The 56,208-nt window shown below is 61.4% G+C and carries 51 protein-coding genes and 2 pseudogenes (1 of these 53 only partly in view); 23 read left to right on the top strand and 30 right to left on the bottom strand.

Going from position 1 to position 56,208, the window contains the following annotated elements; translation table 11 throughout:
* Window positions 1–56: pseudogene (locus ACP7D4_RS18225) on the top strand (Tn3 family transposase) (its annotated part extends 387 nt beyond the left edge of the window); the annotation flags it as partial.
* A gap of 311 nt (window positions 57–367) precedes the next feature.
* Here ACP7D4_RS18225 and ACP7D4_RS18220 read toward each other — a convergent pair.
* The gene (locus ACP7D4_RS18220) at window positions 368–2,095 is read right to left on the bottom strand and encodes a hypothetical protein (RefSeq protein ID WP_426103605.1); all 1,728 of its coding nucleotides are present in this window, start codon (window positions 2,093–2,095) and stop codon (window positions 368–370) included.
* Window positions 2,096–2,544: 449 nt separating this feature from the next.
* On the opposite strand from ACP7D4_RS18220, the gene ACP7D4_RS18215 reads away from it, so the two are divergent.
* The 3 genes from ACP7D4_RS18215 (at window position 2,545) to ACP7D4_RS18205 (ending at window position 8,089) form a co-directional block, all read left to right on the top strand.
* Window positions 2,545–3,255, top strand: coding sequence for a hypothetical protein (locus tag ACP7D4_RS18215; RefSeq protein ID WP_426103604.1), 711 nt, complete (start codon window positions 2,545–2,547; stop codon window positions 3,253–3,255).
* 38 nt (window positions 3,256–3,293) lie between these two features.
* Entirely contained in the window at window positions 3,294–6,407 is a 3,114-nt protein-coding gene (locus ACP7D4_RS18210; protein WP_426103603.1) for an ATP-binding protein, read from the top strand.
* A 749-nt stretch (window positions 6,408–7,156) separates the two neighbouring features.
* On the top strand, window positions 7,157–8,089 hold the full coding sequence (locus tag ACP7D4_RS18205; protein ID WP_426210541.1) for an SDR family NAD(P)-dependent oxidoreductase: 933 nt from the start codon (window positions 7,157–7,159) through the stop codon (window positions 8,087–8,089).
* A gap of 213 nt (window positions 8,090–8,302) precedes the next feature.
* Here the strand turns inward: ACP7D4_RS18205 and ACP7D4_RS18200 are convergent, their stop codons facing one another.
* The 11 genes from ACP7D4_RS18200 to ACP7D4_RS18150 form a co-directional block, all read right to left on the bottom strand.
* Window positions 8,303–10,150 carry a pre-peptidase C-terminal domain-containing protein gene (locus tag ACP7D4_RS18200; RefSeq protein ID WP_426210539.1) on the bottom strand — a complete coding sequence of 616 codons (1,848 nt, stop codon included), beginning with the start codon at window positions 10,148–10,150 and terminating at the stop codon, window positions 8,303–8,305.
* 329 nt (window positions 10,151–10,479) lie between these two features.
* Window positions 10,480–11,823: a sigma-54-dependent transcriptional regulator gene (locus ACP7D4_RS18195; protein WP_426210538.1), complete on the bottom strand. Its 1,344-nt coding sequence runs from the start codon at window positions 11,821–11,823 to the stop codon at window positions 10,480–10,482.
* Entirely contained in the window at window positions 11,820–13,676 is a 1,857-nt protein-coding gene (locus ACP7D4_RS18190; RefSeq protein WP_426210536.1) for an ATP-binding protein, read from the bottom strand. The genes ACP7D4_RS18195 and ACP7D4_RS18190 overlap by 4 nt, the downstream gene beginning before the upstream one ends.
* A 106-nt stretch (window positions 13,677–13,782) precedes the next feature.
* Window positions 13,783–14,466 (bottom strand): PEP_CTERM-anchored TLD domain-containing protein, encoded by a 684-nt coding sequence (locus tag ACP7D4_RS18185; RefSeq protein WP_426210535.1) that lies wholly within the window; start codon window positions 14,464–14,466, stop codon window positions 13,783–13,785.
* Window positions 14,467–15,277: 811 nt separating this feature from the next.
* Window positions 15,278–15,466 (bottom strand): hypothetical protein, encoded by a 189-nt coding sequence (locus ACP7D4_RS18180; RefSeq protein ID WP_426210533.1) that lies wholly within the window; start codon window positions 15,464–15,466, stop codon window positions 15,278–15,280.
* Window positions 15,463–16,233 carry a hypothetical protein gene (locus ACP7D4_RS18175; RefSeq protein ID WP_426210531.1) on the bottom strand — a complete coding sequence of 257 codons (771 nt, stop codon included), beginning with the start codon at window positions 16,231–16,233 and terminating at the stop codon, window positions 15,463–15,465. Before ACP7D4_RS18175 ends, ACP7D4_RS18180 begins: the two co-directional genes overlap by 4 nt.
* 80 nt (window positions 16,234–16,313) lie before the next feature.
* On the bottom strand, window positions 16,314–17,114 hold the full coding sequence (locus ACP7D4_RS18170; RefSeq protein WP_426210529.1) for a hypothetical protein: 801 nt from the start codon (window positions 17,112–17,114) through the stop codon (window positions 16,314–16,316).
* Between the two features lie 118 nt (window positions 17,115–17,232).
* Window positions 17,233–17,532, bottom strand: coding sequence for an antibiotic biosynthesis monooxygenase family protein (locus tag ACP7D4_RS18165; RefSeq protein WP_426210528.1), 300 nt, complete (start codon window positions 17,530–17,532; stop codon window positions 17,233–17,235).
* Between the two features lie 82 nt (window positions 17,533–17,614).
* Window positions 17,615–18,553, bottom strand: coding sequence for a PA2778 family cysteine peptidase (locus ACP7D4_RS18160; protein ID WP_426210526.1), 939 nt, complete (start codon window positions 18,551–18,553; stop codon window positions 17,615–17,617).
* A 34-nt stretch (window positions 18,554–18,587) separates the two neighbouring features.
* The gene (locus ACP7D4_RS18155) at window positions 18,588–19,019 is read right to left on the bottom strand and encodes a PA2779 family protein (protein WP_426210524.1); all 432 of its coding nucleotides are present in this window, start codon (window positions 19,017–19,019) and stop codon (window positions 18,588–18,590) included.
* Window positions 19,020–19,155: 136 nt separating this feature from the next.
* Window positions 19,156–20,592, bottom strand: coding sequence for a TonB C-terminal domain-containing protein (locus ACP7D4_RS18150; protein ID WP_426210522.1), 1,437 nt, complete (start codon window positions 20,590–20,592; stop codon window positions 19,156–19,158).
* A 463-nt stretch (window positions 20,593–21,055) separates the two neighbouring features.
* Between ACP7D4_RS18150 and ACP7D4_RS18145 the strand changes: the two genes are divergently transcribed.
* On the top strand, window positions 21,056–21,811 hold the full coding sequence (locus tag ACP7D4_RS18145) for a hypothetical protein (RefSeq protein ID WP_426210521.1): 756 nt from the start codon (window positions 21,056–21,058) through the stop codon (window positions 21,809–21,811).
* Between the two features lie 262 nt (window positions 21,812–22,073).
* Here the strand turns inward: ACP7D4_RS18145 and ACP7D4_RS18140 are convergent, their stop codons facing one another.
* Entirely contained in the window at window positions 22,074–23,342 is a 1,269-nt protein-coding gene (locus tag ACP7D4_RS18140; RefSeq protein WP_426210519.1) for an aldo/keto reductase, read from the bottom strand.
* Between ACP7D4_RS18140 and ACP7D4_RS18135 the strand changes: the two genes are divergently transcribed.
* Window positions 23,305–23,871, top strand: a complete 567-nt coding sequence (locus tag ACP7D4_RS18135; protein ID WP_426210517.1) for a TetR/AcrR family transcriptional regulator — start codon at window positions 23,305–23,307, stop codon at window positions 23,869–23,871. The genes ACP7D4_RS18140 and ACP7D4_RS18135 overlap by 38 nt on opposite strands.
* A gap of 439 nt (window positions 23,872–24,310) precedes the next feature.
* Here ACP7D4_RS18135 and gyrB read toward each other — a convergent pair whose 3' ends face one another.
* From gyrB to dnaA, 3 genes are all read right to left on the bottom strand, one after another.
* Window positions 24,311–26,803 carry a DNA topoisomerase (ATP-hydrolyzing) subunit B gene (gene gyrB, locus ACP7D4_RS18130; RefSeq protein WP_426210516.1) on the bottom strand — a complete coding sequence of 831 codons (2,493 nt, stop codon included), beginning with the start codon at window positions 26,801–26,803 and terminating at the stop codon, window positions 24,311–24,313.
* Between the two features lie 178 nt (window positions 26,804–26,981).
* Window positions 26,982–28,088, bottom strand: a complete 1,107-nt coding sequence (gene dnaN / locus ACP7D4_RS18125; protein WP_426210514.1) for a DNA polymerase III subunit beta — start codon at window positions 28,086–28,088, stop codon at window positions 26,982–26,984.
* A 225-nt stretch (window positions 28,089–28,313) separates the two neighbouring features.
* On the bottom strand, window positions 28,314–29,723 hold the full coding sequence (gene dnaA, locus ACP7D4_RS18120; RefSeq protein ID WP_426210512.1) for a chromosomal replication initiator protein DnaA: 1,410 nt from the start codon (window positions 29,721–29,723) through the stop codon (window positions 28,314–28,316).
* Between the two features lie 419 nt (window positions 29,724–30,142).
* Here dnaA and rpmH point away from each other — a divergent pair, with 419 nt between their 5' ends.
* From rpmH to mnmE, 5 genes are all read left to right on the top strand, one after another.
* Window positions 30,143–30,277 (top strand): 50S ribosomal protein L34, encoded by a 135-nt coding sequence (gene rpmH / locus ACP7D4_RS18115; RefSeq protein ID WP_010401996.1) that lies wholly within the window; start codon window positions 30,143–30,145, stop codon window positions 30,275–30,277.
* 32 nt (window positions 30,278–30,309) lie between these two features.
* Window positions 30,310–30,705, top strand: coding sequence for a ribonuclease P protein component (rnpA, locus tag ACP7D4_RS18110; protein WP_426210510.1), 396 nt, complete (start codon window positions 30,310–30,312; stop codon window positions 30,703–30,705).
* A complete protein-coding gene (yidD, locus tag ACP7D4_RS18105) occupies window positions 30,702–30,962 on the top strand; it encodes a membrane protein insertion efficiency factor YidD (protein WP_426108001.1) in 261 nt (86 codons plus the stop codon). Before rnpA ends, yidD begins: the two co-directional genes overlap by 4 nt.
* A gap of 11 nt (window positions 30,963–30,973) precedes the next feature.
* Window positions 30,974–32,647, top strand: a complete 1,674-nt coding sequence (gene yidC, locus ACP7D4_RS18100) for a membrane protein insertase YidC (protein ID WP_426210508.1) — start codon at window positions 30,974–30,976, stop codon at window positions 32,645–32,647.
* A gap of 158 nt (window positions 32,648–32,805) precedes the next feature.
* Complete coding sequence (mnmE, locus tag ACP7D4_RS18095) at window positions 32,806–34,185, top strand: tRNA uridine-5-carboxymethylaminomethyl(34) synthesis GTPase MnmE (RefSeq protein WP_426210506.1); 1,380 nt, start codon at window positions 32,806–32,808, stop codon at window positions 34,183–34,185.
* Between the two features lie 53 nt (window positions 34,186–34,238).
* On the opposite strand, the gene ACP7D4_RS18090 is transcribed toward mnmE, so the two are convergent.
* Complete coding sequence (locus ACP7D4_RS18090) at window positions 34,239–34,871, bottom strand: PEP-CTERM sorting domain-containing protein (protein WP_426210504.1); 633 nt, start codon at window positions 34,869–34,871, stop codon at window positions 34,239–34,241.
* A gap of 189 nt (window positions 34,872–35,060) precedes the next feature.
* Here ACP7D4_RS18090 and ACP7D4_RS18085 point away from each other — a divergent pair, with 189 nt between their 5' ends.
* From ACP7D4_RS18085 to ACP7D4_RS18060, 6 genes and pseudogenes are all read left to right on the top strand, one after another.
* Window positions 35,061–35,459, top strand: coding sequence for a GFA family protein (locus ACP7D4_RS18085; RefSeq protein ID WP_426210502.1), 399 nt, complete (start codon window positions 35,061–35,063; stop codon window positions 35,457–35,459).
* A gap of 85 nt (window positions 35,460–35,544) precedes the next feature.
* Window positions 35,545–36,327 carry an EAL domain-containing protein gene (locus ACP7D4_RS18080; protein ID WP_426210500.1) on the top strand — a complete coding sequence of 261 codons (783 nt, stop codon included), beginning with the start codon at window positions 35,545–35,547 and terminating at the stop codon, window positions 36,325–36,327.
* A gap of 166 nt (window positions 36,328–36,493) precedes the next feature.
* Window positions 36,494–36,982, top strand: coding sequence for a VOC family protein (locus ACP7D4_RS18075; RefSeq protein ID WP_426210498.1), 489 nt, complete (start codon window positions 36,494–36,496; stop codon window positions 36,980–36,982).
* Between the two features lie 11 nt (window positions 36,983–36,993).
* The gene (locus tag ACP7D4_RS18070) at window positions 36,994–37,422 is read left to right on the top strand and encodes a YciI family protein (protein WP_426210496.1); all 429 of its coding nucleotides are present in this window, start codon (window positions 36,994–36,996) and stop codon (window positions 37,420–37,422) included.
* A 52-nt stretch (window positions 37,423–37,474) separates the two neighbouring features.
* Entirely contained in the window at window positions 37,475–38,287 is an 813-nt protein-coding gene (locus ACP7D4_RS18065; RefSeq protein ID WP_426210494.1) for a YciI family protein, read from the top strand.
* A 48-nt stretch (window positions 38,288–38,335) separates the two neighbouring features.
* A pseudogene (locus tag ACP7D4_RS18060) lies at window positions 38,336–39,552 on the top strand (RNA polymerase sigma factor).
* A gap of 90 nt (window positions 39,553–39,642) precedes the next feature.
* Here the strand turns inward: ACP7D4_RS18060 and ACP7D4_RS18055 are convergent.
* The gene (locus ACP7D4_RS18055; protein WP_426210492.1) at window positions 39,643–40,398 is read right to left on the bottom strand and encodes a DeoR/GlpR family DNA-binding transcription regulator; all 756 of its coding nucleotides are present in this window, start codon (window positions 40,396–40,398) and stop codon (window positions 39,643–39,645) included.
* Between the two features lie 121 nt (window positions 40,399–40,519).
* On the opposite strand from ACP7D4_RS18055, the gene ACP7D4_RS18050 reads away from it, so the two are divergent.
* The 3 genes from ACP7D4_RS18050 (at window position 40,520) to ACP7D4_RS18040 (ending at window position 42,225) form a co-directional block, all read left to right on the top strand.
* A complete protein-coding gene (locus ACP7D4_RS18050) occupies window positions 40,520–41,104 on the top strand; it encodes an NUDIX domain-containing protein (RefSeq protein ID WP_426210490.1) in 585 nt (194 codons plus the stop codon).
* Between the two features lie 97 nt (window positions 41,105–41,201).
* Window positions 41,202–41,741, top strand: a complete 540-nt coding sequence (locus tag ACP7D4_RS18045; protein WP_426210488.1) for a DUF1439 domain-containing protein — start codon at window positions 41,202–41,204, stop codon at window positions 41,739–41,741.
* A 253-nt stretch (window positions 41,742–41,994) separates the two neighbouring features.
* The gene (locus tag ACP7D4_RS18040) at window positions 41,995–42,225 is read left to right on the top strand and encodes a hypothetical protein (RefSeq protein WP_426108113.1); all 231 of its coding nucleotides are present in this window, start codon (window positions 41,995–41,997) and stop codon (window positions 42,223–42,225) included.
* Between the two features lie 95 nt (window positions 42,226–42,320).
* Here ACP7D4_RS18040 and ACP7D4_RS18035 read toward each other — a convergent pair whose 3' ends face one another.
* On the bottom strand, window positions 42,321–43,286 hold the full coding sequence (locus ACP7D4_RS18035; protein WP_426210486.1) for a CAP domain-containing protein: 966 nt from the start codon (window positions 43,284–43,286) through the stop codon (window positions 42,321–42,323).
* A gap of 155 nt (window positions 43,287–43,441) precedes the next feature.
* On the opposite strand from ACP7D4_RS18035, the gene pssA reads away from it, so the two are divergent.
* Window positions 43,442–44,221 (top strand): CDP-diacylglycerol--serine O-phosphatidyltransferase, encoded by a 780-nt coding sequence (pssA, locus tag ACP7D4_RS18030; protein ID WP_426210484.1) that lies wholly within the window; start codon window positions 43,442–43,444, stop codon window positions 44,219–44,221.
* Here pssA and ACP7D4_RS18025 read toward each other — a convergent pair.
* From ACP7D4_RS18025 to ACP7D4_RS17975, 11 genes are all read right to left on the bottom strand, one after another.
* Window positions 44,218–44,526 carry a metal-sensitive transcriptional regulator gene (locus tag ACP7D4_RS18025; protein WP_426210482.1) on the bottom strand — a complete coding sequence of 103 codons (309 nt, stop codon included), beginning with the start codon at window positions 44,524–44,526 and terminating at the stop codon, window positions 44,218–44,220. The two genes, pssA and ACP7D4_RS18025, sit on opposite strands and share 4 nt — an antisense overlap.
* 35 nt (window positions 44,527–44,561) lie before the next feature.
* Complete coding sequence (locus tag ACP7D4_RS18020; RefSeq protein ID WP_426210480.1) at window positions 44,562–45,488, bottom strand: aldo/keto reductase; 927 nt, start codon at window positions 45,486–45,488, stop codon at window positions 44,562–44,564.
* Window positions 45,489–45,543: 55 nt separating this feature from the next.
* Window positions 45,544–46,689, bottom strand: a complete 1,146-nt coding sequence (locus ACP7D4_RS18015) for a D-alanyl-D-alanine carboxypeptidase family protein (RefSeq protein ID WP_426210478.1) — start codon at window positions 46,687–46,689, stop codon at window positions 45,544–45,546.
* A 55-nt stretch (window positions 46,690–46,744) separates the two neighbouring features.
* Complete coding sequence (locus ACP7D4_RS18010; RefSeq protein WP_426210476.1) at window positions 46,745–47,386, bottom strand: alpha/beta hydrolase; 642 nt, start codon at window positions 47,384–47,386, stop codon at window positions 46,745–46,747.
* Entirely contained in the window at window positions 47,386–47,703 is a 318-nt protein-coding gene (locus ACP7D4_RS18005) for a (2Fe-2S) ferredoxin domain-containing protein (protein ID WP_426210474.1), read from the bottom strand. Before ACP7D4_RS18005 ends, ACP7D4_RS18010 begins: the two co-directional genes overlap by 1 nt.
* Window positions 47,704–47,794: 91 nt before the next feature.
* Window positions 47,795–48,937: a VanZ family protein gene (locus ACP7D4_RS18000; protein ID WP_426107978.1), complete on the bottom strand. Its 1,143-nt coding sequence runs from the start codon at window positions 48,935–48,937 to the stop codon at window positions 47,795–47,797.
* Entirely contained in the window at window positions 48,934–49,593 is a 660-nt protein-coding gene (locus ACP7D4_RS17995) for an ABC-type transport auxiliary lipoprotein family protein (RefSeq protein WP_426210472.1), read from the bottom strand. The genes ACP7D4_RS18000 and ACP7D4_RS17995 overlap by 4 nt, the downstream gene beginning before the upstream one ends.
* An 8-nt stretch (window positions 49,594–49,601) precedes the next feature.
* Window positions 49,602–50,561, bottom strand: coding sequence for an MlaD family protein (locus tag ACP7D4_RS17990; RefSeq protein ID WP_426210470.1), 960 nt, complete (start codon window positions 50,559–50,561; stop codon window positions 49,602–49,604).
* A gap of 5 nt (window positions 50,562–50,566) precedes the next feature.
* The gene (locus tag ACP7D4_RS17985; RefSeq protein ID WP_426210590.1) at window positions 50,567–51,382 is read right to left on the bottom strand and encodes an ABC transporter ATP-binding protein; all 816 of its coding nucleotides are present in this window, start codon (window positions 51,380–51,382) and stop codon (window positions 50,567–50,569) included.
* A gap of 47 nt (window positions 51,383–51,429) precedes the next feature.
* Window positions 51,430–52,563 carry an MlaE family ABC transporter permease gene (locus ACP7D4_RS17980; protein ID WP_426210468.1) on the bottom strand — a complete coding sequence of 378 codons (1,134 nt, stop codon included), beginning with the start codon at window positions 52,561–52,563 and terminating at the stop codon, window positions 51,430–51,432.
* Window positions 52,564–52,702: 139 nt separating this feature from the next.
* The gene (locus ACP7D4_RS17975; RefSeq protein WP_426210467.1) at window positions 52,703–54,187 is read right to left on the bottom strand and encodes a DUF4080 domain-containing protein; all 1,485 of its coding nucleotides are present in this window, start codon (window positions 54,185–54,187) and stop codon (window positions 52,703–52,705) included.
* Between the two features lie 264 nt (window positions 54,188–54,451).
* Between ACP7D4_RS17975 and ACP7D4_RS17970 the strand changes: the two genes are divergently transcribed.
* Window positions 54,452–55,054 (top strand): hypothetical protein, encoded by a 603-nt coding sequence (locus tag ACP7D4_RS17970; protein ID WP_426210465.1) that lies wholly within the window; start codon window positions 54,452–54,454, stop codon window positions 55,052–55,054.
* 139 nt (window positions 55,055–55,193) lie between these two features.
* A complete protein-coding gene (locus ACP7D4_RS17965) occupies window positions 55,194–55,766 on the top strand; it encodes a hypothetical protein (protein ID WP_426108060.1) in 573 nt (190 codons plus the stop codon).
* The last annotated feature ends 442 nt before the right edge of the window (window positions 55,767–56,208 follow it).

Below are 56,208 nucleotides of genomic sequence, written 5' to 3'. Positions count from 1 at the left end.
GCGCCAAGATCGGCGTCGGGAAATTCAGGCCGTTGCGTCCGCTGCCTAAGTCTTAACGTACTTTAAATTCCTTTTTCTGAGACGACCCCACATCGCCGATGAACTTGTTCCCCCGACCGTGATTTTCGTTCTGAGTCGCCAATGCCTTGTTTTAGACGAAACGGCACGCGCCTGTTCGCCGTTGGGCATCAATTCGTACTTGAAGGCTTGGAGTTTGAGCATACTGGGATCATATACAGCAATATATCATCCGCAAACTCATTTAGTACCACAAGGGACGGCTACGCCGTCCGCGCTCTTGACCCCGCCCCGAAAGGACGGGGCTTGCCGCGCAACCTGTTATTCGCCGACTCGGTCCCGGCTTGCTCTACTTCTGCTGATGCTGGAATAGGTAAGCAGGGTCCGGTTGCAGAAACGGGGTTTTTGTTTCGGCCGCGCCCACGACGACTGCTTCAATATGCGGCAATGATGGTCCACCAAACTTCTGCAAACTCACGTTAGCGGCGACGGCCTTGTTCAGCGCATCCTGGGCTGCTTTCTGGATCTCGGGTGTGACCTGTACGTCAGGTATATTCACCACCACAACATATTTTGCCGGCTCAACAAAGGTCATCTTGTGGATGACGTCGCCAAACTTGTCCTTCATGGCTGAGCCGGAACCACTGGACTCGGGCCGTCCGTCCAGCCATTTCTGGCGGTACCAGCTGTTGCTGAACTTGTTGATCTTGGCCTTAATTGCTGCGGCAACGTCCGGATGGGGGCCGTGCTGGGTCTGCTGCTGGAAGAGCTCCGATCCTTTCCATGTTTCGCGTTGCACGTGAACGAACTTGCCGTCTCTTAGTTCTACCTGAACGCTCGCGCTCTCACGATGTCCGCCCGAAAAATAGTCTACGTTTTCGGTCCGGGGGACGGTGATACGCGCCCCTGGTGCAACGCGGTCGCGGGCCGCTGGCTCGGCCTGCTCTCCGTACGAGCGACCCAGCGGCATCTCGCCACGGCCATGCATGACGTCCGGGTGCTCTCCCTTCTCGCGCGTGAAATCCGGTGGCTCAGCTTTGTGTGGGCCTAAAGGCACGTCTTCTTTGGTGGGATCGACCGTGCGCTCGGGCGCCGCCTCGGCTCCGGCGCGCATCCCGCCCACTACGCCCGCAACCTGCGCCGCGAACTCCGCCAACTCGGCGAGCTGCATGGCGGTCTCCATGCTCGCTCCGGCCGCGCGGGCGGCGCCATATACGCCGGCCTGCACGCTGCCTGCGCCTGCCGGATCGAGGGCTTTGCCTACCCGCTGCGCGTCCCCCTTCATGACGTCGTAGGCATTAGGATGCTCCTGAGCGCGCCACTTTTCAAACGCCTCTTGCCGTGCCTGACGAGCCGCCTCCCGCTCGCCTTCACGCGGCATGCGGACGGAAGGTCCCTCATACTTTTCACCATCACCGCTCTTGGCCTTTTCCAGTTTCTCGGCCTCATCAATTTTCTTCGGGATGCCATCTCGCAGCAGCAACTTTGACAGCTCAAATATCTTTTCAGTAACCGATAACTTGGCCGAATCGACGATGTGCGAAATCTCGACCCGGTGCTCCTTGATCCACCCGGCAAAAATCTTCTCGCCCGCGTGGGTTTCCTTCCAGTCCGCGCGGTCCGTCTTCGCAGGATGCTGATCCGCACCGGTATCGCCAGGCTTTGCCCTCTCTGGCGAAGGATGGGCCTGGTTCTTGACCGGCGCGTCTTTGTCGCCCACCGCTTGCACCGGTGGACGGTCATGCGCTTCCGCTGCCTTCGACTCGTCGGGGGCGGCCGCCTGGTCCTTCCCGGGCGCCTCCTTAGCGCCGGCGTGATCGGCCCTTGCAGGCTGATGGTACTGCCCGACGCTGTCGGCCGGCTGCTGCTTCTCGCCGCGAACTTTTTCGCTAGCAAAGCCCGTTTCCCCACTGCCAGAAAATGCCGCAAACGCTACGTCATCACGCCCAACTGATTTTTGTGTATCCTCCCGCAGGCGCTTGCCCGAAAAGAGAATGTCAGGTAAATTTGGGTTGCCGGTCGCCTCTGGTCGGTAACCCATCACTGGAGCGTCGTTGGGCTTGAGCTTGTCGTTCATTTGTACCACCTTTGCAAGAGACAATTTTCCTTACAACCGCTGCATCGAGTGTACTACCGGAGAAATGCATGCCGCAATCAAGACTCGACACGCTGTCCTCTTGGCGTTGCACTTTTTGTGGCCAGGACAATCCTGCTGACAAGCAGCAGTGCGGCACTTGCGATTCGGAACGAATCGGAGGCGATAGTCAGCGCGGGCGGAACTCCGCGCCAGTACCTATACCGGCGCCAGAGCTGACACCTGAGCCCAAATCGAAACCGAGACGAAAACCCAAGCCAAGACCTGATTCACAGTCAGCGCCACAACCAAAGGCACAGCCACGACCAAGACCGGCACCCAAGCCACCGCCGACGCCAGCTCCGTCGCCCAACATTACGCAATATTTTACCGGGATCGTCAGTCATGCCGGCATCGCGCCTGGGGGGGCTGTAGGAACTGGAACTGGTGCAGTGCGCCAGGTATTTGGCGGCAACGAGGGTGGTGGATTCGATTACGTCGACTTCCGTGTGCAGGCCTGGGAAGCTGGGCAACCAGGGCCAAAAGCTGTCCCCGTGCGGTGGTCGACCCGGGGACCAAGCGTTTTCGTCCATGACGGTGACACGGTCACGCTTGTCGGGCCTTCAGCGAACACTCCCTACGCACTCGTCAATCACAGCGCCCAATTGGTATGCACTGCAGGCAAGCGCAACGCAGCCCTCAAGGTTATCGAATTGGTCTTCATGCTTATACTGTCCACCTTCTTCGGTCTCATGTGCGCGGCGTATGTCAGAAGCGTTACGGGCATGCTGATACCGTACCTAATAGTTCTCTATCCGGTGTTGCGCAAAATGCGGCGCATCGCACAAGACTGTCACCACAACTCCCAGTGCGGTGTCTATACAGCCGTAGCGAACAAGCTCATCAGCTGGAAGCCAGCCAACCATACGGCTCCAGCGGGTCTGGTCGAGGGGGTGATGGTCATCAACGTGCGCGAGGGCGAAAAGACAGTGGGATGGGAAGTTTTTCGTATCGCCGTGGACGGACGGGACGACGATAAATTGGTATGCGCAGTCCGTTCTGAACATTCCAAGAGTGCACTGCGGGCAGGAGACAGCGTCAGATTGCCCGGGACCGTTACCCGAGGCAGGATCAATACGATCCGCACATTCGAACTCGACTGAGCCGTATACCCGCCGACAACTTGAGAAAGGCGAACCACATGAGCGTGAAGATGTCTGGCAATCTATCTCTCGACGCCCTGCAGCGCATCAGCTACGAACCGGACTTCACGCAAGCCCAGCAAGAGGCACCGGTCGCAGCCAGCGCCATGTTCACGTTAGCCGAGTTCGGCGTCGAGATGACTGATGCGCGCCACACAGAGCCGCGGCGGCTGCAAACCACAGTGTTTGGCGCTGCCGCTGCCGGTGCCGGTGCCGCACCCCAAGAGTTGCCGCGTCTGGCCAGCCTGCTAGTGGGCGCGCATGGGGTCGGCACAGGTATATCGTTCGGGGTCACGTCGGCCGGTGGACGGATCAGCGTGCACAGCGGACACTTTCAACGCAACGCCAAGAGCACGACCGCAATCGGGCGCGCGCTGATGCTGCGCCTGCTGCGCAGCCATGTGGCACCGGTGCGAGCGCACGCAGCCGCGGCAGCCACTTGGACCGGCTTCGAGAGGGGTGGCCTCGCGTTGGGTATTCCACTGCCACAATCAGAAGTGGGCACCGCAGGGCGTCCCGTTGACCGCCTGATCCGCGCCCTGATCGGGAGCACCTGGGGCTACCAGGTTTTGGCTGAGCCGATCGCTTCGGCCGGAATCACCAAACTGCGCGACTTGGTATTGGCCGAGATTCGCCGGGCCGACGCCGCCAGGGCTGCCGCAGGAGTCACCGATCCGCAGGCGCAGCGCTATGTCGACTTGCTGCAGGCGTCACTGCACGATCTGTCTCTAGGCGCTGCGCTTGGTTTATGGCGCACGGCCACTTATCTGCTGGCGTCGGAGTCGAATTTCCAAGAGCTCGCGGCGCTATGGCGCGGCTTGTACTCCGAAGGCGGCATCAGCCGTGAGCCGATACGCATTGCCGAAGACACAGTGGTGCTGGACTGGGCGCGACGGCAAGCGATGCCGCTCGGCCCCTCCGTGGAAATGTTCAATCCGTTTCCATTCCAAAGTCTGCTGACATCACATCAGTTGGCCCACCTGGTCGACCTTCCGTCGCAGGAGGCACCTGGCATCATCATACGGAAGTATGCCCGCTTCGACACAGCGCCGACCATCGGTGCAGTTGCTGATCGCAGCGCCCTTGTTGGCCATATCGACTACGCCGGCGTCCAGACCGAGCCCTACCGGATCGACCTCAACTCCCTAACGCGGCACGTATTCGTGGCCGGTGTGACGGGCGCTGGGAAGACGAATACGATGGTGCACATACTTCGCCAGTTGCACGAACACGGCATTCCGTTCCTGGTGCTGGAGCCAGCCAAAAGCGAATACCGCGCCTTACAGGCCGATGGTGTGCTCAAGGATGCGCTGTCAATCTACACAGTAGGGGATGAGCGCACCGCGCCGATCAGGATCAACCCGTTCGAAGTGGTTGGCTGGCCGGCCACATCGGTCAGCGTGCACATCGATCTGCTGCGCTCCTGCTTTGCCGCGAGCTTCGGACTCTGGTCGCCGCTGCCACAAATCCTGGAACAATGCCTGCACGAGGTCTACCGCGATGAAGGCTGGGACCCGGTGACCAATACCAATCATCGACTGGGACCGGGCGACGACCCATTCCAAGCTTTTCCCACGCTGACCGCGCTGGCAGAGAAGGTCGACACCTATATTCATACCCTCGGTTACGATGACCGGGTCCGCGCCGACTTGCGAGCGGCCCTGTTGACGCGCGTGAACGGTCTGCGCGTTGGCGGCAAGGGGGCGATGTTCGACACGCGCGCCTCGATGTCCATGGCGGCCCTGCTGGCTAGTCCGTGCGTGCTGGAATTGCAGAACCTGGGCGACGACGACGACAAAGCTTTTCTCATGGCACTATTGTTCATACGGCTGGTCGAGCATCGCCGCAGCACTGTCTCCGGACGCGAACTGAGTCACCTGCTGGTCATCGAGGAAGCTCACCGCCTCCTGACCAATACGGGCGGGAAGTCCGGCAATCCGGAACAGGCCGACCCGCGGGGCAAGGCCATTGAAACCTTCGGCAACCTGATATCGGAAATCCGCGCCTACGGCCAAGGCATCGCCATTGTTGACCAAGTGCCCACCAAGTTGGCTCCGGACGTCATCAAGAACACCAATCTGAAAATCGCGCACCGGATCGTCGCCATCGATGACCGCGAAGTTCTGGCCGGTGCGATGGCGATGAACCCGCAGCAGACAGCTGCGCTGGCGACCTTCGGAGTCGGCGTCGTAGCCGTTTTCCAGGACGGCGAGGACGCGCCATTACTGCTAAGCGTTCCCGCCGTGAAGGACAACCTGGGAACGTCGCCCACAGATGCAGACGTTCGGGTGCTAATGCGCGCTCGCCAGGGTAGTCCCGACCTTGCGGTGCCGGCAGGGCCCCATCCTTGGTGTACCAGTACCTGCGGTGGCGCCGGTGCATGCCAGGTGCCGGACACTTCAGACCCTTTGCTGCTGCAGGCGTATTCGAAGGTAGTGGTCTCGGCGCTGGGCGACCCTATGTCGCTGCGCGACCGGCTGGCGGCATTTGCGCGGACAGCCAGCATGCGGCTCGGCTCAGCGCTGACGCAGCGCCAGCTGGTGTGCCTGTGCTCGACCCTGGGCGGCCGGCTGGCGAGGCGCTGGGGTGCGCCCCTGATGGCCGAGCACGGCAAAGCGCAGAGGTTCGCGGAGGCGCTTGCGAACGCCTGTTCCGAAAGCCTAAATACGGGCGTCAGGGCGAGCACGGCGAAAGAATTTAGAGATGCTGCGCGCACGCTGTTGGGCGATGCCTACCCGGACTTTTGCAGCGCATGCCAGCTTGTCCGCGAAAGGTTTGGTGACACCCAGCCCTGTTTCAGCCGCGCCGCAGTGCTGAGCGCGGTGAACGATGGAAAGATCTTGTCCAGGCTGTCGGAGGCGCTCAACGGGGACTTCGCCGATGCCGATCCCACGCTTGGCCGCACGTCTCAAGTCGTCAACGACGCCGCCTACGAGCTAATCGATTTTCCAGATGAAACCTCAGCCGCGCCTTTGGGAGAAGGCAGCCGCGCGCGGCGCTGCCTTTTTTGCGTGGCATTTCACGGCATGGTCGCGGCCCGGCCTTGGGACCACGGGAGGGTTGGTGCGGAGCTGGCGAAACTGGCGCGCAGGTTCGAGCCTACGCCCGAATGAAGTGGCCGGAATTTTCGGAAACCCGTAGCGGAACAGTTCCGTCTGCGTGTTTATCCATGAATGCTAGCCGCCGCTGTCCGGGGATAGCGATGTGAAGCGGAATTCTCTCTCCAAACTGGTTCCGGCTCCCGAGGACGGCTGCGCCGTCCTCGCTCTTGTCTAGGCGCGGCATTGCCTCCGGCCGTAGCAGCGCAACCGCCAGCTCGGTTCGTACCTGCTCGGCCGCGCTGCGCTCGTGTACGGTTTCTTCGTGCGCGGCGAGCATGTCCGTCAACATTGGTCAATGGAAGAGCGGAATCAAACATGGGAGGTTGGGCACATGGACAGAGTAGACGCAGCAAAGCGTAGTCGAATCACGGCGCACGTTCGCTCGAAAGGAGCGTGGCCCGAAATGGCTGTGCGGCACATGGTTAACGCCGCTGGCTTTAGGTTGTTGCATTGCCCGTTGCCTCCCGGGTGACCCGATCTCGTGTTTGCGAAACGGAGAAAATAAATCTCTATTCACGGATGCTTTTGGCAATGAGAATTTGTCGGACGTTGAAGGTCGTGGCGTGCCATGGGAATTTTTAGCCGCAGAAAGTTGTATGCAGTTAATGCGTAGATTCCTCTGAATCCCGGATCGCACGGTAAATTTTCTTGACTAAAATTATTCAGATCGTGTTGCCTGTCTATATTTCTTTCTGCGATGCTTGTTACAAGCTGGCACAGTGACGAGCTAAAATGAGTGAGTTTTTTCTGCAACGAACAGGATGGAAATGGAATTTAGAGATCAAGTTGTCATAGTTACTGGCGCAGGAAACGGCCTCGGCCGCCAACACGCCCTGGCCCTCGCCGCCCGCGGCGCCAAAGTCGTCGTCAACGACTTCAGCCCCCCAATCACGGCCGCGGATGGCACGACCGCCACCCCCGCCGACTTGGTCGTGCGCGAAATCCAAGCCGCCGGTGGCACCGCCATGGCTTTCAACTGCTCCGTCACCGACGAAGCAGCAGTCGCGGCCATGGTTGCCGCCACCATGGCCGCATGGGGTCGCATCGACATCCTGGTCAACAACGCAGGTATCTTGCGCGACAAGAGCTTTTCCAAGATGCCACTGGACGACTTCCGTCTCATCGTCGACGTGCACCTGATGGGCGCAGCCATTTGCACCCAGGCGGTCTGGAACATCATGCGCGCCCAAAAGTATGGCCGCGTCGTGATGACAACATCGTCCTCGGGCCTGTACGGCAACTTTGGCCAGGCCAACTACGGCGCAGCCAAGATGGCGCTGGTCGGCCTGATGCAGACCCTGTCGATCGAGGGCGCGCGCGATGGCATCCACGTCAACTGCCTGGCGCCCACCGCCGCCACCAAGATGACCGAGGGCATCATGCCGCCCGCCGTGCTGGAAAAGCTGGCGCCGGAATCGGTCACGCCCGGGTTGCTGTACTTGGTGTCGAAGGAGGCGCCTACCCGCGTCATCCTGTGCGCCGGCGCGGGCACATTTGAACGCGCGTACATCACCATGACTGCGGGCGTGCATATCGGCACCGGTGACGATGCGGCCGAGCGGGTTGCCGAGAATTTTGAGGCGATTTCCGATCGCGGCGATGAGACCGTACCGATGGATGGATCCGCGCAGGGGTTAAATGAGGTGGGAAAGGCGATGGCTGCGTTGGCAGGGGACGAGGAGTACGGGCGGTAGCAGGGGGTTTGGTGGGCGGCGCGGCGCAGGCATGGCTCGCGTCTTGGGTGATGCCGGCGCTGGCGGAATGCGCGCGTTGCGCTTTTCCGCCCTACTTGATGTGCCCGGATAATAGGGGCGCATCGGCTTCGTCAGGGCACAAGGATAATCAGCTGCCGCGCACCCAACTGAAAACGGACGCCTGGGGCGTCCGTTTTCACTCAGCAGTTGCCCTTATGGCGCGTAAGTCGCTTTGACGCTGACGCCCGAGATAGCCGAATATGTGTTCACGCCAACGTAATACGTGCCGGCGGCGGGCGCGCTGACGGTACAGGTTTCCGTCGCGGCAGGGCTGTCCGATTTGCAGGTGTAGCTGGTGGCCGACGGCAGCGAGCCCAGTTTGACGAACAGGTCCGGGTCGCCGCCCGGGCTGCTCAGCTCAAACTTCACGCTCGTTTTCCCGGCGGGGACCGCGAACTGAAAGTGCTGCCAGGCGCCGGCCGCCGCGCCCTGTCCACTCGTCCAGACGCCATTTGCCAGCACCGGATAGCTGGTGCCGCCGCCGCTCAACGTGCCTTTCATGCCAAACCACCCGAGCGACGAGTAGTTCGAAAAACCGTTGGCCGGGGTGCCCTCGGCGCCGCCGCGCACCACGATCCGGTAAGTGCCGGCCGGCAGCGACAGGTTGGTGAATTGCGCCGAGCGATTCACCGACAAGTTACTCGATGCAACCACGGTATTGGCAGCGTTGTAGATCGTCGCCGAAACGTCGAGCATGCGCAGGTATTCGAGCGGGTCGATACGCAGGTTCAGCGTGGCCACGCCGCCGGTGGTAAACGTAAAGGTGTCGGTGTCGGTGTTGCGCTCGATCTGGCCAAAATTGCTGGTCGGCTCAATCGCCCCATTGCTGGCGACTACCAGGGCGCGCGAAGTGGGGTTGTCGTCTGCCATGTACGGCACCTGTTCGCCACTGTTCATGGTGGTCAGGTCGTCTTCTTTGTTGGTTGCCGTCGTGTATTCGCCCCGGCTCCAGGTCCACAGCTGATTGGCCCAGTTCGCGCCCATCCAGTAGTTGCCCATGATCGGACCCCACTGGTAGGCGGCGATGCCTTCGAAGTATTCGCCGCCGCTGCCGCCGCCATCGTGGTTCATGCCCATCTGGTGACCAATTTCGTGCGCGCCGGTCATACCGATGCCGTATCCATAGTCAAAGCCGGACCCCGGATTGCGGTACAGCGTGCCTGCGGCCGTGGTGCCGAAGGAATGGAGGGGAGCGAACGAACGGCCGTCTTGATTGATGAAGTTGATGATGCCGGTCCGCAGGGGATTGGCCGCGCGCGCCGCGTTGTAGACGGCCACGTTGGTCGTCACGTTCAGATTGAACATCGAATACTGGTCGGCGATCGATTGCCAGGCGCGGTACATGTTTTCGCGGGTCACGCCATTTAGTGGCGTGGAGCCGCTCATCACGGCCGCGAGGTTCAGGTAAAACACGTAGGGGCTGCCGGCTTTGCTTTGCAGCTGCAGCACGTCTTGATTCTGATAGGGGCCGATATGCGGTGCCTGGCGCAGCGCCATGGGGCTGTACACCGGATGCACCGCGCCCGCGAGCAAGGTCATCCCGGCGGCACGCGCGTTGCTGTAATCGGGGTCGAAATCAGGGACGATTTTCTTGATGTCGACTTCCGTCAGCCATACCTTGCCGGCCGCATCAGTGGTGTATTCGAAGGCTTGCCTGGTAGCGTATTTGAGCAGGTAGCCGTACAATTTTTTCTTGTTGCCTTTGAGGATGAAAACCGAATTGGGTGTATCGATCGCGGTGCCGCTGATCGAGACGTTCCCGTCTTTCTCAAAGTAGTCGCGGATATTTGCTGCAACCACATTTCCCTTCACCGAGTGTGCTACCAGCGAGCGGCCGTTGGCGCGCTGGGCGGCAAGAGCTTTGACGACGGTGTCGATGCTGCCAATGTCGATACCGCCGGCTTGGGAAAGTGTTGCCGCTGATGGCGGCTTGTCTTGTGCCATCGCGCCACTGGAAATGAAGGCTGCGAGCAAGAATCGCCCCGTGTGATGAAGTGTCATGTGTCGTCCGTTATAGTGTGCTTGTTGTCGGGAACGTAAAATGGCACCGCTTCAAGCAGTACCATTGAAAGCTATCGGTGTTCCAGTTCCGATGTGCTAACATTAGCAGAATATAATGTTTCTAATGCGAAAATCTGACCTTTCCTTCCTTCGCAAAACCCGCCCCTAGCGAAGCGGAATATCATGCTGGTTCAGGCCGGTAAAAATGGCTGAAATACCAGAAATAGGCATTAACCGATAAATAAATACACGGTCACAATCGCCATTTCCATTGATTGTTGTGTTTAATTCTGGTCACTTGTTGGCGATTCTCCACAACCTCTCCACATCTAACGCAGCGCGTACCGCTTCATCTTGTTCAGCAGCCCCACCCGCGAGATGCCGAGCTGTTTCGCGGCATGGGTATGATTGTGGTCAGTCTCGTCCAGCGCCGCCACGATCAGGCGCTTCTCCAGCGCCGCTACCTGCGCATCGAGCGAGCCATCGAGCGCCGCATGCGAAGGCCCGGGCGCTTCGCCACAGGCCAGCGCCAGATCATCCACCGAAATGCACGGCTCGTCCCCGGCCAGCGCCGCCGCAGTCTGCATCGAATGCTGCAGTTCGCGCACATTGCCCGGCCAGCTGCGCGACAGCAGCCACTCCAGCGCCGCCGGCGCCAGGCGCTTGGGCGGCGCCATGCGCGCGGCCAGCGCCTGCACGATCAAAGCCACATCTTCGGCGCGCTCGGCCAGCGCGGTGGTGCGCACCTGGATCCCCTTCAACCGATAATACAAGTCGTCCCTGAACGTCTTGTCTTCCACCATGGTCGCCAGGTCGCGGTTGGTGGCGGCCACCACGCGCACGTCCACCTTGGTCTCGGTCCGCGCGCCCACCGCAAAAAAGCTGCCGGCCTGCAGAAAGCGCAGCAGCTTGACCTGCATCGCCAGCGGCATGTCGCCAATCTCGTCGAGGAACAGCGTGCCGCCGTTGGCCGTGGCGATCAGCCCCGGCCTGTCGCGGTCCGCGCCCGTAAAACTGCCTTTGCAGTGGCCGAACAATTCACTCTCGAACAGCTCCGGCGGAATCGCGCCGCAGTGCACCGCCACAAACGCCTTGGCGCTGCGCTTGCCGTTGGCGTGCAGCGCGCGCGCCACCAGTTCCTTGCCGGTGCCGCTGGGGCCCGTGATCATCACCGGCACGTCGGTGGGGGCGATGCGGCGAATCAGCGCGCGCAGTTCGCGCAGGTCGGCGCTGATGCCGATCAGGCCCATGGTGGCGTCGGCCGGCAGCGCGCGCTCGCGCATGTCGGCCAGCTCGCGCTCCAGCCGGCGCTTGGTCAGCGCGCGCTCCACCACTACCTTCAGCAAATCCGGGTCCAGCGGCTTGGGCAAAAAGTCCCAGGCGCCCGCGCCGATGGAACGCAGCGCCAGTTCGCGGTCGGCGTGGCCGGTCATTACCACCACCGGCGCGGGGGCCAGGCCGGGCAGCAGCGCCAAGCCTTCGTCGGGTAAAAAAGAGGGCGGCAGCGCCAGGTCCAGCAGCACCAGGTCAAAGGTGTGCCGGGCGCATAGCGCGACCACTTGTTCGGCCGATGCTGCGACCTTGACGTCGTAGCCAAGGCTGGCGAGCCAGTTGCCGCACAGGCGCTGGAATGCGGGTTCGTCGTCGACGAGGAGGATACGTTCGGTGGTCATGGGTTGCCTGGCAAGGTGAGTTCAAAACAGCAGTTCCAGCCTTCGCGCGTGGCCAGGCGCACCGTGCCGCCGTGCGCCTCCACCAGCCGGCGCACGATGGCAAGACCGAGGCCGGTGCCGCCCGGGCGGCGCGTGGTAAACGGCTGGAACAAGCCCGCGGCAAGGTCGGCCGGCACGCCGGGGCCGTTGTCGCATACGCGCAGATTGATCATGCCGTCGGCCTGGCGTGCGGCGGTGACTTCAATGCGTGGCGCGGCGCGTCCGCGCATCATGGCAATGGCGTTGCCGATCAGGTTATTGAGTATCTGCTCGCCGCGCAGCGGGTCGATCAGCGCGCACAGCGTGTCGTCGATGGCCACGGCAATGGGCTGGCCGGGAAAGCTGGCCACCACGCGCTGCACCAGTTCGGCCACCGGCACCGGTTGCCGGTTCAGCCGCACTTCGCCCGAGTAACTGAGCAAGTCCTGGATCAGGTGGTCGGCCCGTTCGATCTGGGCGCGGATTTCGGCCCGCGTTTCGGGCGGCGAGCCGACGGCGGCCATGCTGATGATGTTGAGCGGGTTGCGCAGCTCGTGCGCCACGGTTGCGGCCAGCCCGCCCAGTTCGAGCAGGTGGGCTTTTTGCATGCGCTCCTTTTCGTGTTCGGCATAGCGCAGCAGTTGTTCGAGCCGCGCGGCGGCGGCGGCCAGGAGCGCGCCAAATACTTCGCCCACGCGCAGCACGCCGGGCGTGGCGCCTTCAAATTCGATCAGGTCGCTGTGCCAGTGCGCGCCGTGCTGGCCGCTTGCCGCCACCGGGTAGCAATGGATGCCCGGTGTGCCGGGCGTTGGCAAGGCGGCGCCCAGCGCCACCACCATTGGCTGGCGCAGGTGCGCGCCCAGCGTGGCGCCGGCAGCCTGTTCCAGCGCCTGCCAGCTGTCGGCGGCATCGAGCCGGGCGCGCCAGCCGGCCAGCACGCCGGTTTCAAGATGGGCGCCGGGGAAAATCAGCTTTTCCATGGCGCGCCGCGACGGCCCCTCGAGCACCAGCATCACGCCCAGCATGGCCGAGCCGAGCAGCCAAAGCTGCCAGAGCGGGATTGCGGCGAGCGACGCCACGCCCGTGCGCGCGGCCATGCTGAGCAGCAGGCCAGCCAGCGCCACGGTCACGGCGGTGGCCAGCAGCCAGGCGAGCAGGCGGTTGGCCCACAGGTTCACGGCCATCAGGTCGTAGCGCAAGATTCCAAATACGAGCAGCAGCGCGTAGCCGGGGAACAGGATCACGCTGTACGGGAAGATGGGGATGCCGAAAGACGGATTGAGAAACATCAGCGTGGAGGCCGATCCCCACGCGCCCGAAAAGCAGATCGCCAGGATTTTGCCGCGCCGTTTGGGCGCGGCGCCGGGCAGCTCGGCCAGGACCAGGAAGTAGGCCCACAGGCTGATGCTGCTGACGAAAATACCAGGCACCCAGCCCGCGGCGGGAAAGAGATAAAAGCGCTTGAAGCCGAGCCAGGGCGTCATTGCGCCCATGTCCGTCACCTGCACCATCACCACCGTGGCCACGCCCAGCGCGTAGCACACCAGCAGTTGGCGCGGCTTGTCGCGGTTCAGGAAGCGGAACACGAAGTGCAGAAAAAATACGGGGTTCAGGGGGCCGCAGTTGATCAAGCGCTTGCCCAGTTGGGCGGTGCTGTCGTCGCCCAGGTTGATGGCCAGCTGGCCCAGGCTCCAGCAGCCCACGCCCACGCAAAACAGCGCCAGCGGCTTGATGCCGCTCTGGTGCGGCCCCTTGGCCCACAGCCAGCCGGCCAGCGCCAGGCTGACCGCGCATTGCACCGCGAGCGAGAAGTAATAAAGGCCGTACAAATCCATGGGCGCCAGCAGAGCTTGGTAGTCCGAAGGGGCTCACTATATCGCAAGCCAAAGCAAAACAGGGCCGAAGCCCTGTTTTGAAGTCCTGCTACCGCCCGGGTGCTGCTTAAGCCTGAGCGGCCTTCTTGCGACGCGATGCAACCACGCCGATCAGGCCCAGGCCCAACAGGAACATGCTTGCTGGTTCTGGAACCGCCTGGCCGGTGAAGCCGCCGATGGTGAACACTTCGAGCGCGCGGATTTGCATGTTCGAGCCGTTGTAACCGGAGCTGTCGACCAGCGAGTTCGCGCCGCCGCTGCCATAGCTGTAAGCGTACGAGTAGCCCATGTCGAGCGTGTTATTGACGTAAATGTCGTGGCCACCGCCGAACGTAGGACCATAGCCGGCGACGTTCGCCGTTTGATACTCGTTCGTCTGCTGACGCTTGACGCCGTCGGTCAGGTTGAAAACGAAGCCGTCATAGGTGTTCGTGACGTTGTAGCCGCTGAAGGAATTCCAGCTTACCGGATCATATCCGCCAATTGTCTTCCAGGTAATGCCGTCTTCCGACGCGCTCATCAGCGCAAAAGTTGCGCCCTTGCCGTCGGCTGCCGCGTGGAAATTCGTGGCGGTGCTGCCATTGGTTTTGGTGAAGATGTTGGTGAGGGTCAGCTGACCCTGGCCCAACCACAGTTCCAGTTGCGATTGGCCTGCAGCATTAATCAGGGTCGAGCCACCGACGACGACGCCGGCATGGGCGCTCATTGACAGGGTGAGGACGGCTGCGGCGATGAGGGTCTTGGCGAACATGATTTCTTTCTGGGTTAGGAACGATGTATTTTCTTAGCAAGGTCCATGCCAACAGGAAACTTTGCGGTCATTTTGTCCTTAAAAACATTAACTTAGTAAAATTTACGCAGTGAAAGTTTTGCTAAGATTTGGTCAACTATTCTTGAAGTGTAAAGATTCCCGACAAGACACATGCTTGCAGTTGGCCGTAAGCGACGTTGCTATTGGCAACGCGATTAATGTATAGCCCACTTACACCAATCACCATCAGCGCGAGAGAAAACTACATAAAAACAAGGAGTTGGTGCATTCCGACGAGTGGCGCAGCGATTGTGTGTAGATAGGCAAGACCAACTGCCTATTCGCCGCCGCCATGACTATCGTGTTCGCCACCGCGTTCTGCCCGCCAGTTACAAGCAAATTTTACGGGGCTGCCGCGAAACTGATGGGGAAACTGTGCGGAGCAGGAATCGCGAGTTGGACGACGATAAACCACACCCACATCGTCCCCCGAACGAGGGTGTTGCAAAGGGGGCGGAAGAGCGACGGCTTGGGCGCCCCCTTTTTCGACATGCTTGCGTTCCGTGGAGGCCTGTCGGCATGCGCTTCGCTTTTCCGACGGTCCATGCGCCCCTATTGCAACAGCCTCGAAAGCGGGGACTCATGGAACGGACGAGTCGCAGCTTCCCTCATTCTGGCTGGTCACTGTGACACATTGATTTCAATAAACCATTGGCATCCGTCCTATGGGTCCCCGCCCGTGCGAGGACGCTTGCGGCGGGCTTGTCTGCCGCCGGGTAAAACGGGACCCGGTGCCCGATCCGGTTTCACATCAAACGACAATCCCATAGCCGAGCTGACGAACCGCGCCGCGAAACGCCGCTTCGCGATCCTGGCGCGCCACCAGATGCCGTTCGCCCGCGCGCATGCACAGCTTGCCCGTGGCCATGTTCGCGGCAATCAGGCCGGCGGTGTCGGCGTCCACGCATTCAATCAGAACGCTCGCCCCAAGCACGGTCATGGCTTTGCCTTTCCTGGCGCAAGTGCGCAGGAAGCTCTCGACCTGGGAGGGCAGCGGCTGGCTGTCGCGCTCTTGCAGGAACGCCAGCAGCGACGCCGTCTCGGCGCCGCGTTCAATGGCCGCAATCGTTTTCTGCTGATCGAGGCGCCACAGGGCGCCGTCTTCGGTGCTGGCCCAGTTCTCCAGCTGTGCCGCCAGGCCAGGCAGACCGGTCTGTCGCTGACGGCAATCAGGCCCTGGTCGACCGCGCGCAGCATTGCCACCACATCGTGCAGCGCTTCGGCTGCGGTGGCGCGGATGGTCAGCGGTTTGCTATCCTCATCCACCTGCGGCGCTCGCGCATGGCTGGCGAGGGTATTGAGCGCGGGCTTGGGGGTAAAGGCTTTCAGGTCGGCGTGCAGATCGCGCGGCAACGCGATCTCGCCGTCCAATTCGTAAAGAAACAGGCACAAGGGCGTCAGCACGCTTGTTATATGCGATTTTTTTGGGTCTTGCTGGGTAAAAGCGGGCGCCTTGCCGTATTTGGCGGCAAACTTGGAAGCCTCGAAGACGCCTTGCGGATGATGCGCCGCTTCGCCCACGGCCAGGCGCTGGCACGGGTCCAGCCTTTCCCAGGCGTTGAGCCAGCCTTTGCCCGCCATTTGCTGCAGGATCAACGACACCAGCACGTCCTTGCGGGCGAGCGGGACCGGGTCCGGCAAATAGACGAGCAATTCCTTGATGCTGGTGAGATTGAGTTTGTTGATCAGGTCATGCAAGGTCGTCATGGCGGTCGCGCTAAAAAAACGACATGCATGACAATTCGGGACGGTGGCGTCAAGCGGCGGGTTTGCGGCCCGCCGCCGCGCTATTCACCTTTGAGAAATGCGCTTGGATCGCGTTCAAAGTCGCCGCACTTGGTGAGGAATTTGTCGGCGACGGCTTCGAGTTCGGTGCGCAGCAGAGCCAGCAGCGCCTTGCGTTCGGGGCACTGGCGCACCGACTGCGAGGGGCTGAGCGTGAGCAGGATCGTGGTGATGAGGCTGACGAGGCCCTGTGCCAGTTCCGCCATTTCCTTGGGAATGGCAAAGTGGCTGACCGAACTTTGAAAGTCGCCAAAGACATCGAGCACGCGCGCCGTTTCCTGGATCATGCGCGCATCGGTAAAGTAAGGGCCTTCGTCGATCAGCGAAAAAATGCCGGAAGCGGTGCCGGTCAAATCCTTGCTCGCCTGTTCAAGGCGCGATAAATTGCGGTGCCACGACTCTTCGCGCCATTTTTCCATCTGGATGAACGCTTCGATTTCGCTTTTGATTCTTGCCTGGGCTTCCAGGCTGGCGCGGTCGTGGCCAGCCATGAAGCGCTGGCGCATGGCGCGCTCGGCTGCTTCAAAGCTTTCGCGCTTGTCGCGCTCGGCCGCTTCAAACTGCTGCCACTTGGTTTGCGCCGCTTCGCGCTCGGCATTGGCCGCCGCGGCCAGGGATTGCTCGAAGGCTTCGCGCTTTTGCGCTTCATTGCGTTCGTGATTTTCGCGCACGGCTCGCTCGGAGCGCTCGAAGGAGCGGCGCGCTCTTTCGATGTCGCGGTCGGCCCAGATTTTCCAGCTCGTCATCAACAGCGATGCGATCGCGGCAATGACGGCGACGTATACGACATAAGTCTGCGGCATGAGATTCTCCCGAAATGAGGTGGCGACCGTATCGGCGAAACACGGTCGCGCTCTGTGGAAGTTTCCCCGATCTAATGTTGCTTCGCTTTGATCGATGTCGGGTGGAATTGAATGAAGCTTAGAAACCTTTGACGACTGTTGCGGTGTGGCCAACTTGCGGCGGCGCGGCGAAAAATTCACCGACCAGCTTGCGCCACTCGTCGAAGTCGGCACTTTCGCGGAAGTCGACCATGTGGTTCTCGACCGTTGCCCATTGCACGAGCAGCGAATAGTGCGATGGTTGCTCAACCGAACGCTCAAGGCGCATGGCGCTGCATCCCTTGGCGCGCTGGAACAAGGGAACTGCGGCTTGGACGGCGGCTTCAAACGCGGTTTCGGTACCTGGCTTGACTTGAATTTCTGCAACTTCCATGAACATGTTGATTCTCCGGTGAGCAAGTATTGTATCGGCTTCACCGGTACCGCGTTGCCAACCTGATATTTGCACTTGGGGAGTCAGTTCAGTGCTGGCGCTTCTTTTCGGCCACTTCGATCGACGCCAGCGTATCGCGGGCCGCCGCCTGCCACTGGCCGCCCAGGGCAATTGCCTGTTCGGCCGCCGCACGCGCTTCCGGCAAGCGGCCCAGTTCCATCAAGGTCACCGCCAGGTTGTTGAACGCCGGGCTGCTGTCGGGATGCAACGCTGAGGCCCGTTGATACGCTTCGGCCGCCGCAGCGCGGTCGCCTGCAGCGTAAGCGGTATTGCCCAGGCCAAGCGCCAGCGCCATGTTGGCCGGCCAGCGCTTGAGCCCCGCGGCGTAGGCCTTGCGGGCCTGTGCGGGCGGGCTGTTTTTTTCGTAAGCGACCAGCGCATCGACGGCCGGCGCTTCGGCCACCGTGCGGGGCAAGGCGCCAGGGGCCAGCGTGACCATCGACCAATAGTTGCTGCGCGCCCAGGTGTGCTCAAACGTGGACATGCGCATGACCATGCGTTCGGTCAGGCCGGAGCGCAGGATGATGTCGCCCTGGTCAAGGTCGTAGCCGATGACGAGCGCGTAATGCCATCTGGGCGCGATCGGCAGGCTGAGGTTTTGGAGAATCAATACGGGCGTGCCGGCCGCAACTTCCGCCAGCAAGGCATCAAGGCGGGGCGGCAGAGGCATGCTGAAAGCGCCGTTGCGCCGGCCTGCGGCGAGCATTTCCACTTGCAGGCTGCCTTGTCGTTGCGGCAGATAAACTTGGGGAACCAAGGCATCCGCATCTACCGCAAACCCGGCCGCGCGCAGCGACATGGCGAGCGCAGCAGGTCCGCACTGGTAGCGCTCTTGGGCGATGAAGGGCGTGGCCTTCAATTCCACCTGGCGCGGCAGATCCGTGCGCGCTGCCGAGCGCAGCGCGGTGGTTTGCGTCGCGCAACCGGACAGCAGCACCAGCACCAGTACCAGCGCAAGCCCTGGCAACCAACCGATCCGGAAGCGCTTTGATGCTGACAAATTAATGGCGCAGCGAGCGGGTGAACGGGAATACTTTGGTAAAGCCGATGATGTCGGTGATCAGCAAGAGCACGAAGATGAAGACGATCGTGCCGATGATGCCGTCAGCGCCGGCGGGCAGCGAGTCGACCTGCTTGGCGATCGAGGCGGTTTCAGCGTCGGTCATGGCGGCGACGCGAGCGCGCGCCTGGTCGGTGTCAATGCCCATCCGTTGCAGTTCGGCCTGGACGTCGGCGCGTTCGAACGATGCCGCCACTTTGGCGCGGTTTTGCACCGCTGTCGCAGCCGAGACCACTTGCTCGGTGCTGATCATGGTCGCTTGTACCGATTGGGTGAAGCCGAGGAACATGACTGACGTGATCAGCGTATGGGCGACTAATTTTTTAAGGGGATGGGTCATCGAAGGCTCCTTGAGCAAGTGTGTGTTTTTCATCATAACCGCTCAGGAAATCTTGTAGCAAGGGATGCACCTGATCGCGCGCGCCAATTGTGTTGAAAGACAGATTTTTGTGGCCTTTTGACGCCAAAACCTTGTCAAAAAAGTCTTGAAAGGCCACGCCGGCGCAAAATTACTGCAGGCGTATGGCAACGTCGAATATCCAGGTGCGGCGAATTTCGATCACGTCGTACTGGCGCGCGAGGGCGGGCGGGAAGGCACCGTAGGGCGCCTGGCTGGCGACGACCTTTCTGATCGATTCATCGATGGCGGGCACGCCGCTCGAGGCCACGAAGGTGACCTTTTCCACTGAGCCATCGGCGCGGATCGCCACCGTGACGATGGGTTGGACGTGGGCTTGTTTGACCACGTCGCGCAGCATGTCGATCGTCATGTTCATCTCGATTTTCTTGCTCATCGCTTCGGCGTACTGGACCAGGTCGGCATTCGGGTCGGCGCGGCCCAGCAGCCAGCCGCGGCGCAGGCCGCTGAGCCCGGGCAGCAGCGAGCGTGACGGGTTGCCCGGCGCCGGGTCGCGCTGGGCCGCCTCGGCGTTGAGTTGCTTGCCGATCGCGCGCAGACGCTCTTCGCGTTTGGCTTCCTGCTCGGCCCGCTCTCGCTGGGCCAGGTCTTGTTTTGCCTGGTCTTGGGTTGCGGCTTCTTGTTTTGCTGCGGATTGTCGCGCGGCCTCTTGTCTGGCTGCGTCTTGTTTTGCCGCGTCTTGTCGCGCTAATTCTTGTCGCGCCGCTTCTTGCCGTGCAGCTTCTTGTCGTGCAGCCTCTTGTCGTGCCGCGTCTTGCCTTGCCATGTCTTGTCGCGCCATCAGTTGTCGCGCTGCCTCTTGTCGGGCTATCTCTTGCGCTGTATCCTGCGCTGCCTTTTGCTTGACCTCTGCTTGTCGCGCCGCCTCTTGCCTTGCTGCTTCCTGGCGCGCAGCATCCAGTTGGTTTTGCGCCTGCCGCGCCGCTTCAAGCTGCGCTTGCCTTGTCTGCTCTTGCCGGGCGGCTTCCAACCGCGCATTCTGCTGAGCCTTTTCTTCCTGGGTTGCGCGCTCTTGCCGCATTGCTTCTAGTCGCGTCGCCTCTTGCCTGGCCATCTCTTGACGCTGTGCGGCGATTCGGGCTGCTTCCCGGTTCGTGGCGCTTTCAGTGCTTTGCTTTTCCTGCTCAAGCCGTGTCTGTTCCAGAGCCTCCTGTTCAGGCCGTGGTACCGCCTCAGGACGAACTTGCCGCTCGGCGACTGCGGGCGCTCTGACCGGTGGCGCGTCGGCTGCGATCGGCAGGTCTATGTTCGGCCGCTGCGCTGGGGCCTTGGCCGGCATCGGTGCTGGTGGCGCAATTGCTACCTTGGCGGCCTCGGTATCGGCCATGTCGGCGACGGTTGGGGACGGTGTGGCGGCAACCACCGGCAGCGTTGCGGGCGGCTCGGGCTGCGCCGGGGCAAGCAGGATGCGCAAATCATTGGCGCCCAGGCGCCTTTCTTTCCAAGGGAAATTGAGTCCGGGGAGGCCGAAGGTTTGCCCACCCAAGGCGACGCTCAGCAACAGGCCGTGAGCCAGCAAGGACAGCATCAGCGCAGTGTGCAGTCGCCAGGGGCCACGCTCGAGGATGGGGGCAGTTATCAATGGATGCCTTTGGCGGCGCGTGCAAGACGCAGTCAAACGGACTTCGGCAAGCTCCGTCTAAAGATTGTAAATCTTATCATGGTAGCCGGACTGGTCCGCCGCACGCAGGTGCGTGCCGGCTCACATCTTCTTACAAACTGCGCCAACGAATTTTGCAAAAGGCGCTAAGCTCTTGGCTCGGGAACTATGACGTGGGTAGCAGATTATGAAGTCGCAGCTTCTTGAAGACATTGGCCAAAGCGCTACCTTGTCCCTCGTGCCTTCTGGCAAAGCGCCACATGCCAGTATGCCCCAGGCGGACCAAGCAATTGGGCAAGAGCGCGCCACAACGCCTGTCAAGCCGCGCTCCGCGTTTGGGGTCTGGCGAGACAGGAGGGCTGCCGAGCCAGTACCTGAGCCAACTGCCATCGTGGAAGCGCCGCCTGTGCCTGTTGCTCCCGTTTCTGCGGCCGAAGCAGCGCTGCAAGGTCCGGTGTTCGACATCATCCTTTCCTCACCGCTGGCGCCGCAATCCGATTTGATCGAACCTGAAAGAACCTGGATCGAGCCATCGGTGCGGCGCTACTTGCTGTGCGGCTCGGTTGTCCTCGCAGGCGTGTTGATTGGTGCGTGGCTGTATGGAGAAAAAAAGGATGCTGGCGCGCTGGCGGTGGTCGCCGCGCAAGTGAATGCGCAACCGCAGATCGGCAAAGTCGTGAAGCGGCCCGCGATGGGCGTAAAGGAGTTCACGCTGGGTACTGACGGCGAAGTACGAGTAGCGTCGGTCGTGCCCGCTACGTCTCCGAGCGTTCCCCCGCATGCTGTACCCGTGGTTCCTCCCCTTGTGCTACTTGAGCCTAAAAAGGTTGCCGAACTGGTGCCTGCGGCATCTGCTGCACCGTTGCCAAAGCGCGTGCGTCGGGTCGAGCGCGCGCAAGTCATCGCGGCACCCGCGAAGGTAGAACGCGCGAAGGTGGCGCGCGAAAAGGTGGCGCGCGAAAAGGTGGAACGCGCGAAGGTGGACCGTGCACCCGAGCGTCCCGTTGCTCGCGAAGCGGAGCCGGGGTCGGCCTTCGCAATGAAAGCAACGCTCGAGGCATGCAAGAACCACGGATATCAGCCGGCGCAATGCGTCAAGCAGGCATGCAGCGTGGGGAAATACGGCTTTGTTTGCCGTGGCAAGTGATGTAATCCAAAACGCCCGGTGTTCAGCCGGGCGTTGTTTACAACTACAGTAGCTGTAGGGAGAACCAATTATTGGCGCATCGCCAGTTTCACGCCATTGCGAGACGCTAAATATTCGGCAGCATAATTTGGCACAGATTTACTCATGATCTGCCAAACGCCTTGAGGAGAAAACTTCTTGCGTCATTTATGAGAAGAACGACATATCTTTCAGGTATCGCGCAGTTGAATGAGCATGTCAGGCTGGCAAGAGCAACGCCGTGTCAAGCGGTTAAATGCCGCACAGAACTGCCGCCAAACACAGCGTGCTGACGCAACGATGGTGTAAACAAACTATAAAGCATTTTCTGGTCGGGCGCGCTGACGGCATCCAATGCTTCAAGATGTTGCGGTGACAAAACGATGTCCAACGCGGATGCGTTATCGGCTATCTGCGCTACTCGGCTGACGCCCATCAAGGTCGATGTCACACCTGCACGGGCAGTCACCCAAGAAAGGGCTACCTTTGTTTGGCTTAAGCCAGTTTCGTCAGCAACCGCCTTGAGCGTGTCCAGGATTTTCCAATTTCGTTCGGTAAATAGCGAGTCACCAAACGGATTGGCGCCGTCCAAGCGTTTGTCACTCTCCGGCCTTGTCTCTCCTTCTTGAGCTGCTTCGCGGGGCAGTCCAGCCGCTCGCGGTGCAGCGCTTTCAACACTCACCCGGTCATATTTCCCGGTAAGCAGGCCGAATGCAAGTGGACTCCATGGCACGATGCCCATGCCGAATTCTGCCGCCAAAGGGACGAACTCGTCTTCGATATCGCGGTTGACAAGAGAATAAAAAAATTGCAACGCGATCGGACCCGGCAGACCGCGGGTCGCGGCCAAGGTCGCCAGTTTTGAGATGTACCACGCTGGTGTGTTCGACATGCCCCAATAACGAATTTTTCCAGAACGAACCAGCGCTGCCATTGTTTCCAGCAGTTCTTCCGCAGGGGTGACCGAGTCCCACACGTGAATCCAGTAGAGATCAATATAATCGGTTTGCAAGCGACGTAGCGATGCTTCCAGCGCAGTACGTATGTGCTTCGACCCATTGCCGCCAACTTGAGGTCCCTGACCGTCCGCAAAACCCGATTTGGTTGCCAGCACAATGCTGTCACGCAGTGAACCGCCGTGTATGAATTTACCCAGCATTTCCTCGCTACGGCCACCTGAGTAAACGTCGGCAGTGTCGATAAAATTCCCACCTACTTCGAGGAAGGCGTTGAAGACTGACCGCGATTCCGTCTCGCCCGAACCCCATCGTGCAGTACCGAAGGTCATGGTTCCAAGGCAAAAAGGGCTGATAACCAGCCCGGAACGCCCAAGGGTACGATAGTCTGTCATAGGCATAGCTTTACTTTCAGAGTGATTGATAGGAAAATGATAGACCAATTTTCCAAGGCTCGCAACAATTTTCCTAGCGATCACTAAATATATGATGCAGATAAACAAGAAGAAGGGTCGGCCCTTGTCCTTTGACCGCGATGAAGCCTTGCGCAAGGCCATGATCCTGTTCTGGCAGCATGGGTACGAGGCCACCTCGTTGAACGACATAACGACGGCGTTAGGGGTTAAGCCGTCCAGTGTTTACTCGGCGTTTGGAGACAAAAAAGGGCTGTTCCTCGACGCCGTCGGTCTCTATCTGTCAGGCCCCGTCACCTCTGAGGCGATCATCGACGACGCTGTTTCTGCGCATGATGCCGCGCACGAACTACTTCGCGTCGCGGCAATCGGCTTCACGGGCAAGGACACGCCGCCAGGTTGTTTGTTGGCCAGTTCAGTGATTAGTTGTTCGAAAGCCGCCAACGACGTAAAAGTGGCGCTGGCAGCGATTCGCAGCGGGATAGAAGCGCGCTTGCGTACAAAAATTTTGCAGTCTATCGATGACAAGCAGTTACCGGATGACACTGATGCAGAGGGCTTGGCGGCAATGACAATCGCTGTCATTCAGGGAATGTCTACATTAGCCCGTGATGGCGCCACGCGTGAAAAATTACTTAATATTGGAAATATGGCAATGAAAACTTGGCCATAATTGGCGCCTTCCTTTCGGAAAAGGGCTACTGCAGGGCTGGCCCGGCAACTTGCTCATGCACTTCATTGACAGCCAGTGCGAGCACACGGTCATCGACCGCGAGCGACCGTACTCGATTACCAGTGCATTGACAGATAGGGTGAGGATCGGCCAACTGATTGCAGTGGATTCGGGTCAAAATCCGCATCAAATGCGAGCCCATCCGTTTTCAACGCGGGTCGCTACCGGTTGTGCCCACGAAAAGGGAAGGGAACAGACTTTCCGAAGAGTTGCAGCCAGAAAATCGGTGCGGAAATGAAAAATCCCGAGCGGTGGGAGCTCGGGATTTTTTACGACGTACATCTTGATAGGACAATTTTTCAGGAGAAATCTCGACGTTCCGCCAGCTGATACTTCCCAAACTGCCAGCTTTTAGCGCCCCCCTACACTGCTTGGTCGCTTACACGTCGATATTACCGGCCTGCAGCGCATTCGACTCAATGAAATGCCTGCGCGGCTCAACATCGTCGCCCATCAGCGTGGTAAAGATCTGGTCGGCAGCAATCGCGTCTTCAATCTGCACCTTCAGCAAACGGCGCACGGTCGGATCCATCGTGGTTTCCCACAGCTGCTCCGGATTCATCTCGCCCAGCCCTTTGTAGCGCTGCTTGCTGACGGTACGCTCGGCTTCGTCGCGCAGCCACTGCATGGCGTGGTGGAAGTCGACCACGGCCGATTCCTTGACGCGCTCGCCTTCGCCGCGGCGAATGAATGCGCCTTCGCCGATCAAGCCCTTGAAAGTGGCGGCAGCGGCGGCCAGGGTCGCGTAGTCGGCGCCCTGCACGAAGTCCGCATCGATCGAGCTGATTTTCACGTTCCCGTGATGCATGCGCTCGATGCGCAGGGCGTGCTTCTCGCTCAATTCATCGGAACGCACCACGACTTTGACGGCCTTGTCGGCGATGGTCGCCTCCAGCGCCCTGGCCGATACTTCGGCAGCGTCAATGGTGGTCAGGTCCAGTTCAACGCCGGTCATGATGGCGGTCAGCGCGGCGCGGTCGATCACGCGCGTCAAGCGCATCATGATGGCGTTGGCCAGGTTGAACTGGCGTACCAGTTCGCCCAGCGGCTCGCCGACGATCGGGTCGGCGCCGTCGCGCGGCGTGAGCGAGGCGGTGTTCAGCGCCACCGTCATCATGTAGCTCGCTTCTTCGACGTCGTCTTTCAGGTAGCGCTCGTCGCGCCCGGCCTTGACCTTGTACAGCGGCGGCTGCGCGATGTAAATGTGGCCGCGCTCGACCAGTTGCGGCATCTGGCGGTAAAACAGCGTGAGCAGCAGCGTGCGGATGTGGGCGCCGTCGACGTCCGCATCGGTCATGATGATGATGCGGTGGTAGCGCAGCTTTTCGACGTTGAATTCGTCCGGGCCGATGGAGGTGCCCAGCGTGGCGATCAGCGTGGTGATCTGCTCGGACGAGAGCATTTTTTCAAAGCGCGCCTTTTCCACGTTCAGCACCTTGCCGCGCAGCGGCAAAATAGCCTGGAATTTCCGATCGCGGCCCTGCTTGGCGGACCCGCCCGCGGAGTCTCCCTCGACGATGTACAGTTCGCACAGCGCCGGGTCTTTTTCCTGGCAGTCGGCTAATTTTGCCGACAGGCCCAGGCCGTCCATGATGCCTTTGCGGCGCGTCAGGTCGCGCGCCTTGCGCGACGCTTCGCGCGCACGCGCCGCTTCCACGATTTTGCCGCAGATGATCTTGGCGTCGTTCGGCTTTTCCATCAGGTAGTCGGTGAGGGTCTTGGCGACGATCTCTTCGACCGGACCGCGCACTTCGCTGGAAACCAGTTTGTCCTTGGTCTGGGAGCTGAACTTCGGCTCCGGTACCTTCACGGACAGCACGCAGGTCAGGCCTTCGCGCATGTCGTCGCCGGTGATTTCCACTTTCGCCTTCTTGGCGTAGTCGTGTTCATCGATGTACTTGTTGATCACGCGCGTCATTGCCGCGCGCAGGCCGGTCAGGTGGGCGCCGCCGTCGCGCTGCGGGATGTTATTGGTAAAGCACAGCACCTGCTCGTTGTAGGCGTCGTTCCACTGCATCGACACGTCCACGCTGATGTTGGTATTCTGGTCCGACATGCGCTCGCCGGTGGCCTGGAAAATGGTCGGGTGCAGCACCGTCTTGGCCTTGTTGATGTATTCGACAAAGCCGCGCGTGCCGCCTTCGAAGGCGAACACTTCTTCCTTGCCGGTGCGCTGGTCGCTCAGCTTGATGCGCACGCCGTTGTTCAGGAAGGACAGTTCGCGGATGCGCTTGGCCAGGATCTCGTAGTGGAATTCGACGTGCGTGAAGATCTCTTCGTCGGCCCAGAAATGGACGTCGGTGCCGCGCTTGTCGGTCTCGCCAATGACCTTGATCGGGGAGCACGGCACGCCATTGACGATTTCAATTTCGCGGTTTTGCGGCACGCCGCGCACGAACTCCATGTAGTGCACTTTGCCGTCGCGGCGGATGGTCAGTTTCAGCAGTTTCGACAAGCCGTTCACGCACGAGACGCCCACGCCGTGCAGGCCGCCGGAGACCTTGTACGAGTTCTGGTCGAACTTGCCGCCCGCGTGCAGCTCGGTCATGACGATTTCGGCGGCCGAGCGTTTTGGCTCGTGCTTGTCGTCGAATTTCAGGCCGGTGGGCACGCCGCGGCCGTTGTCAGTGACCGAGATCGAGTTGTCGGAGTGGATCGTGACGTGGATCTCGGTGCAGTGGCCGGCCAGCGATTCGTCGATCGAGTTGTCCAGTACTTCGAACACCAGGTGGTGCAGGCCGGTTCCGTCCGAGGTGTCGCCAATGTACATGCCTGGGCGTTTGCGCACGGCTTCCAGGCCTTCCAGAATTTGAATCTGGGCGGCGCCGTATTCCTGCTCTTTAGGAGGGATTGCTGGGGTGTTCTCGGACATGGATGCTTTCTCTAAAAACTGCTTGTTTCGGGTGCTGGCTACGACATCGTCCTCGCGTAGGCGGGGACCCATGGAACATTTGCTCTGAGCCATCGTTCTATAAGTCCCGCCCCGCCGGACCGCCGCATTCGCGAGGCCGATGTGGTGGCTGTGTTGCGTGTTCCTTCGCTACTCTCGACTAGATCCGCATCGGCATCACAACGTACTTGAAGTCCGCGTTCTCCGGAATCGACATCAGCGCCGACGAATTGGAGTCGCCCAGCGAGATGTTGACCTGGTCGCACTTCAGGTTGTTGAGCACGTCGAGCAGATACGTCACGTTAAAGCCGATATCGACGCTGTCGCCGCCGTAATCGATCTCGAGTTCTTCGACCGCTTCTTCCTGGTCGGCGTTGGTCGAGCTGATCTTCATGCTGCCCGGCGTGATGATGCAGCGCACGCCCTTGAATTTGTCGCTCGTCATGATCGCCGCGCGCTGCAGCGAACGCAGCAGTTCGTCGCGCCCGATCGTGAAGTCGTTCTTGTATCCCTTTGGAATCACGCGGGTGTAGTCGGGGAACTTGCCTTCGACCAGCTTGGAGACCAGCTCGATGTCGGCGAACGTCAGCTTGACTTGCGACGCAGAAATGTCGAGCCGGACCGGTTCGTCGCTTTCTTCCAGCAGGCGTTGCAGTTCGATAATCGTCTTGCGGGGAATGATGACTTCCTGGCGCGTGAATTCCTGCTCCGTCTCGACCTGGCAGAACGCCAGGCGGTGGCCGTCGGTGGCCACGGCGATCACGTTGCGACCGTCGAGCACCAGCAGCAGGCCGTTCAGGTAGTAGCGAATATCCTGCTGCGCCATGGAAAAGTGCACCATGTTGAACAAGTGCTTGAGAGTTTTTTGCGGCAGGGTGACGGTGGCGCTGAAGGTTTCGGCCACGTTCACGGTTGGAAACTCGGCCGCGTCCAGCGTCTGCAGCGCGAAGCGCGACTTGCCGGTCTGGACGGTGAGGCGCTTGTTCACCAGCGTCATCGTCACGTCGCCCGATTCCGGCAGCGCGCGCAGGATGTCGAGCAGCTTGCGCGCCGCGACCGTGGTGCCCGCAACGTCCGCGCCCGAGCCGATTTGCGCGTGCGTGGTGATCTGCACTTCGGTGTCGGTCGACAGGAACGAGACGTTTTCGCCGTCCTTGCGGATGAGGATATTGGCCAGAATCGGCATAGTGTGCCGACGCTCGACAATACCGCTCACGATCTGCAGTGGCCGGAGAAGGGTATCTCGGGTGGTTTTGACCAATTGCATAGTAATCCTCGGTAAGTTGTCAGAATGATACTTAAAATCTTGTTGCTGGTGCTATATTTTGCCAGATGTCGCGGTCGAGGCCAAAATCGGGGGTGGTGACTGAGCTTGGCGGAATGCGCTGGCGCTTTTCCGCCCTACGGTTCATCGCGATGGTTCGTTGCGATCCGTAGGGCGGAAAAGCGCACGGCCTCGGCGGCCCCCTTTTCCGCCATGAGCCGCCCGGACCTATCCCTTCAAGGTCTGTTCAAGCACGTGCAACTCATGATTGCACTCCGGATTCTTGGTCCGGTCCAAGGCAATCTTGCGCACCGCGTGCAGCACCGTCGTATGATCGCGCCCGCCAAACAACTCGCCAATCTCCGGCAAGCTCTTCTGCGTCAATTCCTTGGCCAGGTACATCGCAATCTGGCGCGGCCGGGCAATGTTCGCCGGCCGGCGCTTCGAGTACATGTCCGCCACCTTGATGCTGAAGAAGTCCGCTACCGTCTTCTGAATGTTTTCTACCGAAATTTGCCGGTTCTGTACCGACAGCAAATCTTTCAGCGCTTCTTTCACCACGTCAATCGTGATGTCCTTGCCGTGAAAGCGCGAGTACGCCAGGATCTTGCGCAGCGCGCCTTCAAGCTCGCGCACGTTCGAGCGCAAGTGCTTGGCGACAAAAAACGCCACGTCGTCCGAAAACGTCACGCCTTCCGACTGCGCTTTTTTTAGCAAAATGGCGACCCGCATTTCCAGCTCCGGCGGCTCGATCGCCACCGTCAGGCCGGAATCGAAACGCGAGATCAGGCGGTCGTCCATGCCCGTAATTTCTTTCGGGTAGGTGTCGCTGGTGATGATGATCTGCTTCTTGGCGGCAATCAGCGCTTCGAACGCATAGAAAAATTCTTCCTGCGTGCGGCTTTTGCCCCCGAAAAACTGGATATCATCGATCAGCAGCATGTCGAGCGAATGATAATAATGCTTGAAGTCGTCGAAGCCCTTGCGCTGGTAGGCCGTCACCACGTCGCGCACGTACTGCTCGGCGTGGATGTAGCGGATGCGCGCGCCCGGCTGGTCGGCCATGACCTGGTTGCCGATCGCGTGGATCAGGTGCGTTTTACCCAGGCCCACGCCGCCGTAAAAGAACAGCGGGTTGTACGAAACGCCGGGATTGTTGGCCACCTGGATCGCTGCAGCGCGCGCCAGCTGGTTGGCCTTACCGGTGACAAAACTGTCGAAGGTCAGTTCGTTGTTGACGCGGCTTTGCTCGCGCCGCGGCGGGCTGCCGATGTTGAACATTTCCGGCGTGCCGGGCTGGCCTTCGTTCGCGTTGCTCTGGTGATTGTTGATCGTGCCTTGCATCGGGCCGTCGTTCGGCGCCGGATGCGGGGCGACTGCCTTTTTGGGCAGCGCATTGCGCGGGTCGAGCACGAACTGCACTTCGGTGGGCTGCTCCCAAAACTGGCAGGCCAGTTCGGTGATGCGGCTGGCGAACTGCGTTTTCACCCAGTCCAGCTTGAAGCGATTAGGCGCGGCAACGCGCAGCTTGCCGTCCTCGTAATCGAGGGCAACCAGCGGTTTGATCCACGCACTGAATTGTTGCGGTGTCAGTTCCAGTTCCAACTGCGCGGAACAGGTCTGCCAAAAATTTTCCATGAATCGTCTGTCTGAATAAGGTGTGGAGGGGCGGTTCGATGAAGCTGTGCGCCACACGTAACACGCTATTCTACCTGCCGCGGGCAGAGTTATCCACAGGCACGCCGCTTATTTTCGAACCCGTAGGGCGGAAAAGCGCAGCGCATTCCGCCAATGTCCGCGTCAACACGGCGCACACCTTTGGCGGAATGCGCTGCGCTTTTCCGCCCTACACTACCCGGGAACGCAACGGAATCGGCCGCCGATCTCTCTCAATCCTTGACAGGTGGGCCCAAAATCGTGTCTAATCCAGGGTTCCCCGCCCGTACTCCGTGCAAGCAAGCCATTTTGTGGCCTGTTGGTTTGGCTTAGCGGGTAAAAAAGACTGACGGGACGTCAGACCCGATTTTGCATTTTTATTTGCTTTAAGCGAGACCACCATGAAACGTACTTACCAACCTTCCGTCGTTCGTCGCAAGCGTACGCACGGCTTCCGTGCACGTATGGCTACCCGTGGCGGCCGCGATGTGCTCAATGCACGCCGCGCCAAGGGTCGCAAACGCCTGGCTGTATAAGTCTGGCACTGACTGCTGCAGCGCGGTTGGCTATGACTAGCGAAGGTTCACACGACTTCGCGCGCGTTCGGCGTATCGTTAAAACGGATGAATTTTCATCCGTTTTTCGTTTGCGCCCGGCGCAAAAAACGGCGCACTTCGTGCTGTACACCCGTTCGAACGACTTGCCGCATGCGCGGCTCGGCGTCGTGGTGGCCAAGCGCTTTGCGCCGCGCGCTGTCACGCGCAATACGATCAAGCGGGTCACGCGCGAACTGTTCCGCGTGGCGCAGCTGCCTGCCGTCGACTGCATCGTGCGCCTGGCGCGCCCGGTCAACACCAAGCAAGGCCCGGCCACCAACGCCGCGCTGAAGGCGACGTTGCGCACTGAAATCCAGAAGCTGTTTTCGTCCCAGGCGCCGCGCGCCGTCGCAGGGCCGGCGCCATGAAGCGCCTGCTCGTGTGGATCCTGCGCGCCTACCAGCTGATGCTCTCGCCGATGCTGGGCCAGAGCTGCCGTTTCTATCCGAGCTGCTCGCACTATGCGATCGAGGCGCTGCAAACCCATGGCGCCGCGCGCGGCAGCTGGCTGGCCGCGAAACGCGTCGGCCGCTGCCACCCATGGAACGAAGGCGGACACGATCCTGTGCCGCCCCCGCATCACAAGAATTCATCTACAGCCGCCTGCGGCTGCAACCACTCCTGACCAATACATCAATGGATATCAATAAACGCACCATCCTCTGGATCGTCTTTTCCGTATCGCTGGTTTTCCTTTGGAATAACTGGATGGTCGCAAACGGCAACCAGTCCATGTTTTCGATGACGTCGCCGCCAGCCCAGGTTGCGCAAGCGCCAGTGGCTGTGAATCCTGCTGCCGGCGTTCCTGCGGCAACTGGCGCCGCCGCGGCGGTGCCGGGCGCCCCAATGGCGCCACCGGCGATCAAGACCGAAATCATCACCATCACTACCGACGTCTTCAAGGTTGACATTGACACCGCCGGCGGCGTCGTGAAGCGCCTTGAGCTGCTCAAATTTCGCGACAAGGTGGACAAGACCAAGAACCAGGTGCTGTTCGACGTGACGCCAAAAGGCGCATACATCGGCAAGACCGGTCTCTTGCTCACTGGCGCGGCGTTGCCAAACGAGAGTACGCCATTCGTCGCCAAGCCGGGCCCGCGCGCACTCGACAGCGCCAATGAAGTGCAACTGGTACTCGAGGGCGAGGCTGGCGGCGTCAAGCTGATCAAGACCTTTACCTTCAAGCGCGGTGAATATGTCATCGGCATGCGCCACGACGTGACCAACACGACCGCGAACCCGGTGTCGCCATCGCTGTACCTGAAGCTGCAACACCACGGCAACAAGCCTGAGGGCGAGTCTTACTTTACGTCGAGCTATACCGGCCCGACCATGTACACGCCCGAAAACAAATACGAAAAGCTCAAGTTCGAAGATATCGAGAAGAAGGGCACGGCCGCGCACACGCAATCGTCCACCGGCGGTTGGATCGCCATTTCGCAGCACTATTTCGTCTCCGCGTTCCTGCCGCCTGAAGGCCTGCAGCGTGACACCTTCACCCGCAAGACCCAGGGTGTGAGCAACCTGTACGAAATCGAGAGTGTGATGCCGCTGGGCGCGATTGCGCCTGGCGCGACCAAGAGCGCCGACGTGCGCATGTACTCGGGCCCGCAGGACGAGAACAAGCTCGAGAAAATCGCTCCGGGCTTGGAGCTGGTCAAGGACTACGGCATGCTGACGGTGCTGGCCAAGCCGATCTTCTGGGTGATGGACCAGATCCACACTTACCTGGGCAACTGGGGCTGGACTATCATCGCCTTTACGATCCTGATCAAGCTGCTGTTCTTCCCGCTGTCGGCTGCCGGGTACAAGAGCATGGCGCGCATCAAGGTGGTGACGCCGAAGATGACGGCGATCCGCGAGAAGTACAAGGGCGACCCGGCCAAGATGAATCAGGCCACGATGGAGCTGTACAAGACCGAGAAGATCAACCCGCTGGGCGGCTGCCTGCCGATCCTGGTGCAGATGCCGGTGTTTATTGCGCTGTACTGGGTGCTGCAGGCGTCGGCCGAAATGCGCGGCGCGCCGTGGGTGGGCTGGATCCAGGACTTGACGGCGCCGGACCCGTATTTCATCCTGCCGGTGCTGTACGCGATTTCGATGTTCATCACGACTAAGCTCAATCCGGCGCCCGCCGATCCGATGCAGGCCAAGATGATGCTGTTCATGCCGCTGATTTTTTCGGTGATGTTCGTGTTCTTTCCGTCCGGCCTGGTGCTGTACTGGGTGGTGAACAACATCTTGTCGATCGCGCAGCAGTATGTGATTACCAAGAAGTTCGAAGTCGCGGCGACGACCGTCAAAAAGTAAACGCCACCCATCGTCCTCGCGTACGCGGGGGGCCATAGAACGGCTCACCTGAGCAACTGTCCTATGGGTCCCCGCGTGCGCGGGGACGATGTTGGTTGGGCCAACAATCAAGCCCGTGCCCCGCACGGGCTTTTGCATTTCTAACTTACAATCCCCTCATGAAACTCGACACCTCCCCCATCGCCGCCATCGCCACCGCCCCGGGCCGCGGCGGCATCGGCGTCGTGCGCGCCTCCGGCAAGTCGCTCGCGCCGCTGCTGGTCGCGCTGTTCCCGGGCGCGACGCTGGCGCCGCGCCACGCCACCTACCTGCCGTTCCGGCAAGCCGACGGCATGGTCATCGACCAGGGCATCGCGATCTACTTCAAGGGTCCCCATTCCTACACCGGCGAAGATGTGCTCGAACTGCAGGGCCACGGCGGCCCGGTGGTGCTGCAAATGCTGCTCGCGCGCGTGCTCGAGGCGGGCGCCGGCGCCGGCCTGCGCCTGGCCGAACCGGGCGAATTCACGCGCCGCGCCTACCTCAACGACAAGCTCGACCTGGCCCAGGCCGAAGCCGTGGCCGACCTGATCGACGCCTCCACGGAAGCGGCCGCGCGCTCGGCCACGCAATCGTTGTCGGGCGAATTTTCGCGCACCATCCATGCGCTGGTCGAGCAAACCACCGGCCTGCGCATGCTCGTCGAAGCCACGCTCGACTTCCCGGAAGAAGAAATCGACTTCCTCGAAAAATCCGACGCGCGCGGCCAGCTGGCCGTGATCATCGCGTCGCTGGAAGCGGTGTTCCAGAAGGCGGCCCAGGGCGCGCTGCTGCGCGAGGGACTCAACGTGGTGCTGGTGGGCCAGCCCAACGTGGGCAAGTCGTCATTGCTCAACGCCTTGGCCGGAGCCGACGTGGCCATCGTCACGCCGGTGGCCGGCACCACGCGCGACAAGGTCAGCGAAACCATTCAGATCGAGGGTATCCCGCTTAATATCATCGACACCGCCGGCATCCGGGTGATCGACCATGCGGTTGACGTCGTCGAGCGCATCGGCATCGAACGCACATGGCTGGAGGTGGGCAAGGCGGACGTGATCATGCACTTGCTCGATGCGGGCATCGGGCCGGCGCGCGCCGACGAGGATATCGTGGCAGCCTTTCCTGAAGGCATACCGGTGGTGCGCATCTGGAACAAAATCGACCTGTCGGGCCACAAGGCTTCGGTCGATGCCCAGGACGATGCGACCCATGTCTATTTGTCGGCGCAGGAGCACGAGGGCATTGACCTCTTGCGCGCCGAACTGCTGCGCATCGCCGGCTGGCAGCAGACCGGCGAATCGCTGTTTCTGGCGCGCGAGCGGCACTTGATCGCACTGCGTTCGGCGCGCCGGCATCTGGAGCTGGCCGCCGAACACGCGGCCCAGAGCGACCAGTCGCTCGACTTGTTCGCCGAGGAGCTGCGCCTGGCACAGCTGCAACTGTCCAGCATTACCGGAGAGTTTTCCTCGGACGACTTGCTGGGAGTGATCTTCAGCCGATTTTGCATCGGCAAGTAAGCCGCGCAAACTGCCGTGCAGGCTGCCGCGCAAAAACTGCCGATTAGCTAAGATCAGGCGCGGCGGCGGCGCAGCCGGGCCAGCGCGATGATCGCCAGCGCGGACAAGGCCAGCGACGATGGCTCGGGAACGTCAACCAGGCCGGTGACCGTGGCGGTATTGGTCTGGTTAGTGAACGATACAAGCTGGCCGGCGTCAAACATGCTGCCGTTGTCGAAGTTGATGGCGGTGCTGGTGCGCACCTCGGTACCTCTCATCAAGACCGGCCCTTGCGGCACAACAAGTGTCGACAAGTCAAAGGCGTAGCCGAAACTGAGCTGGGTGCCGGCATAACCGGTGAGGATGGTGCCAAAGTCGTCAACCTTGAAGCCGAACACCGTGCCGCCAAAATAGAGCTGGGTCGGGTTGGTGACGTGCGCGTTGTCCAGGCCCAGTGCAGCGGCGGTAATGTAAACCTCAGCCGCATACGCATTCTGGAAATCGCCAAAGCCGCTGCCCAGATTAGGGGTGTCGGTGTCGGTCTTGATCGACATGGTAAAGGCGCCGGTCGATTGCAGCGTGCCGTTGAAAACGACCGTCACAGGTGAAAAAGTATAGTCGATCGAAATCGGGGCGGCGGCCGATACGCTGCAGGCGGCCATTGCACCGATGAAAAGGGCACGCTGCAAGAGTGACTTGATGGTCATTGGAAACTTTCTTGGTAAGAGATTTAGTCATATTTCGCGCAAGCAATATCCGTGCCATTGTAAATTTGTCAGCAAAATCAACAAGCTAGGTGGGATACGCGGATATCTCGCCCCGATCTGTCAATAATTCCGACAGGCGTTAGGATAGGCGGCAAGGAACGCAGTCAAACTCTGAAAGGGGGCGCCATCATGCTGACCGGAGGATGCTATTGCCAGGCGATCAAGTATCAAGCTGCGGGCAACGCAATAAACCGTACCATGTGCCACTGCACCATTTGCCGGGGCACAACCGGCGCGCCATGCGTGGCCTGGGTCAGCGTACCGGCGAACGCGTTTCGCTTTACCAAGGGCAGTCCCACGCTGTTTCGTTCCAGCCAGCACGACACCCGCGCGTTTTGCGGCCACTGCGGCACCCAGCTGACGTTTTCCGACGACGTCAGTGCCGACGAAGTCGACCTGACCACCTGCAGCCTGGACGTGTACACCGGGGTCGAACCGCAGGACCACTCCTTTATCGCCAGCCAGGTGCCGTGGCTGCAACTTGGCGACGGCCTGCCGCGCTACCAGCGCAGCCGCGCCGAAGACTAGCGGCGTTCCTGTTCACTCTGCCGGCGTACCGCCGAACGCGGCGATCAGTTATAGTTATTCTTTCAGTTTCTGTGACAGGCTGTTCATGATTCCCATTCATTCCGGCAATGAAGACGCATCAACGCCTGGATGCAAGGCCTGCCGCACCGACGGCGAGCTTGGCTTTGACTTCGCCTACGCCTATCAGCCCATTGTCGACCTCGACAGCCACACCATCTACGCCCACGAGGCGCTGGTACGCGGGCCGCAGGGCGAGTCCGCCTTCAGCGTTTTGTCCCAGGTTGACGACAGTAATCGTTACCAGTTTGACCAGGCGTGCCGGGTCAAGGCGATCCGGGGCGCGGCCGAACTTGGCATGCAGGAACTGCTGTCGATCAATTTTCTGCCGAATGCGGTGTACCGTCCCGAAGCTTGCATCCGTAGTACCTTGGCCGCCGCCCTTGAATATGGCTTTCCGATCGAACGCATCATCTTCGAGGTCACGGAAGGCGAGCAGGTGATGGACCGTCCCCATCTGGTCAATATCTTCCAGGAATACCGGCGCTTCGGGTTTCACACGGCCATCGACGATTTTGGCGCCGGGTACGCAGGCCTGAATTTGCTGGCCGAATTCCAGCCCGACATTATCAAGATCGACATGGACCTGGTGCGCGACATTGACAGCAGCGCGCCCAAGCGCGCCATCGTCAACGGCATCGTAGCCATTTGCGGCGCACTCGGCATCCGGGTGCTGGCCGAGGGCATCGAAACGGCGGCCGAACGCGACTGCCTGCGCGCGGCCGGCATCAGCCTGATGCAGGGCTACCTGTTTTGCCGGCCGGCGTTCAAGGCCCTGGGCAGCGTTGCGCCGCAGGCGTGGGGCCGGTAAAAAAACCTTTCAAGTATTTGTCGCCTGGCGTGTCGATTTGGCGACGCGTCGAACGTCGTAGTCATAGCAACCCGCTTTTCAGGCGGACAGCGATCTGGTTCTGCCGCCTGGCGTACAGAACTGATTCAAGTATGGATTGCCTAACTCGAAACGAAAGGACACGATCATGAACGCACAAGTACGCGCAATTCCTGAAGACATGCACACGCTCACCCCGCATTTGGTATGCGCCGATGCGCTGGGCGCAATTGACTTTTACAAACGCGCCTTTGGCGCGACCGAAGGCGGAGTCATGCTCACGCCCGACGGCAAGCTCATGCACGGCATGATCCGGATCGGCGATTCCGCCTTGATGCTGATGGAGGAAAACCAGCAATGGGGGGCGCTCGGACCCACCATGCTGGGTGGCTCGCCCGTGACGATCCACCTGTACGTGAAAAACTGCGACGAAGTGTACGCCAAGGCCGTGGCCGAAGGCGCCACCGCTAAAATGGTGCCGGCCGACATGTTCTGGGGCGACCGCTACGGCGTACTGACCGACCCTTTTGGCCATAGCTGGTCGGTCGCCACGCATATTCGCGACGTGCCGCACGACGAAATGCAAGCGGCCATGGCAAGCATGGGCGATTGCCCCGATGCAGTGCCACAAGCCTGAAGGGGACCGACATGAAATTCATGGTGATCGTCAAGGCCAGCCCCGAGTCGGAGGCAGGCAAGATGCCGAGCGAAAAGCTGCTCATGGAAATGGGCAAGTACAACGAGGAATTGGTCAAGGCCGGCGTGCTGCTGGCCGGCGAGGGCTTGCATCCCAGTTCAACCGGGGTGCGGGTGCAGTTTTCAGGCGCCAAGCGCACGGTCGTGGACGGGCCGTTTGCCGAAACCAAGGAATTGATTGCGGGCTTCTGGCTGTTTCAGGTCAAGTCCCGGGAAGAGGCGATTGAGTGGGTCAGGCGCTGCCCCAATCCGATGCAAAGCGATTCCGAGATTGAGATCCGGCAAGTGTTCGAGGCCCAAGACTTTGGCGCCGAGTTCACGCCCGAGCTGCGCGAGCAGGAAGAGCGCTTGCGCGCCCAGGTGGCCCAGCGGCAGGCTTAGCCAGTACTGCAGAGGCAAAAGATGGCTACCGATACAGAATGAGGAGCAAGCAATGCAATTCATGATCCTGCGCCGCGCCGACGAGCGCTCTGAGGCCGGCCGGCTTCCCGCCGCCGAAGCTGACCTGCTCTTCGCGCACCTTCAGCCTAGCGCCAATGCGGTGCGCCTCACCTTGCGTAACGGCGAAGCGACCATCACTCCCGGGCCATTTCCCGACCCGGCTGACATGATCGCTGGCTTTGCCGTCATCGACGTCGCCTCCATCGGCGAGGCCGTCGCCTGGCTCAAACGCTGGCCTGCATCGGACGCGCAGGTCGAACTGGAAATACGCGAGAGCGGCTGCCCCGGCGGCTGCGCCCAAGTCGTCGGGCAAGAAGGTGCGCAGGAAGGTGCGCAGGAACGCGCCGCTGCGCAGGGCAAGCGCTTTGCCATTTTGCTGCGCTCTTCGCGCGCGCTCGAGGATGAAGAACCGGTAGCGCAAGCCATGCTCGACGCGTTGGACGCCCACAACGCCGAGCAAGCCAGGGCGGGCGTGTTGCTTGCCGCGGACGGCCTGCGCACCAGCGCGCGCGGGGTCCGCGTCAAGGTGAAAAAAAATACCTTTGCCGTCATCGATGGCCCCTTCACCGAGATCAAGGAAATGATCGCCGGCTTCTGGATGATACGCGTGCCCGAGATGGCGGACGCCATCGCCTGGGCCAGGCGCAATCCCTATCCCGTCGGGCCCGACGTCGAGGTGGAGATTCGCCAGCTGTTTGACGCCAGCATCGATATCGACCAGTTCACGCCGGCCCTGCAAGCGGCCGAACAGCGCATCCGCGACGAGCAGCTCGAAGCGGGCATGCGCGCGCAGTTCACCGCCTAGGCCGTGAGTACGGGCGACACCGCGCGCGTGGCCGATGCCCTCTGGCGCATGGAATCGGCAAAGATCATCGGCGCCCTGGCGCGCATGCTGCGCAACGTCGGCCTGGCCGAAGAACTGGCGCAAGACGCCATGGTCGAGGCGTTCGAGCGCTGGCCGCAGTCGGGCATTCCCGACAACCCCGGCGCGTGGCTGATGACGGTTGCCAGGAACCGCGCGCTGGACCACTTGCGCCGCGCGAAGCTGCAGCAGTCAAAGGAGGGCGAGCTCACCTACGCTCTCGAGACCGAGCTGCAAGACGCGGCGAGCGACCTGGAAGCGCTGATCGACGACGACATCGGCGACGACTTGCTGCGCCTGATGTTTGTCGCCTGTCACCCGGTACTGTCGACCGAGGCGCGGGTAGCGCTGACGCTGCGCATGGTGGGCGGCCTGTCGACCATGAAATCGCGCGCGCCTTCCTGGTGTCCGACGCGACCGTAGCGCAGCGCATCGTGCGCGCCAAGCGCACGCTGGCGGAAGCGCGCGTGCCGTTCGAGGTGCCGCGCGCGGCCGATCTGGCGCCGCGCCTGGCGTCGGTGCTGCAAGTGATCTACCTGGTCTTCAATGAAGGTTGTGCGGCCAGCAACGGCGGCGACTGGCTGCGTCCGCGTCTGTGCGAAGAGGCGCTGCGCCTGGGCCGCATTTTGGCCGAGCTGGCGCCGCAGGAGCCTGAAGTGCACGGGCTCGTTGCGCTGATGGAGATCCAGTCCTCGCGCGAGCGCGCCCGTGTCGGGCCGGCGGGCGAGCCGGTGCTGCTGCTCGACCAGGACCGTAGCCGCTGGGACCAGTTGCTGATCCGCCGCGGTCTGGCCGCGCTCGAGCGTGCAGCCCAGCTGGGCCAGGGCTACGGACCCTATGCGCTGCAGGCGGCTATTGCAGCCTGTCACGCGCGCGCGGCACGCCCCGAGGACACCAACTGGCAGCGCATCGCGGCGCACTACGATGCGCTCGCACAGCTGGCGCCGTCGCCCATCGTCGAGCTGAACCGGGCGGTGGTGCTGTCGATGGCATTCGGTCCTGCAGCCGGGTTGGCGCTGGTTGACCGTCTCGCCGGCGAGGCCGCGTTGCGGCATTACCATCTGTTGCCCAGCGTGCGCGGGGATTTGCTGGCCAAGCTGGGGCGGCATGCCGAGGCGAGCGTGGAATTTACGCGCGCGGCAGGATTGACCAACAATCTGCGCGAGCGCGAACTGTTGCTGGCCCGGGCGCTAAGGACGAAGGGCTAGCATTTCGGCCGTCCGTTTCGTTTCCAAACGTGGCCGTTCAGCCATGACTATAAAACCTTGCCTGATGCATGGCGGGGTGGAGAATACGTACTAAGAGCGCACCACCGTAATATTGAGCCGTTCGAGTGCGTCTATAAAAGCGGGGGGTGACTCGCGCTCAAGCACAATACTGTTTGCCAAGCCAAGGTCGCCAATCTTGCAGCGCGACGCTGCATTGATTTTTTCATGCGACGCGAGCACGATCGTTTCTGCCGCCTGGCTCGCCAACGCCCGTTTCATGTAGGCCTCCTCCAGATCCCCTGTGCTCAAACCTGCACGAAGATGCACGCCTGTGACTCCCATGAAATACATGTCGGCACGAATGTGCCTCAGCGCCTCGATGGCCGCCGCGCCGACCGTCACCATCGAATGGCGGAATAGTCGGCCGCCGATCAGGATCACTTCGATATCAAGGTGATCGGCCAGCGCCACCGCGACATGCGGGCTATGCGTCACCACCGTGGCTGTCAGGGACTTTGGCAAACAGCGCACCAGCTGAATCGACGTGGTGCCGCCGTCGACAATGATGGTATGGCCAGGCGCCACCAGCTGCGCTGCTGCGCGCGCGATACGCTCCTTGGCCGGGCTCGACAGATTCTCGCGCAATGTCAGGTTTGCCACTGCCGGCGAGGACGGCAGGGCGCCGCCATGCACCCGTTGCAACAGCCCTTCGGCCGCGAGCTCGCGCAGGTCACGCCGAATCGTGTCTTCCGACACCGCAAAGCGTTCGCTCAGCGCTTTTGCGATCAGGTGGCCGTCGTGGGCCAGCGTGTCCAATATTTCACGCTTGCGTTGAGATGTCAGCATGGTTTGTCACCGTAAATGACAGCAGAAGTCGTCAATGCCATTGGCGCGAGCTTTCATGAAAATATTTGAAGTTGCACGAAAATGCATGATAACATAAATTAAGTTAACTCAAGGAGAACCCATGATCCCTACGGCCGAACGGATTCGCGTCGTCAATGAACAGGTCTTGTCCAGCGACTGGTATCTGTTGAAGAAGACCACCTTTGACTATCTACGCAGCGACAACGTCTGGCAGCGGCTGAGCCGCGAGACGTACGACCGGGGAAATGGCGCCGCGCTGTTGCTGTATAACCGCGCCCAGGGCACGGTGGTGCTGACCCGGCAATTTCGTCTGCCTGTGTTTGTCAACGGCCATGATGGCATGCTGATCGAGGCACCCGCAGGCCTGCTCGACGCCAGCTCCCCCGAGGAACGCATTCGCAAGGAAGCCGAAGAGGAAACCGGCTACCGCGTGAGCGAGGTGCACCCGATCTTCGAGGCCTACATGAGCCCCGGGTCGGTTACCGAAAAGCTTCACTTTTTCGTAGCGCAATATGATGCTGCCTCGAAGATCGGCGACGGCGGGGGCCTGGAAGGCGAAGGTGAAGATATTGAAGTGCTGGAACTGCCATTTGCCGAAGCGCTTGGCATGATCACGACCGGTGTCATCCAGGACGGCAAGACGATCATGCTGCTGCAATACGCGGCCCTTCATCTATTCAAGTGAGGAGCTTGCGCGCCACGTGTATGACGATCTGACCTGGCAAGTTCGGCACGCCCCCCCAGGTTGCCGGCGTCCCTGCGATCTGTGCTAACCTTTTCATATGAAAAAGCTGATCACGACCCTGTTCCTGCTGGCGCTGGCTGGCTGCGCCGGCCTGACTGGTCCGCGCGACATCGAGCTGCCCCTGCATAAGTTGCAAAGTGCAATCGATCGCCGTTTTCCCATGCACAACCGGGCAATGGAACTGTTCGACATTGAACTGACTCGTCCGCGCCTGTCTACGTTGCCCGACAGCGGACGTATTGCACTCACGCTCGACGCCTTGGTCGCGCCGCCGTTTCTGCGCCAGTCGTGGCGCGGCAGCCTGGCCTTGTCCGGACGCCTGTACATAGATCCGCTGCGCAACGCGGTCATGATGGCTGACCCGGGCGTGGACAGTTTTGTCGTCGAGGGCGTCGACCAGACGCGCCAGCGGCAGTTGCTCAAGGTCGCCAACGTCATGCTGGACAAGGTCGTGGCCGACGTGCCGCTCTACCATTTCCGTCCGGAAGAGCTGCGTTATGGCGGAATCCAGTTCGTTCCAACGCGCATCGTCACCAATGCCCGGGGCCTGGTGGTATCCGTTGAGCCGGCGAGGTAGGGACCTATCCCGCCAGCCAAAAGAGGTGACCGAATCTATTGGCGCGGACCATGCGCGCGGTAGTAAGATTGTTCCTGAAAGCAATAACTGGCTGAATGCACAGCATTGCGGGACGGTCGCTTTCCCGGCAAACTCATTCCTTCGCGTGCGGCATCAGGAATAATGCAGGGTTTGCGATTTCTCATGTACCCAATATTCCACTACCGTAATCTTGCTGTACGAATGAGGTGCTGCCATCGCTTTGGGGGGGATCTTGGCTACCATTGAGGAAAGTTTGCAGGAAAAAGACACCGCGGCCGAGCGCGCGCCCGACGCGGCGGCCGCGCTCGTGCGGGTCCGCCAGAGCTTGCCGGCCAAAGGATCGTGCTGGTATTGCGACAAGTCGCTCGACAGCGTACGCCGGTTTTGCGGCAAGGAATGCGCCGACGCGTTTGACGAGGAAGCTGCCTACACCGCCGATGCGATCGCCAACCCGCCTGACTAGAAAAGGGGTCAGACCACTTTTGGACTAGAAAGGGGGTAAGACCACTTTTGCGCAATCGAAACGCGTGTACAACGTGGTCTGTCCCTAACGTAGCATTACCTTGTGGTGAACGACCAGCTTTTCGAAATCGGTGTCCCATCTGCAAGGCCGCTGAAGCTCACGTCGTACACGGTATTGGCCGCCAGTTTTGACAGCGGCACAATCGCCGCCGCCGACGTATTGTTACCCATGTTGGCGCTGTCGGTCGCTTTGCTCAGCAGCTTGGCGGGCAAGTTGACGCCGCCGCGCGGCTTGACGGTGAATGACGTGACGGTCAGCGTCACGTCAGCGTCGGCGTGCACGCTGATGGGATAGCCCACTTCGTCGGCGTTCTCAACTGGATCCGGTTCTTCGAAATCGCTGAAGAAATTGGTCAGGACACGGGTTTGGCCATCCACCGGCCAGGTGGCGATGTTGCCTTTGCCGATGCCGGGTCCATAACCGTCGTTGGCGGCAAAATTATTCGTGAAAATGGTATAGCCGGTCGCGTTGCTGACCGCTCCGGCGCCAATTTCCTTAAAGCGCGGCTCAAAAATGGCAAAGCGGTGGTAAATCGCCGTGATCAGTTCTTCGGCCAGGTAGACGCCCGACGTGGTGTTGCTTGCCGATATAACTTCCCCGTAAAAATAGCTCGGCGTGGCGTAACCGACGGCCTGCAGACGGTCCAGCAGGTGCACGCCCGTAAAGCCGGGCTTGCCGACAACTTGCACGTGGGTGACGGTGTTGAGCTTCTGGTAGTTCGAGTGGCCCGTGGCGGCTGCATCGATCAGCGCATTGCGCGTCAATACTGACAACCCCGCTTGCGAGCGCCGAAAATTAAGCCAGTTCAAGCCGTCCGTCGCGGTGTTGTTGGTCAGCGCAGGCGCGCCCGGTTCGGGAGCCGGCGGCGTGATCGGAGCCGTCGGCGTGACCGCCGACGGCGCCGATGAACTGCCGCCGCCGCCACCGCCGCCGCAAGCGGCAAGGGCCAGGACGACAAGAAGACTTGCGCCTGTCTGTTGCCAGCGATTGAATGATTTCATGCGATGCTCCTGCGTTAAATACTTCGTGGACAGATTCTAGGCGAAATCCCGATACGGTGAGGTTTGTTTGGACCGAATGTGGCGCCCAGCGCAGGCTTGCCCTGTAAAATACCAACATTGCTTGCCTTCTCTATCACACACGACTGCGAACCCCTTTGAAACCGACCCGCCAGCAGCGCCTCGCGCGCGCCAAGTTTGCCCTTCCCAGCTTCGTAACGCTGTTGTCGATCGCCTGTGGTTTCAGCAGCATCGTGCTATCGGTCGACAATGCCTTCAAGGGCGACCCGGCCGACTACCGTATGGCCGCGATCCTGCTGGTGCTTGCCGGCGTATTCGACGCGCTCGACGGTTATGTGGCGCGCCTGACCAAGACGTCGTCCGAATTCGGCATGCAACTCGACTCGATCGCCGACGTGATGAACTTTGGCTGCGCCCCGGCGATGCTGTTGTACTGCTACGGCTTTGTCAAGCTTGGCATCGACCATCCGACGCTGCTGCGCATGGGCGGCCTGGCCTGCTTCGTGTTCGTGGCCTGCGGCGCGCTGCGCCTGGCGCGCTTTAACGTCAATGTCGGGCGCACCGATCCGATGTACTTCGTCGGCATGCCGATTACCGCCGGCGCCGCATGCGTGGCCTCGGCGGTGGTCGCCTGGCCGTCGCCGCTGCAGACCATGGGCCAGGGCGCGATGCTCGTGGCGCTGCTGGTGGCGGTCGGTACGCTGATGGTGTCGACCGTGCGCTTTCCCAGTTCCAAGCAAAAGCGCAGTCCGCTGCTGCTGGCGCTGGTGGTGGTCGGCGTGGCGCTGCTCGCTTTCCTGCAGTGGAAATTTTTCGTGCTGTTTTTCCTGATCTATATCAGCGTCACACTGTTGATGAACCTGGGCTGGAAGATGGGCTGGCGCGGCGTGGCACTGCCAGAAGTGTTCGAAGACTAAGCGAATTTGTCGAGCATCGCCGCCAGGCTGGCGGCGGCGTCGCGCGCGCTGTCGAGGTCTTGCGCGTTGGCGCTGTGGGTGACGATACTGGCGGTGAGCAGCTGGACAAAGGAGCGGTCGAGCGCCTTGCGCGCGGCCGCCATCTGCTGGGCCACGGCGTTGCAGTCCGATGGCCCGTCGGCCAGCGCGATCAGCTTTTGCACGCCGCGCAGCTGGCCTTCGATGCGCGCCAGCCGGTGCAGCAGGTCTTTCTTTTGAAGGGCGGTGAGGGCGCTGCCCTCCACAATTTTAAACGGTTCAGGCATGCGCCAACTCCAGAAGGCCGCTGCAATGCAGATTTCTACGCCACTTCGTGGCCGCGGGCCGCGCGCAGGATCGTGAACCAGTCGGACCGGCTCAGCGTGAACTGGGCGCCGGCCACCGCCACGGCAATCGCTTCAATGCGCCCGGTGCCGGTGAGCGGCAGCGGCCGGCAAGGCAGCTGCATGATCCACGCGAACACCACGCTCGCAAACGGCTGCCCCAGTTCATCGGCAATGCCTTTGATGACCAGGCGCAGGTTGTCGGCTTGCGCTTCGCCGCCCTGGAACAGGCGCCCGCCCGCCAACGGCGACCAGATCATCGGCGCCACGCCCACGTCCTGCAAGCCGTCGAAGGTTTCATCAAACATGGGCGCGGTGTGCAGGGGCGAAAATTCGACCTGGTTGGTCGCCAGCGCGATGCGCTTGTCGAGCGACTCGAACTGGTGGCGGCTGAAATTCGAGACACCGAAATGCAGCACTTTGCCACCCTGGCGCAGCTGCGTAAAGGCACCGGCCACCTCGTCAAAGTCCATCAGCGGATCGGGGCGGTGGATCAGCAGCAGGTCGAGCCGGTCGGTGCCGAGCTGGCGCAGCGATTCTTCGACCGAGGCCACGATGTGCGCGGCGCTGGTGTCGTAGTGCTGGATGCTGTGCTGCGCGCGCCGCGGCGAAACAAGCTTGATGCCGCACTTGGAAACGAGCTCCATGCGCGAACGCAGCGAAGGCTGCAGGCGCAACGCGTCGCCAAATAGCGATTCGACGCCGTAGCCGCCGTAGATGTCGGCGTGGTCAAAGCTGGTCACGCCCAGTTCGAGGCAGCGCTCGATGAACTCGACGCGCTGCTCGGCCGACATGCCCCATTCGGTCATGCGCCACATGCCAGCGACGACGCGCGACAGGGTGGGGCCGCCGATGCGCGTGGTGGTGCGCGGGCAGGTGAGGTTGGCGCTCAGGGGTGGGGTCATCGCATTCTCTTTCTTGTTGTTGTGTTGACGGCGCCTGGCGCCGTCGAAACGCTGCTTACTTCATCCACAGCCGCATGGAGTCCCACGCGCGCCCGAAGATCGATGCCTGGCCAACTTCTTCCAGCGCGACCACCGGCAACTGCAACAGCGGCTTGCCATCGACCATCATCTTCAGCGTGCCAACCTGGCTGTGCAGCGGCAGCGGCGCCACCAGCGGGTCCTTGCGTTCGAGCACCGGCTTCATCTTGCCGGCCACGCCCTTGGGCACGGTCACCAGGACGTCGCTGGTGAAACCGATCTTGACGGTGCTCGCCGATCCCTTCCACACTTCCGGCGTCTGGATGACCTGGCCCTTGGTGTAGAGCTTGACGGTGTCGAAATTCTGGAAGCCCCAGTTCAGCAGCTTTTGGCTTTCCTGGGTGCGGGTTTGGTCCGAGTTGGTGCCCAGCACCACGGAAATGAGGCGCCGCTGCAGGCCGCCGTTGGGACGGCGCGCCGAGGCGATCATGCCGTAGCCGGCGCCTTCGGTGTGGCCGGTCTTCATGCCGTCGACGGTCGGGTCAAGCCACAGCAGGCGGTTGCGGTTCGGCTGGGTGATCTTGTTATAGGTGAAGCTCTTTTGCGAGTCGATCTTGTAATACTGCGGAAAGTCGATGATCACGCGGGCGGCCAGGATCGACAAGTCTTGCGCGGTCGAGTAATTGTCGGCGCTGGGCAAGCCGTGCGGGTTGCCGAACTTGGTGTTCTTCATGCCCATGCGCTGGGCTTCCTTGTTCATCAGGAACACGAACGCGGTTTCATCGCCGGCCACCGCTTCAGCCAGCGCAACGGCGGCGTCGTTGCCAGACTGAATCATCAAGCCGTGCAGCAGGTCGTCGACCGAGACTGGCGTGGCCGGGTCGATGAACATTTTCGAGCTGCTGGCGTCGACCTTCCACGCCTTGGGCGAAACGTTGATCATCTGGTCGATAGTGATCTTCTTGTCGCGCAGCGCGCCGAAGGTGACGTAGGCCGTCATGATCTTGGTCAGCGAAGCTGGCTCAATGCGTGCGTTCGGGTCCTGGGAAGCGATCACCTGGCCTGATGTAGCGTCAAGCAGCAGCCAGGAGCGGGCCGCGATGGTCGGCGGCGGCAGGGTTTGCGCAACGGCGGCGGAAATCGCCAGGAGACTGGCGGCAAATGCCGCGATAAGTTTTTTCATCAGATTGGGTACTCAAAAAAGGTGGGCTGCAGAAATAATGCGGCCAATTATAGACCTACGAGGCGGGATCGCCTTCACGCCGCCACAGTTGAATCACGAGATTTTTAATGTGGCCAAGCTTGCGGTGGAAAAAATGGTCGGCGCCGGGAATGACGATGACGGGGATATCCTGCGGGCGCGCCCAGTCCAGCACCTGGGTCAGGGTGATGGTATCGTCGACTTCACCGTGGATCAGGATGGTGTCGGCAGGCACGTCGGGAACGGGCCATTTGCCGGCGGCGGTGCCCACCAGCACCAGGCGCTCGGCGGGGCGGCCCTCTGCGGCCAGTCGCTGCTGCAGGCGCGCCTGCACGAAGGTGCCGAACGAAAAGCCCGACAGCGCGATCGGCAGGCTGGGAAACTTTTGCTGCATGTGCTCGAACATGATGAGCATGTCGTCCGTTTCGCCCAGGCCTTCGTCGTGCACGCCGCTGGAGGCGCCCACGCCGCGGAAATTAAAGCGCGCCGCCGCATAGCCGAGGCTGACAAAGGTGCGCGCCAGCGTGACGGCAACCTTGTTGTCCATGGTGCCCCCGTACAGCGGGTGCGGATGGGCGACCAGGGCCACGCCGCGCGGCGCGCTGTCGGGCATGTCGAGCAGGCATTCCATCGTGCCGGCATGGCCGGTCAGCGTGAATTTTTCGGAACTTTTTTTCATCAGATTTTGAGCCGCTCGACAATTTTGCCGCCGACCAGGTGGGTGTCGATGATGTCGTCGATATCGCTGGTGTCGACATAGGTATACCAGGTGCCTTGCGGGTAGACGACCAGTACCGGGCCTTCTTCACAGCGGTCGAGGCAGCCGGCCTGGTTGATGCGAATTTTTTCGTGGCCGTTCAAGCCTAATTGCTTGATGCGCTTTTTGGCGTGCTTTTGCGCCGCTTCGGCGCCTTGCGCGCCGCAGCAGGAGCGCCCGTCGTCACGCTGATTCATGCAAAAGAAGACGTGCTGCTCGAAGTAGGGTTTGTCGCTCATGGGATTTTATGGTTGCGAGAATAGAAGGTGCCATGATACGCGCTTGTAGCGCTATGCAAGCGTCACCGCCGTAACTACAGTGACGCTGATGCTAGCTGCGGCGCTCCGCCACGCGATTGAGCTTGTGCGAGGGCAACAGCAAAAACCAGATCGCGAAAAACGGCCACAGCAGCGACAAGAACTGCGCCGCACCCATGAAGTTGAGGAACTTGCCCTGCACCCAGCCTTGCAGCGTGGCCGAAAAATACGGGTTCACGGGAATGGTATTGACCACCAATAAGCTTAGCAGCAAGGTCACCACCGCTAGCCTGCGCTGCGCCACCTGCGGCGCAAAGGCCAGCCCGGCCAGCATGATCGCCCCGATCAGAAAGCCGCCCTGCACGCCGGGCGTGAACCAGTTGAACGCATTTTCCGGCGTGAACTGTAGCGAACTGGCGAGCGTCTTGAACACCAGCGCAATGGCCACCATGGCAATCATCAGGCGCGCGCGCGGCGCGCCACGGTTGAGCAAACAGAGCATGGTGAGCACCGCACCGGTCATGCCGCAGGCCGTGATGACGGTGTCCGACAGCCAGTACTGCTCGGCCGTCATGTCGGCGCCGGGGCGCAGCATGATCACCAGGTCAATGTCGGTCGAGAGCCATTGCGACAGCCACTCGGAAAAAATCGGCAGCAATTGGCCGTGCCCGAACATGTGGCCGAGCGGGTAGATCTGCGCCAGCGGCCACAAGGCCAGCAGCACCAGGCCCTGGCTGGCATGGGGCGCGAACCAGCGCTTGCGCGTCTGGTACAAACGGCTTTCATTGAGGTAGGAGCGGGCGCCCGCCAGACCGATGAAGGCGCCGATCAGGGCGCCGACCGAATTGGTCAGCAAGTCCAGGCTGGAGGGCACGCGGCTTGGCAGGTAGGTCTGCACCGCCTCGGCCAGGCCGGACACCAGCACGCCCAGAACGGTCGCGCCCACAATCGCCCACACGCCGCGCAGGTAGGGGTAAAGCGCCAGCACCAGCAGCATGCCGAGCGGGACGTAGCCGACGACGTTGACGATCACGTCGAACCAGGTCCAGTACTGCGGCATGGCCAGCGTCAGGAAGGTCGAGGGCGAGAGCCCTGCGCCGCGCCAGCCCGAAAACGGGAACCAGCTGGCATACACGATCAGCAGCAGGTAGGCCAGCAGCGCCGCCCTGGAAACGGGCGAACCTCTCGGTTCGCGTCTTGGCTCGGCAGGGATCATTGCTTGGGCAGGGGCAGCGTGGCCAGCCAGGCGTTGATGTCGGCGGCCACCGCGTCAGTGGCTGCGGCCAGCGCGCGCGCGCCGCCCGCAGCGTCGGCGCTGGCAGCCGGTATTTTGCGGCTGAAGGTCTTCTGGTCGACCAGTTTATGCTGGTTGAATAGCGACGCGCGCAACACCAGTTGGCCATAGCTTTGCGATGCGCTGTCGAAGCTGTGGGTAAAGTCGTCGATCTCGCTGCGCAGGATCGCCACGCCGTTGGAGGCGTCGGTCGGGGTGAGCACCTTGGCGCCGGTCTGGGCGATGCGCGTTTTCAGGCGCTGCGTGATCAGCTGCAGCGGCGTGGCGCCCCAGCGGCTGTTGGTGTAGGCGCGCGACTGCAGCGCGTCGGCATAATTGAGCCGGTAATACATGCGTTCATTATCGAAGGCGGCCGAACCGGTGACGTCGGTCACCACCACGGCGCCGATTGGGGCGCTGCCGGCGGCTGGTGCGGCCAACGGTGTGGTCGGCAGCGCGGCAGGGCCGAAATCGAACATGGTGTTCTTGGGCGCGCCGCTGCTGGTCGAGCAGCCGGAGAGCAGGGCTGCACCGGCGGCGGCAGCGAGTACGGCGGCCAGCAGGGTGGCGCGTTTCATGCGGGTCAAGGTGGTTTTCAATTGGGTCCTCATTTGGTCGGTGCGACAAAGCCAGGTTCGCCCGGGCCCGGGGTGCCGTCGGGGGCGCCGAACAGGATGCTTTGCGGGCGGCTGTTCAAGGTGTCCGCAGTGCGCCTGACCGCGCGCAGCGAGGTGCGCGCTTCGTCGGCCATGGTGACCAGGTGCGGCAAGGTCTGCATTTCAAGTTCGCTGGTGACGCCTTCGAGCGAGCTGCCGACCCGGTCCACCGTCACGTTCAAGCGGTTGATCGGGCCGTCGGGGGCCTGCAGGCTGGTGGCCAGCTTGTCGAAACTTTTCGTCATCTTGCTGGCATCGGCCGACAGCGCATTGAACGAGGCCAGGCTCTGTTCCGCCTTGCCGGCCAGCTGCGGCAGGCGCGCCAGCGTGGGTTCGAGCTGCTTGGGCACCGCTTCAATCGCGTCGGCCGCTTTGCCGACCTTGTCAAAGGCGCCCAGGATCAGCTGCTGGTTGGCCGGCGTGAGCATGGCGTCGATGCTGGCGGTGATGCGCTCGGCTTTGTCGAGGATCACCAGGCCGCGCTTTTCGAGCTGGTCGAGAAAGCCAGGGCGCAGCGGAATGCGCGCCAGCTGCTTGACGCTGCTGGCCAGGCGCGGCGAGCCGGTTTTTTCGTCATCCAGGTCGATCGAGGCGATCCCCGTCACGCCCTGAAAACCGAGCTTGGCGAAGGTGGTGTTGGTGACCGGCGCGTCCTTGTCGACCGACAGTTGAATCAAGACCTGGCCGGTGGTGGCCGGGTCGAAGCGGATGTCGTCGACCTTGCCCACTTCCAGCCCGCGGTAGCGCACGGCGGCCTGCGGGTTCAGGCCCGAAATCGGCTGCACCGTGGCGATCTGGTAGGGCACGCGTTCGGTGCGGTCGCGGTTGAACCAGAGCCCGGCCAGCACGGTTGCCACCAGCAGGGCGATGGTAAAAATCCCGGTCATTAATGCGTGCGATCTGTTTTCCATTTTTCTTATTCCTCAGTGTCGTTCGCAGCTTCCGTCTCGTCGAGTACTTCAAGGGCGCGCTGGCCGCGCGCGCCAAGGAAGAACTGCTTGATGAACGGATGGTCCACTTCGAGTACGTCGCGCGTGGGTCCCACGGCGATCACATGTTTTTCGGCCAGCACGGCCACGCGTGTGGTGAGCGCAAACAGCGTGTCCAAGTCGTGCGTGACCATGACGACGGTCAGTCCCAGTTCGCGGTGCAGCGACTGGATCAGCGCGACAAAGGCGTCGGACAGGTCCGGGTCCAGGCCGGCGGTGGGTTCGTCCAGGAACAGCAGTTGCGGCTCCAGCGCCAGCGCGCGCGCCAGCGAGGCGCGCTTGATCATCCCGCCCGACAGGTCGGACGGCATTTTGTTGGCGTGTTCGATGCCCAGGCCCACCATGTGCATCTTGAGTAGCACGGCGTCGTAGATCACGTCTTCGGGCAGCGCGCGCAGTTCGCGCAGCGGCTGTGCGATATTGTCGAACACCGTCAGCGCCGAATACAGCGCGCCCTGCTGGAACAGCATGCCCCAGTGGTTGCGCATGCGCTGCAGCTGTTCGGCGTCGGCTTCGCTGATGTCTTCGCCGAACACCTTGACGCAGCCGCGCGCGGGGCGCTCCAGACCCAGCATCTGGCGCAGCAGCACCGTCTTGCCGGTGCCGGAGCCGCCCACGATGGTCAGAATCTCGCCGGCAAAAATTTCAAGGTTCAAGTCCTGGTGCACGACGGTGCGGCCAAACTTGGTCCACAGGCCCGTAATCTGCACCACCGGCGGGCCGACTTCTTCGTCGGGCACCATGTTCAGCGCTTGCGGGCGGCGGCGTGGCTTGATGATTTCGTCGGGCATCAGAATCCCACTTCGCTGAAGATGATCGCGTACACGGCGTCGGCCAGGATCACCACCGTGATCGCCGTCACCACCGAGGTGGTGGTGCCGTGGCCGAGGCTTTCGGTATTGGGCTTGATGCGCAGGCCGAAGTGGCACGACACCAGCGCGATCAAGACACCGAAGGTGGTGCCTTTCAGCAGACCGATGACGTAGTTCGCCAGCGGCACGGCGTCGGGCAGCTTCAGTATGAAGTAGCGGGGCGACAGGTTCAATTCCATCTTGGCCGCGGCCATGCCGCCGATCAGCGCCATTGCATCGGTCCAGACCACCAGCAACGGCATCGAGATGGCCAGCGCGAGCACCTTGGGCATGATCAGGCGGTAGCCGTGCGAGATGCCCATCACCAGCATGGCGTCAAGTTCTTCGGTCACCCGCATCACGCCCAGCTGCGCGGTGATGGCCGAGCCCGAGCGGCCGGCGACCAGAATGGCGGCCAGCAGCGGGCCGAGTTCGCGGATGATGCTCATGCCGAGCAGGTTGACGATGAAGACGTCGCCACCGTACGCGCGTAACTGCTGGGCCGACAGGAACGAGAGCACGACGCCGATCAAAAAGCCGACCAGCGCGGTGATGCCGAGCGCCTGGAAACCGGAGTGGTAAATATTGGCCGAGACTTCGCGCCATGGACCGGTGCGGGCATGGGTAACGAAGCGCCACAGGTCCTGGATGACCTGCCCGATCAGCGCGAAAAAGCCCGCCATGTGTTCGAAGAACGAGAGGATGCCCAAGCCGAGCACCATGATCCAGTTGAGGCGGTTGCGCTTGGGGCGCGCCACCTGCTGTTTGCCCGCTTCTTCGATGCGGGCAAACAGTTCTTCCTGGCGGTCGGCCAGCTTGAGCGAGGCCGGGCGCTTTTTGCCCCAGGAATTCCAGAACATCTGGGCGCCGATGTGGTCAAGGCTGGTGAGCTGGGACAGGTCCCAGTCGGCCGGCTTGTCCTTGAGCGAGGCGAGGGTGGCGGACAGCGACTTGATGGCGCCGCATTCGGCCAGTGCATGCACCTGCCAGATGCCCGAGGCGACGACGGCAGTTTGCGCCGCGCCCGATCCGGCGTGGTTGATGGTTAATGTTGGCGCATTTTCAATCGGCATTGCGCCAGTGTAAAAGAGATTCGTTGCGACCGCTATAGAAGTTCGTGCGGGGCGATTCGATTGACGGGGACGAAATCGGTGTTCTAATGGCGCCGCATGCGCGGCACAGGTACCGGGCCGATGCAGGCAGCACGGCGCTTTACGCGGCTAGGTGGCGGGCCTGCCGCACAGGCACCGCCACCGGCTTTGCCTTCTGCGCCGGCGCATCGACCCGGCCCGCATAATCGCTGCCGACCAGCGCGCCGGCCGCGTCCTTGCTCATGCCGCGCGCCTGCAGCCATTGCGCCACCAGCGCGGCCAGCTTGTCGAGCGCAATGCGGTGCGTGGCATCGGTCTTCGCATACAGCCAGTCCGAAAACGCCATGAAGTTATTGAACGGCGCGTCGCCCAGCATCTGGCCCAGCGTATTGGCAAAGCGTCCCGAATTGGCCACCAGGTCCCAGTAGCGCGCAAAGCGCACCAGACGCTGCATGCTGGCGAAGTCAATCAAACTGGTCGACAGGATGGTGTAGGGTGGGTAGGGATCGAACACCATCTTGTATTGCTCGGTGTGGCGGATGATCGGCGTGCCGCGCAGGCGCTTGAGGATGCCGAACTGGATTTCGTGCGGCTTGAGTGCGACCAGCCGGTCAAAGCCGCGCGCAAAGCTGTCGATGTCCTCGCCCGGCAGGCCGGCGATCAAGTCCACGTGCAGGTGGGCGTGCGAGTGCTCGCACAGCCAGCCGATGTTGTCGGCCGCCTTGGCGTTGTCTTGGCGGCGGCTGACCAGCGCCTGCACGTCCGGGTTGAAACTCTGGATGCCGATCTCGAACTGCAGCGCGCCCGGCGGGAATTTGGCGATGCCTTCCTTGAGCGCGTCGGGCAGGTGGTCGGGCACCAGTTCGAAGTGGGCGTACACCGGGTCGGCGGGATCGGCCGCGATTTTGTCGAGGAAGAACTGCATGATCTTCAGGCTGGTCTTGATGTTCAGGTTGAAGGTGCGGTCGACAAACTTGAACAGGCGCGCGCCGCGCGCATGCAGCGCTTCGAGTTCGGCCAGGAAGCTGTCCAGGCCGAACGGCCATGCAGTCTTGTCCAGCGCCGACAGGCAGAATTCGCACTTGAACGGGCAGCCGCGCGACGCTTCCACGTACAGCGTGCGGTGGGCGATGTCCTGCTCTGTATACAGTGCATACGGCAGCTTGATGTCCGCCATCGGCGGCTGCACGCCGACGTGCACCTTCATCAGGGGCTTCGGTCCGTGCAGGATTTCGCCGCACAGCTTGGGGAAGGTGACGTCGCCCCAGCCGGTGACGAGGTAGTCGGCCAGTTGCACGATGCCCTGTTCGGACGACTCGAACGAGACCTCGGGTCCGCCCAGCACCAGCACCACCTGGGGCGCCACGCGTTTGAGCATGGCGACGACGCGGGTGGTTTCTTCCACGTTCCATATATAGACGCCGAAACCGATGATGCGCGGCCGGTGCGCCAGCAGGCGCTCGACGATGTCGGTGGTCTTGGCGCCGATCACGAACTCGGCCAGCCGGGTCTGCTCCTGCAGCGCGCCCATGTTTGCCAGCAGGTAGCGCAGCCCAAGCGAAGCGTGGGCGTAGCGGGCATTCAGGGTGGACAGCAGAATAGTCATGAAAGGGCGGGCGATGGGGGAAGCCGCTATTTTACCCGTCCCGTCCCGCCATCGGCCCAACTCATGGTCGCTGATCGATTTGATACGGTTAGTTGTATTGCTGCAACGTATCGCTTCAGCACCACGCGCCGTGGACCCCGCGCTCAGTTAGTATGGGGGAACATTCAAAATGAACGATCTATTGCCTCCATCATGCCTAAGAACCATCCGATTATTTTGCTTTTCAGTACTGTCGTGGCCGCTTCCGGGGCTATGGCGCAGCAAATGTACAAGGTTGTCGGGCCGGACGGCAAGATAACGTTTTCCGACCGTCCTGCGCTGCACACGCCGGGCAAGGTCAGCGTGATGCATTCGTATACCCTGCGCCCGTATGTCACGCAACGCACGCCGGCCGAACGTAGCGCCGCGGAGGCGGCCGGGAAAGCGGCCGGGGCGATCCCGGCAGTTCCAGCCGACCCGAATGCAGTCCAGCTCGCGCCAGTATTGACGCCGGAACTCGAAGACGCCGTCGTGACGGTGATGGGCCAGGTCGAATTTGCACGCCGCTTCTATAATTTTTGCAATGGCAGCCTGACCGAAGCGAAGGCGTTCAGTGCGGCGGCGCGCGCCTGGTCGCAGCGCAATGCTGCTCCCATCCATCACCAGAACCGCCTGGTGATGGAAGTGCTTTCACCTGCCAAGCGCGACGAGTTGCAAGGCAAGGTCGTGGCGCTGCTGAAGGACGAGAGCATCAAAGTGGCCTCCCGCAGCCCAAAAGAGCGTCAGGCCTGGTGCGCCGGCGTCGTGGCAGAGCTCAACAGCGGCAAGGCCGATATTGTCCAGCCGGCAATGATGGCAGTACCCATCGTGGCCTACCGTGGGCGGTAGGGCACGACCCGCTGTCCTATTGACGCCTATCAATGCGGTACAAAAAATTATGAAGATCTCACCGCTTGCGCGGCTGAACAATACGTATTGTCAATTTGCTCATGTAAGATGCTGCTTTGATATCTTGCCGAGCAATTCGATGAAAAACAGGATGATGGTTGCCGTGCTGTGCATGGCGGCGATGACGGGTGCCTCGGCCGAGATCCGTAAAATGACCGGAGCCGACGGAAAAGTGACCTTGTCCAATGTTCCGCTTGTGCTGAAGAATCCCGCTACCCAGGCGCCGCGGCCGGTAGTGGCGCGCTTGCCCGAGGCCGGTTCCGACTTGTTGCGCCCGGAGGTCATCGGCGCGGTGGCCAATGTCATGGGAATTACCCACCTGGTCAGCAGCAGCCGAGAGTTTTGCGTGGCGACCACGCCCACCTCGTACAAGCGCTACTCGTCGGCCGCTGACGCCTGGTTGCAACGCAACGCCGCAGTGGTTGCGCATAAAGAAAAGGTAATGGCGACCGGCGACCAGCGCCTGGTGGCCAATGCGCTCTCGGGTGACATGGTGCGCCAGACTGAAGAAATGATGCGCCCCGTGCGCGGCGCCGGCACCGCCGAGAAGGTTGCCTGGTGCGACAAGGCATTCGCCGATGTGAACCGCGGCGCACTCGACCTGGTGGGCCGCGCATCGATAGCACCGCTCATGCGCTACCATCCGCGCTAAAAATTTTGCAGAGCCTCTTGCCAGCGCCGCAGCCGTTTGCTATAGTTCGCCTCCCGTTGAAAAGCACGCGAAATCAACCAGTCGCAGGACTATCATCGGGAAGCGCATTAAGTGCGCTGCAGTAAAAAAGAGGTTGACGAAAAACGCGAAACGCTGCATAATCTCACCACTCTGCTGCTTACGAACAAAACGCTTCGTAGGGCACAGAAGGCAGTACCAAATAGCTCTTTAAAAATTAACAGTCGATAAGTGTGGGCGTTTGATGAAGGTGCCAACGAAGCGTAAGCCAAGTTGAATACTTAAATTATCAAATGTTCACAAAGAAGAAATATAGGCGCTTCGCAAGAAGTGGCCTGTCAGTATTTTGAGTGAGCGATCTGTCCGCAAGGACATTAAACAGAGATTGAACTGAAGAGTTTGATCCTGGCTCAGATTGAACGCT

It is taken from the genome of Massilia sp. TWP1-3-3 (genome assembly GCF_049897805.1).
Lineage (GTDB): Bacteria > Pseudomonadota > Gammaproteobacteria > Burkholderiales > Burkholderiaceae_D > Telluria_A.
Note: the sequence above shows the minus strand (reverse complement) of the source record. Positions and strands in the feature narration are given on the sequence as shown.

Bases quoted from the DNA above. Each gene is read 5' to 3' on its own strand.
- ACP7D4_RS18220 (WP_426103605.1), bottom strand. From the start codon at position 2,095: ATGAACGACAAGCTCAAGCCCAACGACGCTCCAGTGATGGGTTACCGA.
- ACP7D4_RS18210 (WP_426103603.1), top strand. From the start codon at position 3,294: ATGAGCGTGAAGATGTCTGGCAATCTATCTCTCGACGCCCTGCAGCGC.
- ACP7D4_RS18205 (WP_426210541.1), top strand. From the start codon at position 7,157: ATGGAAATGGAATTTAGAGATCAAGTTGTCATAGTTACTGGCGCAGGA.
- ACP7D4_RS18200 (WP_426210539.1), bottom strand. From the start codon at position 10,150: ATGACACTTCATCACACGGGGCGATTCTTGCTCGCAGCCTTCATTTCC.
- ACP7D4_RS18195 (WP_426210538.1), bottom strand. From the start codon at position 11,823: ATGACCACCGAACGTATCCTCCTCGTCGACGACGAACCCGCATTCCAG.
- ACP7D4_RS18190 (WP_426210536.1), bottom strand. From the start codon at position 13,676: ATGGATTTGTACGGCCTTTATTACTTCTCGCTCGCGGTGCAATGCGCG.
- ACP7D4_RS18185 (WP_426210535.1), bottom strand. From the start codon at position 14,466: ATGTTCGCCAAGACCCTCATCGCCGCAGCCGTCCTCACCCTGTCAATG.
- ACP7D4_RS18180 (WP_426210533.1), bottom strand. From the start codon at position 15,466: ATGACCGTGCTTGGGGCGAGCGTTCTGATTGAATGCGTGGACGCCGAC.
- ACP7D4_RS18175 (WP_426210531.1), bottom strand. From the start codon at position 16,233: ATGACGACCTTGCATGACCTGATCAACAAACTCAATCTCACCAGCATC.
- ACP7D4_RS18170 (WP_426210529.1), bottom strand. From the start codon at position 17,114: ATGCCGCAGACTTATGTCGTATACGTCGCCGTCATTGCCGCGATCGCA.
- ACP7D4_RS18165 (WP_426210528.1), bottom strand. From the start codon at position 17,532: ATGTTCATGGAAGTTGCAGAAATTCAAGTCAAGCCAGGTACCGAAACC.
- ACP7D4_RS18155 (WP_426210524.1), bottom strand. From the start codon at position 19,019: ATGAAAAACACACACTTGCTCAAGGAGCCTTCGATGACCCATCCCCTT.
- ACP7D4_RS18150 (WP_426210522.1), bottom strand. From the start codon at position 20,592: ATGCTGTCCTTGCTGGCTCACGGCCTGTTGCTGAGCGTCGCCTTGGGT.
- ACP7D4_RS18140 (WP_426210519.1), bottom strand. From the start codon at position 23,342: ATGGCCTTGCGCAAGGCTTCATCGCGGTCAAAGGACAAGGGCCGACCC.
- gyrB (WP_426210516.1), bottom strand. From the start codon at position 26,803: ATGTCCGAGAACACCCCAGCAATCCCTCCTAAAGAGCAGGAATACGGC.
- dnaN (WP_426210514.1), bottom strand. From the start codon at position 28,088: ATGCAATTGGTCAAAACCACCCGAGATACCCTTCTCCGGCCACTGCAG.
- dnaA (WP_426210512.1), bottom strand. From the start codon at position 29,723: ATGGAAAATTTTTGGCAGACCTGTTCCGCGCAGTTGGAACTGGAACTG.
- rpmH (WP_010401996.1), top strand. From the start codon at position 30,143: ATGAAACGTACTTACCAACCTTCCGTCGTTCGTCGCAAGCGTACGCAC.
- rnpA (WP_426210510.1), top strand. From the start codon at position 30,310: ATGACTAGCGAAGGTTCACACGACTTCGCGCGCGTTCGGCGTATCGTT.
- yidD (WP_426108001.1), top strand. From the start codon at position 30,702: ATGAAGCGCCTGCTCGTGTGGATCCTGCGCGCCTACCAGCTGATGCTC.
- yidC (WP_426210508.1), top strand. From the start codon at position 30,974: ATGGATATCAATAAACGCACCATCCTCTGGATCGTCTTTTCCGTATCG.
- mnmE (WP_426210506.1), top strand. From the start codon at position 32,806: ATGAAACTCGACACCTCCCCCATCGCCGCCATCGCCACCGCCCCGGGC.
- ACP7D4_RS18090 (WP_426210504.1), bottom strand. From the start codon at position 34,871: ATGACCATCAAGTCACTCTTGCAGCGTGCCCTTTTCATCGGTGCAATG.
- ACP7D4_RS18085 (WP_426210502.1), top strand. From the start codon at position 35,061: ATGCTGACCGGAGGATGCTATTGCCAGGCGATCAAGTATCAAGCTGCG.
- ACP7D4_RS18080 (WP_426210500.1), top strand. From the start codon at position 35,545: ATGATTCCCATTCATTCCGGCAATGAAGACGCATCAACGCCTGGATGC.
- ACP7D4_RS18075 (WP_426210498.1), top strand. From the start codon at position 36,494: ATGAACGCACAAGTACGCGCAATTCCTGAAGACATGCACACGCTCACC.
- ACP7D4_RS18070 (WP_426210496.1), top strand. From the start codon at position 36,994: ATGAAATTCATGGTGATCGTCAAGGCCAGCCCCGAGTCGGAGGCAGGC.
- ACP7D4_RS18065 (WP_426210494.1), top strand. From the start codon at position 37,475: ATGCAATTCATGATCCTGCGCCGCGCCGACGAGCGCTCTGAGGCCGGC.
- ACP7D4_RS18055 (WP_426210492.1), bottom strand. From the start codon at position 40,398: ATGCTGACATCTCAACGCAAGCGTGAAATATTGGACACGCTGGCCCAC.
- ACP7D4_RS18050 (WP_426210490.1), top strand. From the start codon at position 40,520: ATGATCCCTACGGCCGAACGGATTCGCGTCGTCAATGAACAGGTCTTG.
- ACP7D4_RS18045 (WP_426210488.1), top strand. From the start codon at position 41,202: ATGAAAAAGCTGATCACGACCCTGTTCCTGCTGGCGCTGGCTGGCTGC.
- ACP7D4_RS18035 (WP_426210486.1), bottom strand. From the start codon at position 43,286: ATGAAATCATTCAATCGCTGGCAACAGACAGGCGCAAGTCTTCTTGTC.
- ACP7D4_RS18025 (WP_426210482.1), bottom strand. From the start codon at position 44,526: ATGCCTGAACCGTTTAAAATTGTGGAGGGCAGCGCCCTCACCGCCCTT.
- ACP7D4_RS18020 (WP_426210480.1), bottom strand. From the start codon at position 45,488: ATGACCCCACCCCTGAGCGCCAACCTCACCTGCCCGCGCACCACCACG.
- ACP7D4_RS18015 (WP_426210478.1), bottom strand. From the start codon at position 46,689: ATGAAAAAACTTATCGCGGCATTTGCCGCCAGTCTCCTGGCGATTTCC.
- ACP7D4_RS18010 (WP_426210476.1), bottom strand. From the start codon at position 47,386: ATGAAAAAAAGTTCCGAAAAATTCACGCTGACCGGCCATGCCGGCACG.
- ACP7D4_RS18005 (WP_426210474.1), bottom strand. From the start codon at position 47,703: ATGAGCGACAAACCCTACTTCGAGCAGCACGTCTTCTTTTGCATGAAT.
- ACP7D4_RS18000 (WP_426107978.1), bottom strand. From the start codon at position 48,937: ATGATCCCTGCCGAGCCAAGACGCGAACCGAGAGGTTCGCCCGTTTCC.
- ACP7D4_RS17990 (WP_426210470.1), bottom strand. From the start codon at position 50,561: ATGGAAAACAGATCGCACGCATTAATGACCGGGATTTTTACCATCGCC.
- ACP7D4_RS17985 (WP_426210590.1), bottom strand. From the start codon at position 51,382: ATGGTGCCCGACGAAGAAGTCGGCCCGCCGGTGGTGCAGATTACGGGC.
- ACP7D4_RS17980 (WP_426210468.1), bottom strand. From the start codon at position 52,563: ATGCCGATTGAAAATGCGCCAACATTAACCATCAACCACGCCGGATCG.
- ACP7D4_RS17975 (WP_426210467.1), bottom strand. From the start codon at position 54,187: ATGACTATTCTGCTGTCCACCCTGAATGCCCGCTACGCCCACGCTTCG.
- ACP7D4_RS17970 (WP_426210465.1), top strand. From the start codon at position 54,452: ATGTACAAGGTTGTCGGGCCGGACGGCAAGATAACGTTTTCCGACCGT.
- ACP7D4_RS17965 (WP_426108060.1), top strand. From the start codon at position 55,194: ATGAAAAACAGGATGATGGTTGCCGTGCTGTGCATGGCGGCGATGACG.